Here is a 57,671-nt window from a genome sequence, read left to right as displayed (position 1 = left end):
ACAATCTATGACCCTGTGAAGGATAAGGTAGTAACATCTTACCCCTCTCATTTTTAAGGTATTTTTTATGTTGGACTTCTCTTATTTGTCAGACAAGCGAGGCGATAAGCCTTTCCTTCAGCTAAGTGATGCTGACGTCGCACGCGTCCATGATGCCTTTGCTAGGTTACGCGAAAAAACGGGTGTTTATATTGATCCTTATGGTCGGACAAGAATCTATCCTGAACATCAAAAAATACTCATCACGCTCCTGTCGAAGGATGCGGATGGCAGCGTGCTTCTTTTTATTGATTTTTTGAAAGTTGCCAGTGAGGCAGATGAGGTTTTGCTGGCAGACGGTGATTGATAGGGTGTCGTAGGCAGGTGAGGTGTTCCAAGATTTGCCAGAAACCTCAAAGGCTGTGCACTCATATATTCAAAGGGTGGCAATGAAAAGTAGAATCATTGTTGAAACCTACGTTAAAGTTTTCGACGGTTTTGTTGACTTCTTTGAGTTTCAAGGCGAGGAACGCCGCCTGGATCAAATTGAAGGGGCTTTGGTTCTATCGATCAATGGTAAAAGTCTAATTGACCAAAGCATGTTTGATTATGTCGACGACCTGTGGAGCTATTTGTCAGAGGGACTGCTGAAGGTCAGTGAGGGGCAAGCGTTCAGCTGCTTTTTTCCGGACCAGCCAATCGAAGTCAAACTTACCCCTGCCAATGGTCGTCTGCAGGTGAGCGTCAATTGTCACAGCGAGGTGTCTGTCGCCGCCGATAAAGATGAATTTGTCAGGGTCATGAGCGAACACGCACGCAAATTTTTCACTCGGTTGCAGGAGATAGAGCCTGGCGCTAAAGGTACTTGCGACTACGCATTGGGACACCTGAACAAAATTCGTCGGTAACCGCCGCCCCTGGCGCACGCAGCCTTGCGCTCCCGATCAAGCACGCCTCGACCGCCGTCGCTTCTGTGGTAGGCTTGGGCGGTTTGCACCGAGGGCCGCAATGACACCCCGATTTCAGCACGGGCGTGCTGCATCCGGCCCCCTGTCCGCCTTCAGGAGTTCCCATGCGCGTGACCCAGATTTTCGCTGCCGCCGCCCTGGCGCTGGCCAGTACCTTTGCCTTCGCCGCGGCCACCGATACCAATGCCGGTGCCGAGCAGGCGATTCGCAAGTCGTTGCAGAACCTCCAGCTGGAGGTTCCGATCGAAAGCGTTGCCAGCAGCCCGCTCAATGGCCTGTACGAAGTCAAGCTGCAGGGCGGCCGCGTGCTGTACGCCAGCGCCGACGGCCAGTTCGTCATGCAGGGCTACCTGTTCCAGATCCAGGACGGCAAGCCGGTCAACCTCACCGAGAAGACCGAGCGCCAGGGCATCGCCAAGTTGATCAACGGTATTCCGGCCGGCGAGATGGTGGTCTACCCGGCCAAGGGCGAGACCAAGTCGCACATCACCGTGTTCACCGACACCACCTGCCCGTACTGCCACAAGCTGCATGCCGAAGTGCCGGAGCTCAACCGCCGCGGTATCGAAGTGCGTTACGTCGCCTTCCCGCGCCAGGGCCTGGGTTCGCCGGGCGACGAGCAGTTGCAGGCGGTCTGGTGCTCCAGTGATCGCCGCGCGGCGCTGGACAAGATGGTCGATGGCAAGGAAATCAAGGCAGCCAAGTGCGCCAACCCGGTCAGCAAGCAGTTCCAGCTGGGCCAGTCGATTGGTGTAAATGGCACGCCGGCGATCGTTCTACAGAATGGCCAGGTGATTCCGGGCTACCAGCCGGCGCCGCAAGTGGCCAAACTGGCCCTGGCCGAGAGCAAGTAACCAATTCAGTACGCCGTCGTCATGGGGTGACGGCATGTTTCACGGTCGGCGCAGGTGCCGGCCGTTCTATGGGGAGTTCACAGTGAAACCGGTCAAAGTAGGCATCTGTGGGTTGGGGACCGTCGGTGGCGGAACCTTCAATGTACTTCAGCGCAACGCCGAGGAGATCGCCCGCCGTGCCGGGCGCGGTATTGAAGTGGCACAGATTGCCATGCGCTCGCAGAACCCGAACTGCCAGATTACCGGTACCCCCATTACCGCTGATGTGTTCGAAGTCGCGAGCAACCCCGAGATCGATATCGTCATCGAGCTGATCGGCGGCTACACCATCGCCCGCGACCTGGTGCTCAAGGCCATTGAAAACGGCAAGCACGTGGTCACCGCCAACAAGGCGCTGATCGCCGTGCACGGCAACGAGATCTTCGCCAAGGCCCGCGAGAAGGGCGTCATCGTCGCCTTCGAAGCTGCCGTGGCCGGTGGCATCCCGGTGATCAAGGCGATCCGCGAGGGCCTGTCGGCCAACCGCATCAACTGGCTGGCCGGGATCATCAACGGCACCGGCAACTTCATCCTCACCGAAATGCGCGACAAGGGCCGTGCCTTCCCCGATGTGCTGGCCGAAGCCCAGGCGCTGGGCTACGCCGAGGCCGACCCGACCTTCGACGTCGAAGGCATCGATGCCGCGCACAAGCTGACCATCCTGGCGTCCATCGCCTTCGGTATCCCGCTGCAGTTCGACAAGGCCTACACCGAGGGCATCACCCAGCTGACCACCGCCGACGTGAACTATGCCGAGGCCCTGGGCTACCGCATCAAGCATCTGGGCGTGGCCCGTCGCACCGCCGACGGCATCGAGCTGCGTGTGCACCCGACGCTGATCCCCAATGATCGCCTGATCGCCAACGTCAATGGCGTGATGAATGCGGTGATGGTCAATGGTGACGCCGCCGGTTCCACCTTGTACTACGGCGCCGGTGCCGGCATGGAGCCGACCGCCTCGTCGGTGGTCGCCGACCTGGTCGATGTAGTTCGTGCCATGACCTCCGACCCGGAGAACCGTGTACCGCACCTGGCCTTCCAGCCGGATGCGCTGTCGGCCCACCCGATCCTGCCGATCGAAGCCTGCGAAAGCGCCTACTACCTGCGTATCCAGGCCAAGGACCACCCGGGCGTGCTGGCCCAGGTCGCCAGCATTCTCTCGGAGCGTGGCATCAACATCGAGTCGATCATGCAGAAGGAAGCCGAGGAACAGGATGGCCTGGTGCCGATGATCCTGCTGACCCACCGTGTGGTCGAGCAGCGTATCGACGACGCCATCGTCGCCCTGGAGGCACTCCAGGACGTGGTCGGCAAGGTCGTGCGCATCCGCGTCGAACAGCTCAATTAATTCCGGCGGTGGGCCGCGACGGCGGCCCGCGCCCAGCATCGAAGGTTTGCACCCATGCGCTATATCAGTACCCGCGGCCAGGCTCCGGCCCTGAACTTCGAAGACGTCCTGCTGGCTGGCCTGGCCAGCGATGGCGGCCTGTACGTACCCGAGAACCTGCCACGCTTCACCCAGGAAGAGATTGCGTCCTGGGCTGGCCTGCCGTACCACGAGCTGGCCTTCCGGGTGATGCGCCCGTTCGTCGAAGGCAGCATCGCCGATGCCGATTTCAAGAAAATCCTCGAAGAGACCTATGGCAACTTCGCCCACGCCGCGGTCGCGCCGCTGCGCCAGCTCAATGGCAACGAGTGGGTGATGGAGCTGTTCCACGGCCCGACCCTGGCCTTCAAGGACTTCGCCCTGCAGTTGCTCGGCCGTCTGCTCGACCACGTGCTGGTCAAGCGCGGCGAGCGCGTGGTGATCGTCGGTGCCACCAGCGGTGACACCGGCTCGGCCGCCATCGAAGGCTGCCGCCGTTGCGACAACGTCGACATCTTCATCCTGCACCCGCACCAGCGCGTGTCGGAAGTGCAGCGCCGGCAGATGACCACCATCCTCGGCGACAACATCCACAACATCGCCATCGAAGGCAACTTCGACGACTGCCAGGAGATGGTCAAGGCCAGCTTCGCCGACCAGTCCTTCCTCAAGGGCACTCGCCTGGTGGCGGTCAACTCGATCAACTGGGCGCGGATCATGGCCCAGATCGTCTACTACTTCCATGCCGCGCTGCAGCTCGGCGGCCCGGCGCGCTCGGTGGCGTTCTCGGTGCCGACCGGCAACTTCGGCGATATCTTCGCCGGTTACCTGGCGCGCAACATGGGCCTGCCGATCAGCCAGCTGGTGGTGGCGACCAATCGCAACGACATCCTGCACCGCTTCATGAGCGGCAACCAGTACGTCAAGGACGCCCTGCACCCGACCCTGTCGCCATCGATGGACATCATGGTCTCGTCCAACTTCGAGCGTCTGCTGTTCGACCTGCACGGCCGCAATGGTGCCGCGGTTGCCCAACTGATGAACACCTTCAAGCAAGGCGGCGGCTTCAGCGTCGAGCAGGATCGCTGGACCGAAGCGCGCAAGCTGTTCGATTCGCTGGCCGTCACCGACGAGCAGACCTGCGAGACCATCGCCGAGGTGTTCCAGAGCACCGGTGAAGTCCTCGACCCGCACACCGCGATCGGCGTCAAGGCCGCCCGCGAATGCCGCCGCAGCCTGGATACGCCGATGGTGGTGCTGGGCACCGCGCATCCGGTCAAGTTCCCCGAGGCGGTGGAGAAGGCCGGTGTCGCCAAGGCACTGGAGCTGCCGGCGCATCTTTGCGATCTGTTCACCCGTGAGGAGCGTTGCACGGTGCTGGCCAATGACTTGAAGACCGTGCAGGCCTTTGTCAGCCAGCATGGCAACCGCGGCAAACCACTCTAAGCCGACCCCAGTCACAGGGAAGCCCGTTTTGCACGGGCTTTTTTGTGGGTGCACAACAGGCGCGAACGGCTTTCAGATCTTTCCCATGTAGTTCGATGGTTCCCCCTACTAAAGTGGCGTTCAAACCAACACCACACATGGCTCCAGGGGGGAAGCTCATGCATCAGCTGAATGTTCTTATCCACCAGGCTCGGCCCTACTATCAGATGCTGTTACATCAGGCCTTCAATGCCCAAGGTGTGTACAACGTCCGGCTCACCGATGATGTTCCAGCAGCGACGGCCCATATGGCGCGGCGACAGCAGTCCGTTGATGTGCTGGTGCTTGATCCGGCAATGCCAAGGCGCCATGCCCGTCGCCTGTTCAAGTATCTGGTGCAGGCTTCCTGTACGGGAGGCTTGTTATTTGTCGGCAGTGACGGCGCTGAGGGTATCGGCCTGGCGCTCGAGGCGCGCAAGCAGGGTTTGAAAGTCCTGGCCGAGTTGCCCTGGCCGATGTCCATGGTGGGCCTGGAACAGGCACTGGGGCGCCTGTAGCCTGCTTAACGGCAGCAGGGCGGGGGCAGAGTATCTAGGCTGTCATGTTTGCGGCGCATGCTCGTGATGACGGGCCAGGGCGAACTTTCCGTCGGCCCCGATGGTCAGTTTCCTTACCCTAACCAGCGAGTAATCCGGATGGAAAGAATCTGCAGACTGCTCAACGATGCCCTGACCCCTTACCAGGCCGAAATTGGGCCGGCCGATAGCCGTGGCCGCCGGCACCTGAGTGTTCTCGATGAACACGGTTTGTCGATTCTGCGGCGTACGGTCTGTGAGCGAGAGCTGGTGGAGCAGCAATTGCTGGTCGACCTGGTTGATGGCCTGCACCGTGACCTGCAAATTGCCGAAGGTCGCCTGCAGCCTTGTGTGATCGCCGCCTTGCAGCATCAGAAGCAAATACCCGGAACCTTTGCCTGACCGGGCCGTCAGACACAGCAAGGGCAGTTTGATGGTGCTTTGCTCCGGTACCATTCAGGCTGTCACGGGAAGTCCCAAGGGCTTTCGCTTGACCCCGGTCGCCCCCCCCCAGCGTCCGGGGTTTCTTTTGGCCTGAATTCACCCGCACCCGTGTAGGAGCCGTTACCGTCCCATGGACATCAACTCAGTGCGCAGGGGCTTCACCCTCTTCGAAGAAATGCCGGGCCTGGCCCAGGTAATCCTCCTGGAGTTCGGCATCCAGCCAGCGTGCATAGAGGCCCGGCAAGGTGTCGCGACGCAGCGCGGGCAGCAATTGGTCTATATGGTCGATCGCCTTGCGCCCCAGGGCAGTGTCCGAGCAACCCACATGGAGGAACTGGTAGCGGTTGACGCTACGAATGGGATAGAACCGGTAATCGTCCAGTGAGCCATTCTGCTGCTGGATCAGGTAACGCATCTCCGGCCAGTAGCCGAGCACCAGCTGCAGGCGCCCCAATTGCTGCATTTGCAGCAGGCTGGCCGTGGCATCGTTGCCGTAGTGACGGCTGAACGCGGTATCGGGCAGTTGCCGCAGGACTTCGTCGACCTGCGCGCTGTAGCTGCGTTCAGCGACGATCCCCAGTTTGAGGCGGGTTTCGGTAAGCAAGCGCTGCAGGTCCACCTGCTGCCCTTCCAGGTATGGGGTCAATAGCGCCTGGTCTTGCTTGCGCACGATCAGGCCACTGCTCAACACTCCTAGCGATGGCAGAGAGAAGTGCACATACCGGGCGCGCTCGGGCGTCCACAGCAGGGTCGGATCGCAGGTGAAACTGGGCTCCTGGAGCATCTGCAGGCCCCGGGCTCGATTGACCCGGATGATGCTGTGATCGTACTCGGGCATTCGGGTGATCAGCATCGGCAGCAGTTGGTCGATCACCCCCTGGCCCTTGGCCGGCCCTTCGAAGATGGTGAACGGCGGCAGGTCGCGCACCAGCCACAGCAGGCGCTCCCTGGCCTCTGCCGCCTGCCCCGCGAGTGAGGTCAGCGCCAGACAGAGGATGATGGGCAGATGACGAATACCCATGGGATGTCGATCAGACCGTACCGGCCGCGCGCAGGCGGGCAATGGCGGCTGAGTCGTAGCCCAGGCCGGCCAGCACCGTAGCCGTGTGTTCGCCCAGGGCAGGGCCGATCCATTCGGTCGAACCGGGGGTGTCTGACAGCTTGGGCACGATGCCCGGCATCTTGAATGGTTTGCCATCCGGCAGCCGGGCCTGGAGGAACATCTCGCGGGCGAGGAATTGCGGGTCGCTCAGCATGTCTTCGGCGGAGTAGATCCGGCTGGCCGGCACCTCGGCGTCCTTGAGCACCTGCATCACCGTGTCCAGCGGCAGGCCGTTGGCCCAGCGGTCGATAACGCCGTACAGCTCGTCGCGGCGGGCATCGCGACCATCATTGGTGGCCAGGGCGGCATCGTTGGCCAGGTCGTCACGACCGATAGCCTGCATGAAGCGCTTGAAGATCGCATCGCCATTGGCGCCAATCTGCACATGTCGGCCATCGGCGGTGGTGTGAATGCATGAAGGGGTGATACCCGGCATGATATTGCCGGTGCGCTCGCGGATGAAACCGAACACGTCGAATTCCGGCACCATGCTTTCCATCATGGCGAAGATCGCTTCGTACAGCGCCACATCCACGACTTGGCCGTCGCCACCGTTGATTTCACGATGACGCAGGGCCATCAGCGCGCCAATCACGCCCCAGAGGGCGGCAATGGAGTCGCCGATTGAAATCCCCGTGCGCACTGGCGGGCGATCCTCGAAACCGGTGATGTAGCGCAATCCGCCCATGGATTCGCCAACCGCGCCGAAGCCTGGCTGGTCCTTCATCGGGCCGGTCTGGCCGAAGCCTGACAGGCGCACCATGACCAGGCGCGGGTTGAGGGCATGCAGCACATCCCAGCCCAGCCCGAGTTTTTCCAGCACGCCCGGGCGGAAGTTCTCGATCAGGATGTCGGCCTCGGCCAGCAGGCGCTTGAGCACTTCGCGGCCTTCAGGATGCTTGAGGTTGAGGGTCAGTGATTGCTTGTTGCGCGCCTGGACGAACCACCATAGCGAGGTGCCCTCGTACAGCTTGCGCCATTTGCGCAGCGGATCACCGCCATCGGGCGACTCGACCTTGATCACCTCGGCACCGAACTCGGCGCAGATCCGCGAGGCGAACGGGCCGGCGATCAGGGTGCCGAGCTCGATGACTTTCAGGCCGGCGAGGGGTTTGCTGGGCGTTGTCATGGGGCATCCGTGGCGTCTGGGCGTGACGCAGGTTGTATCACAGCTCGGCGGCGGCAGGTATATCGGCATTGTCTGAACCGGCGCTGACGCCTGGGATCAGTTAGACTGTGCGCATTTCCCCCCGCAAGAAGCCTATTGCCCATGGCCCAGCCGTCCACCACCTACAAGTTCGAATTGAATCTGACCGACCTCGACCGCGGCGTGTACGAGAACGTCCGCCAGACCATCGCCCGCCACCCTTCGGAAACCGAAGAACGTATGGCCGTGCGCCTGCTGGGCTATGCCCTCTGGTACAACGAGCAGCTGTCCTTTGGCCGTGGCCTGTCGGACGTCGATGAGGCGGCACTGTGGGAAAAAAGCCTGGACGACCGGATCCTGCACTGGATCGAAGTCGGCCAGCCTGACGCCGACCGCCTGACCTGGTGCTCGCGGCGCACCGAGCGCACCAGCCTGCTGGCCTACGGCAGCCTGCGCGTGTGGGAGACCAAGGTGGTCGGCGCGGTCAAGGGCCTGAAGAACCTGAGCATTGCCGCCGTGCCGCAAGAAGTGCTGGAAACCCTCGCCACCGATATGCCGCGTACCATCAAGTGGGACGTGATGATCAGCGAAGGCACTGTGTTCGTCACCGACGACCGTGGCCAGCACGAAGTGCAGTTGCAATGGCTGCTTGGCGAGCGCGGCTGACCTGAAACAAAGCGGAATTGCGAAGACCCCATGCGTATCGAACCACGTCCCCTGCCGTCCCCCCTGCCGTTGCTGGGCAACCTGCCGCCCTTGCTGACCCGTCTGTACGCCGCCCGTGGCGTAGCGTCCGAGGCCGAGCTGGACAAGAGCCTGGCGCGCTTGCTGCCTTACCAGCAACTCAAGGGTATCGACGCGGCGGTGGAGCTGCTGGTCGAGGCGCTCGATCAGCGCCAGCGCATTCTCATCGTCGGCGATTTCGATGCCGACGGCGCCACCGCCAGCACGGTCGGCGTGCTGGGCTTGCGCTTGCTGGGTGCGGCCCATGTCGACTACCTGGTGCCCAACCGCTTCGAGTATGGCTACGGCCTGACCCCGGAGATCGTCGCGGTTGCGCTCGAGCGCCAGCCGCAATTGCTGATCACCGTGGACAACGGTATCTCCAGCGTCGATGGCGTGGCCGCGGCCAAGGCTGCCGGGCTCAAGGTGCTGGTCACCGACCACCACCTGCCGGGCGAGCAACTGCCGGCCGCCGACGCCATCGTCAATCCCAACCAGCCCGGTTGCGCGTTTCCGAGCAAGTCACTGGCCGGTGTCGGCGTGATCTTCTACGTGCTGATGGCCCTGCGTGCGCGGTTGCGCAGCCTGGGGCGCTACGAAACGCAGCCGCAGCCGAACATCGGCGAGCTGCTTGACCTGGTGGCACTGGGCAGCGTCGCCGACGTGGTACCACTGGATGCCAACAACCGCATCCTGGTGCATCAGGGGCTGGAGCGTATCCGCGCCGGTCGCGCCCGCCCGGGGCTCAAGGCCATCCTCGAAGTGGCGCGGCGCGACCACAAGCGCATCACTTCCACTGACCTTGGCTTCATCCTTGGCCCTCGGCTCAATGCCGCCGGGCGCCTGGACGACATGAGCCTGGGCATCGAATGCCTGTTGTGCGAAGACGCGGCGCTTGCGCTGGACATGGCCCAGCAACTGGATGGCCTGAACCAGGATCGCAAGTCCATCGAGCAGGGCATGCAGCGCGAGGCTTTGGCCCAGCTCAAGGATCTGCCGGTCGAGTCCATGCCTTATGGCTTGTGCCTGTTCGACGCCGACTGGCACCAGGGGGTGATCGGTATCCTCGCTTCGCGCCTTAAAGAGCGTTATCACCGCCCGACCATCGCCTTTGCCGATGCGGGAGAAGGGGTGCTGAAGGGCTCGGCGCGCTCGGTGCCGGGGTTCCATATCCGTGATGCGCTGGACGCCGTTGCGGCGCGGCATCCGAGCTTGATCAGCAAGTTCGGTGGGCATGCCATGGCGGCGGGGCTGTCCTTGCCGGCCGAGAATTTCCCTGCGTTTGCCGAGGCGTTCGACGACGAGGTGCGGCGCCAGTTGCGTGAGGAAGACCTGACCGGGCGGTTGTTGTCGGATGGCACGTTGGCGGTGGAGGAGTTTCACCTGGACCTGGCGCGGGCATTACGCAATGCCGGGCCCTGGGGGCAGCACTTTCCCGAGCCGTTGTTCCATGGGGTGTTCCAGCTGGTCGAACAGCGGGTCGTAGGGGAGCGGCATCTGAAAGTGGTGCTCAAGAGCGAGTGTGGGGCGGTGCGGTTGGATGGGATTGCCTTTGGGATTGACCGGGAGGTCTGGCCGAATCCTACAGTGCGGTGGGTGGAGTTGGCTTACAAGTTGGATGTGAATGAGTTTCGGGGGAATGAGAGTGTGCAGTTGATGATTGCGCATATGGAGGCGCGGTGATCTTTTGTTGGGGTTTTTGGGGGGTTGGGGGTTTTGGAGTTTTGGTTGTTTTGAAGTTGTATGCGCATTCATTTGCGATGGCGACGCATAGTCACCTTTCCGCCCTTACGGCGGCTTACTTTGGTCTTGGCCAAAGTAAGCAAAGCCGCTGCGCTCCATTCATCCGGCCCTCCGCTTCGCTCCGGGTTCCCTCACTCCGGCCTTGCTCCCGGGAGGACCGCGCTGAACGCCCCATCCTGGGGCGCAGCGCTTGACGGGCATCCATGCCCGTCACCTCCCTCCGCAAGACCTCCGTTCGGCCTCCTGAAGTCGCGAAGTTACGGGCGGCGCCTGCACTAACGCAGCTAGTCGCTAGTTGCCATCGTGGGAACTCTAGATCAACATCGCGGGGCAATGAAGAACAACATTACAACCACTAACAAAACCAACATATCTGCTCTTGATCTGCTCCTGATCTGCTTTTGATTTTGCTTCTAAGTGCGCGATAGTTCAGGCGCCACCAATTGCGACTTCAGGAGGCCGAGTGGAGTTCTTGCGTAGTGGGGCGACGGCCATGGATGGCCGTCGAGCGCTGCGCCCCAGGATGGGGCGTACAGCGCGGTACCCACGGGAGCAAGAACGGAGCGAGGGAACCCCGTAGCGAAGCGTAGGGGCCGCATGAACGGAGCCGAACGGTTTTGCCTACTTTTGTCAAGACAAAAGTAGGTCGCCGTAAAGGCGAAAGGGTGACTAAATGTCGACATCTTCTACGAATGCGCTCACAAAACCCAAAACAATCGCCCCGAACCCGAACCCGAACCCTTACCCCCGAAAAGCCCGAATAAAAACCCCCACCGCCTCCCGCACATGCGCCTCAGCCTCATCCCCCACCAGCGCCGGCGAGCACCCCAGCAGCAACCGATAATCCGGCGCCCCCTTCACCAGGCAGAAGAAATGCTCCGCCGCCTGCCACGGGTTATCGATCCGCAGCAGTCCCCGCTGATCGACACAACGCAGCAACGCCTCCATCCCGCTCATTACCCGCTTGGGCCCCGCCGCGTAGAAGTACTGACCAAAACCCGGATCCTGGCTGCCCAGGGCAAAGATCAGGCGGCTCAGCTTGACGGCCTCGTCGCTGCTGATCAAAGCCTGGAAGCCACGGGCAATGTTCAGCAGCACGTCTTCCACCGCCGCGCCTTCGGGATACTCGAACATCAGGTCAGGCAACTGGTTCTGGCAGGTGGCCATGACCGCCGCGCCGAACAGCGTCTGCTTGTCGGTGAAATGGCTGTAGACGGTGAGTTTTGAAACACCTGCCGCCGCCGCGACCGCATCCATGCTGGTGTTGGCATAGCCAAGGCTGAGGAACAGGTGCTTGGCAGCTTCGAGGATGGCCTCGCGCTTAGCCAGGTCCTTGGGCCGGCCGGGGCCGATGGGTGCGTCGTTGGACATGAGGGACCGCATTCTCTGTGAAAGGGGCACATCTTACCGGGTCCGCGGGCGGTCGGCTGCAGCGTACGTCGTATCACTAAAAAGGCATTTTCTCTGAAACGCCCGCTTCCCCGACCAGGTTCGCTAATTTAATATACTCATCAGTATAAATATTCAAAGCGCCCTCTGCCAAAGGTCATTCATCATGTTGCGTCGTGCATTGTCACTCGCCCTGCCGGCCGCCGCCGTGCTGCTGCTCACCGCCTGCGGCCAGGAGGCCGCGCCGCCCACCGCGCCGCGTCCGGCGTTGGTGGTTCAACCACAACCGGCTGGCGCCTCCGCCGACAGTTACCCCGGCGAGGTGCGGGCGCGCTTCGAACCTGACCTGGCGTTCCGTATCGGTGGCAAGGTCAGCAAACGCCTGGTGGAGGAGGGGCAGCGGGTCAAGGCCGAGCAGCCGCTGGCCGAACTCGATCCCCAGGACGTACGCCTGCAACTGGAAGCCAACCGCGCTCAGCTGGCGGCGGCCGAGGCCAACCTGGCGCTGGTGCTCGCCGAGCGCGATCGCTACCAGAAACTGCTGCATCGGCAAATGGTCAGCCACTCTCAGTTCGACAATGCCGAGAACCTCTATCGCGCCGGCATGGCCCGTCTGAAGCAAGCCAAGGCCGAGTACGAGGTAGCGGGTAACCAGGCCGAGTATGCCGTGTTGCGCGCCCCTCAGGCCGGCGTGATTGCCAAGCGCCAGGTCGAAGTGGGGCAGGTGGTGGCGGCAGGGCAAACCGTCTTCACGCTGGCCGCCGATGGTGAGCGCGAAGTGGCCATAGGCCTCCCAGAGCAGCAGTTCGCCCGCTTTGCCGTAGGGCAGGTAGTCAGCGTTGAACTTTGGTCGCACCCGAACCGGCGCTTCGAAGGGCGTATTCGCGAGCTCTCCCCGGCGGCGGACCCCCGTTCGCGCACCTTCGCCGCGCGCATCGCCTTTACCTCCAACGCCACCCCGGCCGAACTGGGTCAGAGCGCACGGGTGTTCATCGACCATGGCGAACGCTCGCCGCTGGCGGTGCCGCTGTCGGCGGTGACCGCCGAAGCGGGGCAGGCCTATGTCTGGCGGATCGGCCAGGATAACCGCCTGGAACGCGTCCCCGTGCGCCTCGGCGCTTATGGCGCGGACAGCGTGCCGGTGCTCGAAGGCCTGCAGGCCGGCGACTGGGTGGTTGCCGCCGGTGGCCACGTGCTGCGCGAGGGGCAACAAGTGCGGCCTGTGGACCGCAGCAACCGTGAAGTGAACCTGGCGGCCAAGGAGTAAGTCCCGATGGGTTTCAACCTTTCCGCCTGGGCGCTGCGCAACCGCCAGATCGTGTTGTTCCTGATGATACTGCTGGCAGCAATTGGCGCCATTTCCTACACCAAGCTCGGACAGAGCGAGGACCCTCCGTTCACCTTCAAGGCCATGGTCATCCGGACCCTTTGGCCGGGCGCGACCGCCGAGGAGGTCGCCCGCCAGGTCACCGAGCGTATCGAAAAGAAACTGATGGAGACTGGCGAGTACGAGCGGATCGTCTCGTTCTCCAGGCCCGGCGAGTCCCAGGTCACCTTCATGGCCCGCGATTCGATGCATTCGGCGCACATCCCCGAGTTGTGGTACCAGATCCGCAAGAAAGTCGCGGATATCAAGCACACCCTGCCCCCCGAAGCGCAGGGGCCATTCTTCAATGACGAGTTCGGCACCACCTTCGGCAATATCTACGCCCTGACCGGTGCCGGCTTCGACTATGCGGTGCTCAAGGACTACGCCGACCGTATCCAGATCCAGCTGCAGCGGGTCAAGGACGTGGGCAAGGTGGAGCTCATCGGCCTGCAGGACGAAAAGATCTGGATCGAACTGTCCAACGTCAAGCTGGCCACGCTCGGGGTGCCGCTCGCCGCCGTGCAGCAGGCACTGCGCGAGCAGAACGCGGTGAGTACCGCGGGCTTCTTCGAAACCCCCAGCGAGCGCCTGCAACTGCGGGTCAGTGGGCGCTTCGACAGCGTCGAACAGATTCGCCAGTTCCCTATCCGCATCGGTGACCGCACCTTCCGCATCGGTGATGTCGCCGAAGTACAGCGCGGTTTCAACGACCCACCCGCGCCGCGCATGCGCTTCATGGGCGAGGACGCCATCGGGCTGGCGGTATCGATGAAGGACGGCGGCGACATCCTGGTGCTCGGCAAGGCCCTGGAAGGCGAGTTCGCCCGCCTCGCGCAGAGCCTGCCGGCGGGCATGGAGCTGCGCAAGGTGTCCGACCAGCCGGCGGCGGTGAAGGCCGGGGTTGGTGAGTTCGTTCAGGTGCTGGTTGAGGCCTTGGTCATTGTCCTGCTGGTGAGCTTCTTCTCGCTCGGCCTGCGCACCGGCCTGGTGGTGGCTCTGGCGATCCCGCTGGTGCTGGCCATGACCTTCGCTGCCATGCACTACTTCGGCATCGGCCTGCACAAGATCTCGCTGGGGGCGCTGGTGCTGGCCCTGGGCCTGCTGGTCGACGACGCGATCATCGCGGTGGAGATGATGGCGATCAAGATGGAACAGGGCTACGACCGGCTCAAGGCGGCGAGCTATGCCTGGACCAGCACGGCGTTCCCGATGCTCACCGGCACCCTGATCACCGCCGCAGGCTTCCTGCCGATTGCCACGGCGGCTTCGGGTACAGGGGAATACACCCGTTCGATCTTCCAGGTGGTGACCATCGCCCTGCTGACCTCCTGGGTTGCCGCAGTGGTATTCGTGCCCTACCTGGGCGAGCGCCTGCTGCCGGACCTGGCCAAGCTCCACGCGGCCCGCCGCGGCGCTGACGGGCACGCCCCCGACCCCTATGCGACGCCGTTCTACCAGCGTGTCCGGCGTGTAGTGGAATGGTGCGTGCGGCGGCGCAAGACGGTGATCGTGCTGACCATCGCCGCGTTCGTCGGTAGCATCCTGCTGTTCCGCTTCGTACCGCAGCAGTTCTTCCCCGCGTCCGGGCGGCCGGAACTGATGGTCGATCTTAAGCTGACCGAAGGCGCTTCGCTGAACAACACCGCCGAGCGGGTCAAGCAATTGGAGGCGCTCCTCAAGCAGCAGGACGGTATCGCCAACTATGTTGCCTATGTCGGCACCGGTTCGCCGCGTTTCTACCTGCCGCTGGACCAGCAACTGCCTGCGGCGAGCTTTGCCCAGTTCGTGGTGCTGGCCAAGTCGCTGGAGGACCGTGAACGCCTGCGCAGCTGGTTGATCGGCACCCTGGACCAGCAGTTCCCCGACTTGCGCTCACGGGTCACGCGCCTGGAAAACGGCCCGCCCGTAGGCTATCCGGTGCAGTTCCGTGTCACCGGCGAACACATCGAGAAGGTTCGCGCCCTGGCCCGCGAGGTGGCGGCCAAGGTGCGCGAGAACCCGCATGTGGTCAACGTGCACCTGGACTGGGAAGAACCGAGCAAGGCGGTGTACCTGGACATCGACCAGGACCGTGCCCGGGCGCTGGGCGTGAGCACCGCGCACCTGTCGAGCTTCCTGCAGAGTTCACTGACCGGCAGCAACGTCAGCCAGTACCGCGAAGACAACGAGCTGATCGAGATTCTCCTGCGTGGTACGCCAGAGGAGCGCCGTGAGCTGGGCAACCTGGGCAGTCTGGCGGTGCCCACCGACAACGGCCAGAGCGTGGCCCTGTCGCAGGTGGCGACCCTGGAGTACGGCTTCGAGGAAGGTATCATCTGGCACCGTAACCGCCTGCCCACGGTCACCGTGCGCGCCGATATCTACGACAAGGAACAGCCGGCGACCTTGGTCAAGCAGATCCAGCCGACGCTGGCGCAGATCAAGGACGAGCTGCCTGATGGCTACTTGCTCGAGGTGGGCGGGACGGTGGAAGACTCCGAGCGTGGCCAGCGTTCAGTGAACGCCGGGATGCCACTGTTCATCGTGGTGGTGCTGAGCCTGCTGATGATCCAGCTGCGCAGTTTCTCGCGGATGTTCATGGTGTTCCTCACCGCGCCCCTCGGGCTGATCGGCGTGACCCTGTTCCTGCTGGTGTTTCGCCAGCCATTCGGCTTCGTCGCCATGTTAGGGACCATCGCCCTGGCCGGCATGATCATGCGCAACTCGGTGATTCTGGTGGACCAGATCGAACAGGATATCGCCGCGGGGATGGAGCGTTGGCAGGCGATCATCGAGGCCACGGTGCGACGCTTCCGGCCAATCGTGCTGACCGCGCTGGCGGCGGTGCTGGCTATGATTCCGTTGTCGAGGAGTGTGTTCTACGGGCCGATGGCGGTAGCGATCATGGGCGGGTTGATCGTCGCCACGGTGCTGACCCTGCTGTTCCTGCCGGCGTTGTATGCGGCGTGGTTCAGGGTCAAGAAAAACTGAGGAACGAGCGGGAGGGCTTTGCCCTCCTATCGCCGGCAAGCCGGCTCCCACACGAGTTGCGCAGTACCTGTGGGAGCTGGCTTGCCAGCGATAGGGCTGCACAGCAGCCCCACCGGTTTTCAGCTCGACATCACAGCGCGCCGAACACCTTCTTGGCAAGGCTGGTGGCCGCACCGGCCGGGTTCTGGCGAATGCTTTCTTCCTGCTTGCCGATCATTTCGAACAAGCCGTCCAGCGCCTTCTCGGTCACATAGTTCTCGATATTGGCGTCATCCTTGATCAGGCCCAGGCCTTTGGCCTGCCCTGCAAAGCTGTTGTACTGCTGGGCCAGGCCGACCTTGTCGGTGGCCTGCTTGACGATCGGCAGGAACTTGGCGCGGATCTGCTCGCGGCTGCTCTTGTTCAGGTACTGGGTGGCCGAGTCCTGGCCGCCGCTGAGGATGCCCTTGGCGTCGGTCACGGTCATCTTCTTCACCGCGTCCACCAGAATCGCCTGGGCTTGCGGCACGGCAGCCTCGGCGGCCTTGTTCATGCTAGTTTCCAGGGCATCGACCTGGTCACCCTTGCCGAACATCTTCATGGCTTTGGCCGCTTTGCCGAGGTTGCCCGGCAGCTCGATGCGCACGTCCGGGTTGTTGCTGAAGCCGCCGGGGGTGCTCAGTTGCTTGACGGCGATCTGCGCGCCTTGGGTAAGGGCGTCCTTCAGGCCGCCGGAGGCGTCGCTCTGGGACAGGTCACCGAGCGACAGGGCCAGGGCGCTGGCCGACAACAGCAGGCCGGCGCACAGAGTGGTGAAGCGCAGGGAGGAGCGGATCATGGGGCTTTCCTTATGAGCAGAGTGGAGCAGGTTCAGCGTATCGTTTAGTCCGTGATCGGGCCAGTCAGGCAGTCGCCGCGGGTTCCGCTGTTTCATCGCGGTGCAAGGCCACCTGGCGGATCGACAGGCGCAGCTCGGCCGACAGCACGCGCTTGGCCACGCCTTCGGCCAGCTCGGCGAGCTTGTCGTGGTAGCCCAGCTTGCCGGCGCTGTCGGGGCGCAAGACCCCTTCACGTACCAGCGTCTGGATGAAGTGGCGGAACAAGGTCTTGTCGAAGAACTCGGGCGCATTCAAGCCATGCAGGATCGACAGGCGCTGGGCCATCATCACGCACAGCTCCTCCAGTTCTTCGGCGTTCAGCGTGTGCTGGCCGCTGTTGAGCAGCAGCGAAGTGGCCATGTAGAAGCGCTGCAGGGTCTGGGTGATGGTACGGGCCAGCAGCGTCAGCAGCACGAACTGCCGCGAGCTGGGCGCGGGGCGCATGTAGATGTCTTGTTCCTTGCGCAGCAGCCCCTGTTCGACCAGCGCCGCCAGCCACTGGTCGATCACCTCGTCCAGTTGCTCGGGCGTCCAGCGCAGGAACAGTTCGGCCTGCAGGTACGGATACAGCGCCCGCACGTACTGGCCCAGCAGTTCGCGGCTCATGCGCGAGCTGCTGAGGAAGAAGCTCGCCAGCAGCCCCGGCAGGGCGAAGATGTGCAGCACGTTGTTGCGGTAGTAAGTCATCAGTACCGCGTTGGCTTCGTCCAGATAGAGGATGCGACCCAGCGCATCCTTCTGCTCAGCCAGCAGGTCCATGCCCAGTACGTGCTCGATAAGTGTCTTGCCGTCACCCTCGGGCAGGGTGGTGTGCGGCGAGTAGGGCACCTGGCGCAGCAGGGCCAGGTACAGGTCGAGCACGCGGGTCAGGGCGCGTTCGTCCAGGGCCAGGCGGCTGGTCGACAGCAGGGCCAGCGCCACCAGGTTGACCGGATTGATTGCCGCGGCCTCGTTGAGGTGGCGGGCAACCGTTTCGCCCAGGCGCGTGGTGGTCTCGTTGAGCCAGTCCGGGCGGAACTGCGGGGCCAGCGCCTGTTCGCGCCAGCCGGGTTGCTGCTGGTCGAGGAAGCTGTTCAGGCGGATTGGCTCGCCGAAGTTGACGTACACCTGGCCGAAGCGCTGCTTGAGCGCGCCGATAACCTTGAAGATGTCGAATATCGATTCCTTCTTCTTGCTGGCGCCGCGCAGCTCGCCCAGGTAGGTGCGGCCTTCGAGCACCCGCTCGTAGCCGATGTACACCGGCACGAAGACGATCGGCGTGCGCGAGGAGCGCAGGAAGCTGCGCAGGGTGATCGCCAGCATGCCGGTGCGCGGTTGCAGCATGCGCCCGGTGCGCGAGCGCCCGCCTTCGACGAAGTACTCCACCGGGAAACCCTTGGTGAACAGGGTGTGCAGGTATTCGTTGAACACGGCGGTGTACAGCGGGTTGCCCTTGAACGTGCGGCGCATGAAGAACGCCCCGCCGCGGCGCAGCAGGCCGCCGATCACCGGCATGTTGAGGTTGATGCCGGCAGCGATGTGTGGCGGCGTCAGGCCGTTGCGGAACAGCAGGTAGGACAGCAGCAGGTAGTCGATATGGCTGCGGTGGCAGGGCACGTAGATCACTTCATGGCCGGGGGCGATGCCTTGCACCTGCTCGATGTGGTTGACCTTGATGCCGTCGTAGATCTTGTTCCAGAACCAGCTCAGCACCACTTCGAGGAAGCGGATCGCGGTGTAGGTGTAGTCCGAGGCGATCTCGTTGCCATAGTACAGCGCCTTGGCCTCGGCCTTGGCGTAGGGGATCTTCTCGCGGTCGGCCTCGTCGCTGATCGCCTGGCGCACCAGCGGATCGTGCACCAGCCCTTTGACCAGGTTGCGACGGTGCGAGATGTCCGGCCCGATGACCGCGGTCTTCAGGTTGCGAAAGTGCACGCGCATCATGCGTTGGGCCATGCGCACGGTGCGCTCATGGCCCTTGTTGTGCTGCACCAGCTCGCGCAGGTGGATCGGCGCGGAGAACTGCACCCGGGTCTTGCGCCCGAGGATCAGCACGCTGAGCAGGCGGCGCAGGCGGCCGGTGACCGCCCAGCTGTCGGCGAAAAGCAGCTTCCACGGGCTCGACTCGCTGGCTGGGGTCTGACCCCAGAACACGCTGACCGGGATGATCTGTGCGTCTTCCTCGGCATGCTGGCTGATTGCCGCGACCAGGCGCTCGAGGGTGGGCGGCGCGCCGCGTTTGTCTTGCCGGCCGAGCCAGTCAGGGTCGGGGGTCAGGTAGAAGAACGCCGCGGGCTCCTGCAGCGGGCCGACGGCCACCGGCAGTACCGGGCGCGGCAGCCCTGCTTTGGTGCACTCGTGGTCGACCACGGCCAGGTCGGTGAGCGACGGCGAGGAGAGGGCATAGAACACCGGTCGGCTGCGGTCAAGCTTGAGCGTCAGCGAGGACTGGTTGATGGTTTCGGAGCGCACCCACAGGTAGAGAACGCGACGCAGGGCGCCGAAGATGAGGCGGCGCAGGGGAGAACGGGTCATGGGGTGGGCCCTGGGTGGAAGTAACAGTGTTTTTTCAGCACGTTAGTCTGCCGTATCTGCGTAAGTTCAGCAAAATTCCGCCATAAATGCCCCTGTCATGAATTTTTTTTGTTCCCTGTCATATACTCGGCCTGCCGCTTGCAGGATATTCGTGCAAGCTGCGTCGGCGCGGGCGGTGAGCCCATGCCAGCAAGGCGATCTTCAAAATAAAAATCCGGAGTAGTTCAGATGTCGTCTCGTGAGACTGGGAATGTGAAGTGGTTCAACGATGCCAAGGGTTATGGCTTCATTCAGCGCGAAGGTGGTGCGGACGTGTTCGTCCACTATCGGGCTATCCGCGGTGAGGGGCATCGCACCCTGGTCGAGGGACAGCAGGTGGAGTACGCACTCGTGCAGGGCCAGAAAGGCCTGCAGGCAGAGGATGTAGTCGGGCTCTGAGCCTTCCGGCTGCACGCTCAAGCTGCAAGTTGTCCGTGGAACTTGCAGCCTGATGCGAACGGCCTCAGCTGGTACGCCAGGTGATTTCCTCTTCACCGTCGGCGCTGATGCGGATCCAGCGATCGGCATCTTCTTCCCCGTCTTCTTCCGCCCAGCTACCTGGCGCGCAACGCACTTCGACGTTCAGCGCAGCGAATGCCGCACGGGCGCAGGCGATGTCGTCGGCCCAGGGTGTCTGGTCGCTTTCCAGGTACAGGCTGTTCCATTTCCCCACAGCTTTCGGTAACCAGGTGACCGGGATGTTACCGGCCGTGCACTTGAAGGTCTGGCCTTTCTGCTTCCATTCGCTGCACGGGCCAAGGGCCTGGGTCAGCCAGTCGGCGATCTGCTTGTGATCGACCTCGGCGTCCTTGAGGTAGATCTCGATATCGGGTTGACGCATGGGAAGCTCCAGTGTGCTCAGTCTTGGCGCACGAAATAGTCATAACGCATGGAAACGGTGACCACGAAGGGTTCGGGCTGTTCGATCACTTGTGCGCGCTTCTCGGCGCTGGCCCGCCAGCCGTGCGGGGTCATCGCCAGCAGGTCGGCGCGGGCCTTGGCCTCGACCAGGCTCAGGCGGAACTCGAGGATCTCGCCGTGGGCGTGGGTCATGCCTGCCGGGACCAGGGCCAGGTGCTTGTCGTCGGCGTAGGGGCGCACTTCATCGTAGAGCACCTCGCGCAGCTCCATCAGATGGCCGCTGGTCGGGCCGACCCGCATCAGGCCGCCGCCCGGGGCCAGCAGGCGCCTGGCCTCCTGCCAGTCGAGCGGGCTGAACACGCTGGCGATGAAGCTGCAGCTGGCATCGGCCATGGGCACGCGGGCCATGCTGGCCACCATCCAGGTTACCTCGGGCGCACGGCGGCAGGCACGCTTGACCGCCTCGCGGGAGATGTCCAGGGCGTAGCCGTCGGCCGCCGGCAGCGCCTGGGCGATCTGCGCGGTGTAGTAGCCTTCGCCGCAGCCGATGTCCAGCCAGGCCTGCGGCTGGCGCTCGGCCGCCAGTTGTGCCAGGCGGCGTGCCACCGGGGCGTAATGGCCGGCGTCGAGGAAGTCGCGACGGGCTTCGACCATGGCCTGGTTGTCGCCCGGGTCGCGGCTGTTCTTGTGCTGCACCGGCAGCAGGTTGAGGTAGCCCTGGCGGGCGCGGTCGAAGCGGTGGCCGGCGGGGCAGGCCACGCCATTGTCGAGCTGCGCCAGGGTCGCCTGGCAGAGAGGGCAGGCGAGCATCAGGCGAGCAACCGGACCAGGGTCTGGTAGTAGATCTCGGTCAGCAGGTCGAGATCGCTGGCCAGGATACGCTCGTCCACCTGGTGGATGGTGGCGTTGACCGGGCCGAGCTCGACCACCTGGGTGCCCATGGTGGCGATGAAGCGGCCATCGGAGGTACCGCCACTGGTCGATGGTCGGGTCTCGCGGCCAGTGACGGCCTTGATGCTCGACGACACCGCATCGAGCAATTCACCCGGCTCGGTGAGGAACGGCAGGCCCGACAGCGCCCAATCGATGCTCCATTCCAGCTGGTGCTTGTCGAGGATCGTCGCGACGCGTTGCTGCAAGCCCTCGACCGTCGATTCGGTGGAGAAACGGAAGTTGAACAGTGCCGTCAGTTCGCCCGGGACCACGTTGGTGGCGCCAGTGCCGGAGTTGAGGTTGGAGATCTGGAAGCTGGTCGGCGGGAAGAATGCATTGCCTTCGTCCCAGTGCTCGGCGGCCAGCTCGGCCAGGGCCGGCGCGGCCAGGTGGATCGGGTTGCGCGCCAGGTGCGGGTAGGCCACATGGCCTTGCTTGCCGCGCACGGTCAGCTTGGCGCCAAGCGAGCCGCGGCGGCCGTTCTTGACCACGTCACCGAGCAGGGTGGTGCTGGACGGCTCGCCGACGATGCACCAGTCCATGCGCTCGTTGCGCGCCTTCAGGCGCTCGACCACAGCCTTGGTGCCGTGGTGGGCCGGGCCTTCCTCGTCGCTGGTGATCAGGAATGCGACCTTGCCACGGTGGTTCGGGTAGTCGTGCACGAAGCGCTCGCAGGCCACCACCATCGACGCCAGGCTGCCCTTCATGTCGGCGGCGCCGCGGCCGCAGAGCATGCCGTCGGCATCGATCAGCGCTTCGAACGGCTCGTGCTGCCACTGCTGCACCGGGCCGGTGGGGACCACATCGGTGTGGCCTGCGAAGCACAGCACCGGGCCTTCCTGGGTGCCATGGCTGGCCCAGAAGTTGTCGACGTCTTCGATGCGCATCGGCTCGAGCTGGAAGCCGACGGCGCCCAGGCGGTTCATCATCTGGGTCTGGCAGTCGGCATCGACCGGGGTGACCGACGGGCGGCGGATCAGGTCGCAGGCCAGTTGCAGGGTAGGCGAAAGCTCGGCAGGGGCCGTCATTGCAAGACTCCGGGGGCAAGGCAGGGCGGGAAACTGGGGCGTTATCTTATATCAAATGATGCCTGCGGACACGATGTGCTTCGTGGGAGCGGCGGCGCGCCGCCGCTTCCACGCTACATCAAACGACCTGTGCTTCGCTTGCCTTCTCCGCCGGCTTGGGCAATGACGACAGCAACGCCATCACCAATGCCGCCAGGTACGGCAACGACTGCACCAGCAGCATCGCCACCCAGAAGCGCATGTCCGAACTCGGCAGCCCCTGCACCAGGTAGATCCCCAGCGCCGCGCCCCACAGCATCAGCATGATGAACAGCTCTTCGCGGGCCTCGGCAATCGCCACCAGCAGACCATGGCTGTCGGCATTCTTCGGCGTGCGGAAGAACGGCATGCTGCTGGTGAAGAAACCGTACAGGACCGCCTTGGCGATGGTATGCGACAGCGCCAGCCCCGCCAGTGCGGCGGCGAAGGCATCCTTCAGGTCGACCCCCACCGCGCGGCGATAGAGGAACAGGATCTTGCCGACCTTGAAGAAGAACAGCGCCAGCGGCGGGATGGCGAACATCATCAGCGGCGGATCGACCCGATGCGGCACGATGATCATCGCCGCCGACCACAGCAGGGCGCCGACGGTGAAGAAGATGTTCATGCCATCGGCGATCCATGGCAGCCAGCCGGCCAGGAAGTGGTAGCGCTGGCCGCGGGTCAGCTCGCTGCCCTTGCCGCGCAGCAGCGCGCCGGCGTGGTGCTTGATGATCTGGATGGCGCCGTAGGCCCAGCGGAAGCGCTGCTTCTTGAAGTCGATGAAGGTGTCGGGCATCAGGCCCTTGCCGTAGCTGTTGTGGGCGTAGGCTGCCGACAGGCCTTTCTCGAACACTCGCAGGCCCAGCTCGGCGTCTTCGCAGATGCACCATTCGGCCCAGCCGAGCTCCTCGAGCACGCTGCGCCTGGTCATGGTCATGGTGCCGTGCTGGATGATCGCGTCACGGTCGTTGCGGGTGACCATGCCGATATGGAAGAAGCCCTTGTACTCGCTGTAGCACAGCTTCTTGAAGGCGCTTTCGTGCTGGTCGCGGTAGTCCTGCGGCGACTGCACCACGGCGATCTTCGGGTCGGCGAAGTGCGGCACCATGTGTTTTAACCAGTTGCGGTCGACGCAGTAGTCCGAGTCGATCACCGCGATCACCTCGGCGTCCTTGGCGGTGTGCGGAATCAGGTAGTTCAGGGCGCCGCCCTTGAAGCCGGCCAGGGGCGCGACGTGGAAGAACTTGAAGCGCTCGCCGAGCTTCTCGCAGTGGGCCTTGAGCGGTTCCCACACGGCCGGGTCCTTGGTGTTGTTGTCGATCACCAGCACTTCGTAGTCTGGGTAGTCCAGCGCGGCGAGGGCGTCGAGGGTCTGCTTGACCATCTCCGGCGGCTCGTTGTAGCACGGCACATGCACCGAGACCTTGGGTCGATAGGCGCTGTCGCCCTGCACGGGCAGGAACTCGCGTCGGCGCTTGTGGATCCACACCGCCTCGGCCAGTTCGTGGGCCTCGGTCAGCAGCACGATGAATACCCCGAGGGCGCCCAGTGCCAGCAGCACGCCCACGGTCAGGCTGAACCAGGTGCTGTACTGCTGGCTGTAGTCGTAGGCGATCCATACCAGCACCGACCCGCACAGGAAGGTGATGAAGGTGAGGAAGGTGCGCCCGCGCTGGCGCAGGGCCGAGCCGTCGATCAGCAGGATGGCCAGGGCGATCATCGCCAGCACTACCGAGGCCACGGCCAGGGCGCGCCATTGCGGGATCGCCACGATCGGGCCTTCAAAGTTGAACTTCTGTTGACGCTCGGCGTTGTACACGCCCCAGTAGGCGCCCACCGAGCCTTCGTCGCTGGCCTTCCATGGCTGGTCGTAGGCCTCGATGACGAAGTAGTTATAGCCACGACGGTTGAGGGTGTTGACCAAGGTGCGCAGGTAGATGGCCTGGTCGGCCTGGGTGGCGTCGGCGCCACCGCGCATGCGGCCATTGCTCGGCCAGCCGACCTCCGAGAGCAGCAGCGGTTTGCGCGGGAACTGCTTGCGCAGCTCGCGGGCACGGTCGAGGACGAATTGCACCGAGTCCTTCATGGGCACGAATTCCCAATAGGGCAGTATGTGCGCGGCGATCAGGTCGACGTGTTTCGCCAGCTCCGGGTGTTCCTTCCAGATGTGCCACTGCTCGCTGGTGGTCACCGGCACCTTCACTGCGGCGCGTACCCGGTCCAGGTAGCCGATCAGCTGTTCGGCGGTGACCTCCTCGCGAAACAACGCTTCGTTGCCGACCACCACCCGCACCACGCTGCGTGAGGTATTGGCCAGGCCGATGGCCTTTTCGATCTCGCGCTCGTTGCGCTCCTGGTCGTTGCTGATCCAGATGCCCAGGGTCACGCGCAGGCCGAGCTCTTCGGCCAGGCGCGGTACCTCGGCCTGGGTGCCTTCGACGGTGTAGATGCGCACGTTGTCGGTCAGTTTGTTCAGTTGCTCGAGGTCCTGGCGGATCTCGTCCTCGCTGGGGTACTGGCCTTTCTGCGGGCTCTGCCCCAGGCGGAAGGGCGAATAGGAGAAACCGGAAATCTGTTCCGGCCAGGCGGGGGCGGACACCGGGCGGTTGATCAAGGCCCAGAACCCGGTGAACAGCGCGGCAATGGCCAGGACCACTACCAGGTTGAGACCGAATTTACGTGATGACATAGGTGTTCGAGGTTCCGAAGAGGGGAGCGAGGGTCGCTGTCGCAGGCCGTGGGTCCTACAAGTGCCGGAGAAGGTAATCCGTTGGATTATCGGCAAGGAATGTAGTTCTCAGGCCGCTCACTTGTCGTCCAGATATATTTGCTTGATAGGACATTAAAGCAGGGTCGGTAGGTTTTGTTCCAACCCCTGGCCGCTCTGCCACGCCCTTGCGGCGTGTTCATGTGCTGTGCTCCCCCCGGAGCGCATGCCTTGGCATATAATGCGCGCCGGTTTTTTCGAGGTCCCCACATGAGCACAGAAGATCCACGCTTCGCCGGCGTCGCCCGGCTCTACGGCGACGACGGCTTGCAGCGCCTGCGTCAGGCCCATGTGGCCATCGTCGGCATCGGCGGGGTCGGCTCGTGGGCGGCCGAGGCCCTGGCGCGCAGCGGCGTGGGCGAGATCAGCCTGTTCGACCTCGACGATGTCTGCGTGAGCAACACCAACCGTCAGGCCCACGCCCTCGAAGGGCAGGTGGGCCGCCTCAAGGTGGAGGTGATGGCCGAGCGTCTGCGGGCGATCAACCCGGCCTGCACGGTGCACGCGGTGGCCGACTTCGTCACCCGCGAGACCATGGCCGAGTACATCACCGAACAGATGGACTGCGTGATTGACTGCATCGACAGCGTGATGGCCAAGGCCGCGCTGATCGCCTGGTGTCGCCGACGCAAGATCGCCATCGTCACCACTGGTGGCGCCGGCGGGCAGATCGACCCGACCCAGATCCAGGTCGGCGACCTCAACAAGACCTTCAACGACCCGCTGGCTTCACGGGTGCGCTCGACCTTGCGCCGCGACTACAACTTCTCGCGCAACACCAGCCGCAACTATGGCGTGCCGTGCGTGTTCTCCAGCGAACAGCTGCGCTACCCCAAGGGCGACGGCAGTGTGTGCCTGCAGAAGAGCTTTGTCGGTGAAGGCGTGCGCCTGGACTGTGCAGGTGGTTTCGGCGCGGTGATGATGGTGACCGCGACCTTCGGCATGGTGGCGGCGAGCAAGGCCGTTGAAAAGCTTGTGGCCGGGGCGCGGCGCCCTTCGGAGCGGGTCAAGGCTGATTAGGCTATCGCGGGGCAGTGGTTCAGCCCTGGGTAGCGAGTTCGGCCATCCTCAGTAGCACCGCATGCAGACCATTGCTGCGCGACGGTGACAACTGCCGCTCCAGTCCCAGTTGGGTAAACCAGGCGCTCAGGTCGAGCGCTGCCAACTGATCGCTGGCCAAGCCTTGCACTCGCACAAGAAGAAGTGCCAGCAATCCCCGCAGCATCCGCGCATCGCTGCCTGCCTTGAACCGCCACTGGCCGTCATCCTGCACCGCCACCAGCCAAACCAGGCTCTCGCAGCCATGCACCCGGTTGGTCTCGGTCTTGTCGCTGTCGCCCAGTGGCTCCAGGCGGTCACCCCACTGCATCAGCAACCGCGCCCGCTGCTCCCAGCCACGCGCCTGTTCGAACGCTTCCAGCGCTTGGCTGGCCTCTGGCGAAAGGTTCATCGCAACAGTTCCAGGCCTTTGTCGAGCGCCTCGAAGAAACGCTGCAGGTCGTCGCTGTCGGAGTACAGCCCCAGCGATACGCGGATCGCGCCATCGAGCCCCAGGTGCCTGAGCAGTGGCATGGCGCAATGGTGCCCGGCGCGCACGGCGATACCCTGTTCTGTCAGCAGGTGGGCGATATCGGCGTTGTGCACGCCATCGATGACGAAACTGGCCAGTGCCGCCTCGGGCGAGCCGAGCAGGCGAACTCCCTCGCGATCGGCCAGGCCACGTACCAGGCACTGGTGCAAGCTGGCTTCATGGGCGGCCACGGCATGTACGTCGAGGCTGGCCAGGTAGTCCAGGGTGGCGCCCAGGCCGATCACCCCGGCAATCGGCGGGGTGCCGGCTTCGAAACCCAGTGGCGCGGGGCGGAAGCTGGCGCTCTGGTAGTCCGCCATCTGCACCATTTCTCCGCCGTATTGCCAGTGACGCAGCAACGCCAGCGCATCCTGGCGGCCGTAAAGTACGCCCACTCCGTCCGGACCATAGAGTTTGTGGCTGGAGAACACATAGAAATCGCAGGCCAGTTGCTGCACGTCATGTCGGCCATGAACCACGCCCTGGGCGCCATCGACAACGCTCAGCGCGCCTTGGGCGCGGGCATGCGCCAGCAAAGGCGTCAGCGGTTGCCAGGTACCCAGCACGTTGGACAGTTGGCTGATCGCCAGCAGGCGAGTGCGCGGGCCTATCAGTTGCAGGGCCTGCTCCAGGTCGACATGCCCCTGGTCAGTAACCGGCAGGACCACCAGGCGCAGGTTGCGGCGATGCGCCAGTTGTTGCCAGGGCAGCAGGTTGGCGTGGTGCTCCAGGCCGCTGACGGCGATTTCGTCGCCTGCCTCGAAGCGATGTTCCAGACCATAGGCCAGCAGGTTCAAGGCCGAGGTAGCACCGTGGGTGAATACGATCTGGCGCGCATCGGCTGCATTGAGCCAGGCGGCGACCTTGTCCCGTGTGCCCTCGAAAGCCTGTGTCGCCAAGGCGCCGGGCAGGTGCTGGGCGCGGTGTACATTGGCTGCGCCATGGCCGTAGTAATGGCTCAGGGCATCGAGCAGGGCCTGGGGTTTCTGCGTGGTGGCGGCGCTATCCAGGTAGGTCTGGTGCTGCCGTTGCAGGGCGGCGATGGCCGGGAAATCGGTACGCCAGGGGGAGGGCTGGAACATGTTCGCGGGGCCTGGAATGAAAAATCGGGTCTGCCCGTAGGAGCAGACCCGATCTTATCACCTCAAACCCAGGCAGAGCCTCAGTTGTGAGCGTGCAGTGCCTCGTTCAGCTCGATGGCCGACTTGTGGGTCTTGCACTCCACGGCGCCATTGAGCGAGTTGCGGCGGAACAGCAAGTCGGTCTGGCCGGCCAGATCGCGCGCCTTGACCACCTTGACCAGCTGGTTGTTCTCATCCAGCAGGTTCACCTTGGTGCCGGCGGTGATGTACAGGCCGGCTTCGACGGTGTTGCGGTCGCCCAGCGGGATGCCGATACCGGCGTTGGCGCCGATCAGGCAACCTTCGCCGACCTTGATGACGATGTTGCCACCACCGGACAGGGTGCCCATGGTCGAGCAACCGCCGCCCAGGTCGGAGCCCTTGCCGACGAACACGCCAGCGGAGACGCGGCCTTCGATCATGCCCGGGCCTTCGGTACCGGCGTTAAAGTTGACGAAGCCTTCGTGCATGATGGTGGTGCCTTCGCCAATATAGGCGCCCAGGCGCACACGAGCAGTGTCGGCGATGCGCACGCCGGCTGGCACCACGTAGTCGGTCATCTTCGGGAACTTGTCCACCGAGAACACTTCCAGCAGTTCGCCTTTCAGGCGCGCTTCCAGTTGCCGCTCGGCAAGCTCGGCCAGGTCGACCGCGCCCTGGTTGGTCCAGGCGACGTTGGGCAGCAGCGGGAAGATGCCGGCCAGCGATACACCGTGCGGCTTGACCAGGCGGTGCGACAGCAGGTGCAGCTTGAGGTAGGCCTCGGGGGTGGAGGCCAAGGCGCCGTCTTCGGCCAGCAGGGTGGCGACCAGCGGCTTGTGGCTCTCGGCCAGGCGGGTCAGCAGGGCTGCTTGCGCTGCATCAACGCCCTTGAGCGCGTCGGCCAGTTGGGCGGCCTGGGCGGTGCTGAAGGCGATGGCCTGGTTGCCACCTTCATAACCGAGAACCGGCGCGATGGCCGCGACCAGTTCGGCGGACGGCTTGAGCACAGGCTGTGCGTAGAAGACTTCCAGCCAGGTGCCCTGGCGGTTCTGGGTGCCGACACCGAAGGCCAGGCTGAACAGCGATTGAGACATGCGATTACCTCATGCGAAATGGGGATGGAGCGTAATGCGTGATCAGGCCAGCGCCGCCGCGTAGAGATCGGGCTTGAAGCCGACCAGCGTGCGCTCGCCGAGGTCGAGCACCGGGCGCTTGATCATCGAAGGTTGGGCGACCATCAGTTCGACGGCCTTGGCCTGGTCGAGGTTGGCCTTGCTGGCGTCGTCGAGCTTGCGGAAGGTGGTCCCGGCGCGGTTCAGCACGACTTCCCAGCCATGCTCGTCGCACCAGCGGTTCAGGCTGTCGCGGTCGATGCCCTGGGTCTTGTAGTCGTGGAAGTCGTAGCCAATGGCCTTTTCTTCAAGCCAGGTACGGGCCTTTTTCATGGTGTCGCAGGCTTTGATGCCGTAGAGAGTGTAAGCCATTGAAATGCCTGGGGCTGCCGGCGGTGGCCTGGCGTCCCCGATACTCCTTGAAGATTGGGTGGCAGCGATTATGCGGTATCGATGGGGTTGGCGCCACGGCTGCGGGCCCGAAGGTATGGGGGGATGTATGTCACATCGTCTCAAGTAGCATTGTGTTACATATTCGCTGGTGGGTTGCGACTAACGTGCAGCGGTCCACAATAGAAGGTCCTCGCTAACATATTGTTTCAATGGCGATGTTTCGCCTTGCTGTCGTTTCTCCGATCACACAGGAAGCTTGCTGATGCAGTCAGCCTATACCGTTCTTATCCTGCTGATGCTGGTGAGCGTGTCGAAACTGGTGGGGCGCGTGTTGCCACTGCCGCTGCCGCTGGTACAGATTGGCGCGGGTGCCTTGCTGGCCTGGCCAACCCTGGGATTGCATGTGGCGCTGGACCCGGAGCTGTTCCTGTTCCTGTTTTTACCGCCGTTGCTGTTCGCCGATGGCTGGCGCATGCCCAAGCGCGAGCTGTGGCGCATACGCGGGCCGGTGGTGGCCCTGGCGGTGGGGCTGGTGCTGTTCACCGTGGTCGGCGCCGGGTATTTCATCCACTGGCTGCTGCCGAGCATTCCCCTGCCGGTGGCCTTTGCCCTGGCGGCGGTGCTGTCGCCCACCGATGCCGTGGCGGTCTCGGCCATCACCCAGGACCGCCTGCCCACGCCCCTGATGCACATGCTCCAAGGCGAGGCGTTGATGAACGACGCCTCGGGCCTGGTGACCTTCAAGTTCGCCCTGGCCGCCGCCATCACCGGCGTATTCTCGCTGACCGAGGCCAGCCTGACCTTCGTGCTCGTCGCCCTTGGTGGCCTGGCGGTGGGCGTGGCGCTGAGCTGGCTGGTGGGGCGCCTGCGCATGTGGATGATCACCCGCGGCTGGGACGATCCGGCCACCCACGTGGTGTTCATGCTGCTGCTGCCGTTCGCCGCCTACGTGCTGGCCGAGCGCCTGGGCGTGTCGGGCATCCTCTCGGCGGTGGCCGCGGGCATGATGCAGAGCTGGCTCGACCTGTTGCCGCGCCAGACCAGCACCCGCCTGCTCAATCGCAGTGTCTGGTCGTTGCTGGAGTTCGCCTTCAACGGCCTGATCTTCCTGCTGCTGGGCCTGCAGTTGCCGGACATCATCAAGGCGGTGGTCACCGACGAGGCAACTGTCTGGCCGACCCTGGTCTGGCGCTGTCTGGACGTGGTGGCGATCTTCGCCGCGCTGGTGCTGCTGCGCTTTGTCTGGGTGCAGAGCATCTGGCGGGCTATCGGCGTGGTACGGCGCTGGCGCGGCAAGCCGACGCTGGTACTGATGCCGACCGCCCGCTCCTGCTGGCTGCTGACCTTCGGTGGCGTGCGCGGGGCGGTGACCCTGGCGGGCGTGATGTCGGTGCCGCTGCTGATGGGAGCGGGCAAAGCCTTCCCAGAGCGCGACCTGCTGATCTTCATCGCCGCCGGTGTGATCCTGCTGTCGCTGGTCAGCGCGGTGATTGCCCTACCTATTTTGCTGCGTGGCGTTACCAAGAGTCCCGATGAGCGCTTGCACCAGGAGGTGCAGGAGGCCTGGCGGCGCACGGCCGAAGCGGCTATTCATGCCCTGGAAGCCGAAGAGGTGATCGATGCCAATGCGCCCCAGGACGCCGCCCAGGCCACCCTGGCCACTGAGCTGAAAGCGCGGTTGATGGCCGAATACCGGGATGAGCTGGACAGCTATAACGACACCGCAGAAGCCCGGGCGCTGGCAGAGCAGATGGATCTGCTGGAGCGTCGCCTGCGCCTGCGGGCATTACGTGCTCAGCGCCTGGAACTGTACGAGCTGCACCGCCAGCATCAGGTGGGTGATGAGGTGGTGCGACAGGTGCTGGGGGAACTGGACATGAGTGAGGCGAACCTGGGGCAGGTTCGCTAGGCTCTGTACGAAAAGCCTTGATACTTGTTCATGCTGCGTTGAAAACAGCCTCGGAATGCTCATGTACTCCAGTACAGTCGGGCGCGACCCCGGCCGTTCCTCGGCTGTTTTCGCCTTGCCTGACCTGCGTCTCAAGACTTTTCGTACAGAGCCTAGTGAAGCAGGGGGCGCAGGGCGCCCCCATGCAACTCAACGGTTGTGCAGGAAGTCCCGAATTCTCTCGGCGGCCTCGATGCACTCGGCCAGCGGCGCGACCAGCGCCATGCGCACGCGCCCGGCGCCCGGGTTGACCCCGTCCACCTCACGGGACAGGTACGAGCCCGGTACCACCGTGACATGCTCGGCCTCGAACAGGTCGCGGGTAAAATCGGCATCGCTGCCCGCCACCTTGGCCCACAGGTAGAAGCTGCCATCCGGGCGCTGCACATCCATTACCGGCTGCAGGATGCCGAGCACGGCGTCGTATTTGGCGCGGTACTGGTCGCGGTTCTCGCGCACGTGGGCCTCATCCTGCCAGGCGGCAATGCTGGCGAGCTGGGTTTGCACCGGCATGGCGCATCCGTGATAGGTGCGATACAGCAGGAACGGCTTGATGATCTCGGCGTCCCCGGCCACGAAGCCCGAGCGCAGGCCTGGCAGGTTGGAGCGCTTGGACAGGCTGTGGAACACCACGCAGCGCTTGAAGTCACTACGGCCAAGCGCTGCGCATGCACTCAGCAGGCCCGGTGGCGGTGCGTCCTCGTCGAAGTACAGTTCGCTGTAGCACTCGTCGGCGGCGATCACGAAGTCGTGTTTGTCGGCAAGGGCGATCAGTTTTTTCAGGGTGTCCATCGGCACCAGGGCACCCGTGGGATTGCCTGGGGAGCACAGGAACAGGATCTGGCAGCGCTCCCAGGTCTCGGCCGGCACGGCATCGAAGTCGGGGTTGAAGCCGTTGCTTTCCAGGCATGGCAGGTAGTGCGGGGTGGCGCCGGCCAGCAGGGCCGCGCCTTCGTAGATCTGGTAGAACGGGTTGGGGCTGACCACCAGCCCGTCGTCTTCGCGGTTGACCACGGCCTGGGTGAAGGCGAACAGCGCTTCGCGGGTGCCATTGACCGGCAGGATATGACGCTCGGCGTCCAACCAGCCCGCCGGCACGCCGAAGCGCGTCTGGCACCACTGAGCAATTGCCTGGCGCAAGGCCGGCAGGCCGAGGGTGCTGGGGTAGACCGCCAGCTTGTCGAGGTTGTCGGCCATGGCCTTGGCGACGAACGCCGGCGATTCATGCTTCGGCTCACCGATCGACAAGGCGATGGCACGCTTGTCGGCTGCCGGTTTCACGGTGCCCAGCAGGGCGCGCAGTTTCTCGAACGGGTAGGGCTGGAGCTGGGTCATGGCGTGGTTCATCGGCGCAAGGTCTCGTTAGCGTCAAAAGGTCATGCGGGTAGGGCTGGCGTCGCTGGCCTGACCGGCCTGCAACTGCTGGACGATGGCTTCCTGCAGGCGGCTGCATAGCTGCGGGTCGGACAGCGGCTGGTTATCGGCGTCGGTGATGAAGAACACGTCTTCCACGCGCTCGCCGAGGGTGGCGATCTTGGCGTTCTGCAGCGAGATGTCGAACTCGAGGAAGATCCGCCCGATCCTGGCCAGCAGGCCGGGGCGATCGGGCGCAGTGATCTCGAGGATGGTCACCGGGCGCTGGGCATCGTTGAGGATGGTCACCTGCGGCGGGAAGTCGAAGTGCTTGAGCTGGCGTGGCACCCGGCGCTGGATGATCGCCGGGTAGTCCTCGGGGTTGCGCAAAGCGCTGGTCAGGCCGTCACGGATCTGGCTGACCCGCTTGGGATTGTCGCCGATCGAGCCGCCGTCGTTGTCGAGCACGATATAGGTGTCGAGGGTGAACTGGCTGCTCGAGGTGATGATCCGGGCATCATGAATGTTCAGGTTAAGCTGGGCCATGGCGGCCACGGTCACGGCGAAGAAGTCGTGCTGGTCGGGGGCGTAGATGAAGATCTGCGTGCCGCCCTCGAACTCGCGCTGCGTGGTTTCCTTGATCAGCACCAGCGGGCCGCCATCGGCCGGTTGCTGGAGGATCGCATCGCTGTGCCAGGCCACATCCGCGGCAGTGTGCTTGAGGAAGTAGTCGTCGCCCAGCTGCGACCAAAGCTGCTCGACATCGTCCGGGTCTGTGCCTTCGCGTATCAGGATATCCAGTGCCGCGCTCTGGGTCTGGCGGATCTGCTCTTCGCGGTCCAGTGGGTTTTCCAGCCCGCGGCGCAGGGCGCGCTTGGTCTCCGTATAGAGCTGGCGCAGCAGGCTCGCCCGCCAGGAGTTCCACAGGCTGGGGTTGGTGGCGTTGATATCGGCCACGGTCAGCACGTAGAGGTAGTCCAGCCGCGTCTCGTCACCGACATGCAGGGCGAAATCGTTGATCACCTGCGGGTCGGAGAGGTCCTTGCGCTGGGCGGTGGTGGACATCACAAGGTGGTTCAGCACCAGCCAGGCGATCAGGCGGCTGTCCCAGGCGGGCAGTTGGTGCCGTTCGCAGAACTGCTGCGCATCCACCGCGCCCAGTTCGGAGTGATCGCCCTGGCGACCTTTGCCGATGTCGTGGTACAGGCCGGCCAGGTAGATCAGCTCGGGCTTTGGCAGGCGGCCCATGAGCTTGCTGGCCAGCGGGAATTTCTCCGAGACCGGCGTGTATTGCAGTTTGCGCAGATGCTTGATCAGGTTGAGGGTGTGGGCATCGACCGTGTAGATGTGGAACAGGTCGTGCTGCATCTGCCCGACGATCAGGCCGAACTCCGGCAGGTAGCGGCCAAGGATGCCGTAGCGATTCATCCGCCGCAGATTGCGGTGGATGCCTATCTCGCACTTGAACAGCTCGATGAACAGGCTCGTGTTGCGGATATCGTGGCGGAACTTGTCGTCGATCAGGTGGCGATGTTCGCGCAGCAGGCGCACGGTGTCGGCACGCACGCCCTTGATTTCGGGATGCTGGGCCATCAGTACGAAGATTTCCAGCATGGCGAACGGGGTGCGCCTGAAAACGTTCGGGTTGACCGCTTCTATATAGCCATCGTGCAGACGGAACCGGGCGTTGACGGGCTGCGTGGCGCCGCTGTCGTCGTCGGCCAGGATCACCTCCTCGAAATGCTGGATGATCAGGTCGCACAGCTGGCTGATGCTCATCACCACCCGGTAGTACTGCTGCATGAACTGTTCGATGGCGCGTTTGGGGTTCTCGTCGGTGTAGCCCAGCAGCGTGGCGATGCTGCGCTGGTGGTCGAACAGCAGGCGGTCTTCGGCGCGCCCGGCGAGCATGTGCAGGGCGTAGCGCACACGCCAGAGGAAGGCCTGGGACGAGGCCAGTAGCTCGTTTTCGCTCTCCAGCAGGAAGTCCTCGCCCGCCAGCGCGTGCAGGTTCAGCGTGCCGTACTGGCGCCTGGCTACCCAGAGCACGGTCTGGATGTCGCGCAGGCCGCCCGGGCCGCCCTTGACGTTGGGCTCGAGGTTGTACTCGGTGTCGTTGTACTTGTGATGGCGGGCCTTGAGTTCGGCACGTTTGGCCAGGAAGAACTCTTTGCTGGGCCACATGTGCGCGGTGCTGGTGGCGTCGAGCATGCGCTGGCGCAGGGCCTCGGGGCCGGCGATGGTGCGGCTTTCCATCAGGTTGGTGATGACCGTGAGGTCGGCCCGGGCCTGCTCGGCGCACTCGTCGACGGTGCGCACGCTCTGACCGACCTCCAGGCCGATGTCCCAGAGCAGGGTGAGGAAGCGCTCGATGGCATCGCGGTACTGCTCGTGTTCGGCGGCGTCGAGCAGGATCAGCAGGTCGATGTCCGAATACGGATGCAGCTCGCCGCGGCCGTAGCCGCCCACCGCCACCAGGGCGATGCCGCCTGGCGCGCCCCAGCTGAACTGGTGCCAGGCCTGTTGCAGGATGTTGTCGACGAACCAGGCGCGGTCCTCGATCAGCCGGCGGATCTCGCGGCCTTCGCGAAAACGCTTGTCGAGCACCTCGCCGGCCATGCGTATGGCCTTCTTGAAAGCGGCGATGGGGCTTGCCTTGAGGGCCAGTTCCGCCTGGAACTGGCCACGGTCGAACAGCTCGGGATCCACCTGGGGCATCGAGTCGCGTTCCTGTCGTTCAGTATCAGGCCGAGGTGCGCGGGATGGTGTCGTCCTTGCGCAGGGTGAAGATCTCGTAGCCGGTGGCGGTCACCACCAGGGTGTGTTCCCACTGGGCCGAGAGTTTGCGGTCCTTGGTGATGGCGGTCCAGCCGTCGCCCAGTACCTTGGTGTCGGCCTTGCCCTGGTTGATCATCGGCTCGATGGTGAAGGTCATGCCTTCCTTGAGCTCCATGCCGGTACCGGCACGGCCGTAGTGGACGATCTGCGGTTCTTCGTGGAACACCTTGCCGATGCCGTGGCCGCAGAACTCGCGGACCACCGAGAAACCATTCTTCTCGGCGTGCTTCTGGATCACCTCGCCGATGTCGCCCAGGCGGCAGCCGGGCTTGACCAGTTCGATGGCCTTGTACAGGCACTCCTGGGTGACCTTGGACAGGCGCTCGGCCCACGGCGCGACGGTGCCGACATGGAACATGCGGCTGGTGTCGCCGTGGTAGCCGTCCTTGATCACGGTCACGTCGATGTTGATGGTGTCGCCATCCTTGAGTGCCTTGTCATTGGGGATGCCATGGCAGACCACGTGGTTGATCGAGGTGCAGATCGACTTGGGGAAGCCCTTGTAGTTCAGCGGCGCCGGGATGGCCTTCTGCTCGTTGACGATGTAGTCGTGGCAGAGGCGGTCGAGCTCCTCGGTGGTGATACCGGGCTTGACGTGTGGCTCGATCATTTCCAGCACTTCGGCGGCCAGGCGGCCGGCGATGCGCATCTTCTCGATGTCTTCTGCGGTCTTGATGGTGACGGTCATTACAGGCTCTCTACGGCGCCGCGCGCGGCGCGAACAAACGGGAAAGGCCGGATTCTACCAGAGCGCGGCGGCGATCTGTCGGGATAGTCCAGCAGATCCGGTGGCCTATTGAGGGCATTCTGGCCCCAAAAGGCGGGGGCTGCAAAAGCCGCTGACGGACGAAGCATTATCCGGGTTCCGTTCGCTCGCCGGCTGTGGTATAAAATGCGCCGCTTTCGGGGGATGTCCTCCGTCAGCTCAAACCCACACACGTGTCGACACGATGGCCTGGGTGCCCGGTTTCCCTGGAAACACGGGTTGGTCATTGGGATACGTGGAGGCCCAACCCGACTTATCAAGGAACTATCATGTCCCAAGTCAACATGCGCGATATGCTGAAGGCCGGTGTGCACTTCGGCCACCAGACCCGTTACTGGAACCCGAAAATGGGCAAGTACATTTTCGGCGCGCGCAACAAGATCCACATCATCAACCTGGAAAAAACCCTGCCGATGTTCAACGAGGCTCTGTCCTTCGTAGAGCGCCTGGCCCAGGGCAAGAACAAGATCATGTTCGTCGGCACCAAGCGTTCCGCCGGCAAGATCGTCGCCGAGCAAGCAGCTCGTTGCGGTTCGCCATACGTTGATCACCGCTGGTTGGGCGGCATGCTGACCAACTACAAGACCATCCGCGCTTCGATCAAGCGTCTGCGTGACCTGGAAACCCAGGCCGAAGATGGTACTTTCACCAAGCTGACCAAGAAAGAAGCTCTGATGCGTTCGCGCGATCTGGAGAAGCTGGACCGCAGCCTGGGTGGTATCAAGGACATGGGCGGTCTGCCTGATGCTCTGTTCGTGATCGACGTCGACCACGAGCGCATTGCCATCACCGAAGCCAACAAGCTGGGCATCCCGGTTATCGGCGTTGTCGATACCAACAGCAGCCCTGAAGGTGTTGACTACATCATCCCAGGTAACGATGACGCCATCCGCGCTATCGAGCTGTACATGACTTCGATGGCCGACGCCGTCATCCGCGGCCGCAACAACGTTGCCGGCGGCACTGAAGTCTATGTTGAAGAAGCGGCTGCACCTGCTGCCGAGTAATTGACGCTTAGCGTCTACTTGGCACGCAAAAAGGGGGCTTTGCCCCCTTTTTGCCACCTTGAAATCCTGCTGTCAGCGAAGGCCCCGCATCATGGGCCGGCTGAGGTATAAAACAGCGGATTTGCAGAATTTAACGCCCGTGACGAACGGGTGGAATGGTTGAAAAACTTTCCAAGAGGATTTTGAAATGGCAGCAATTACTGCAGCGCTGGTCAAAGAACTGCGCGAGCGTACCGGCGAAGGCATGATGGATTGCAAGAAGGCCCTGGAAAAGGCCGGCGGCGACATCGAGAAAGCCATTGACGACATGCGTGCCTCGGGCGCCATCAAGGCCGCCAAGAAGGCTGGCAACGTTGCCGCCGAAGGCGCCATCGCCGTCAAGACCGACGGTAAATCCGCCGTCCTGCTGGAAGTGAACTCGCAGACCGACTTCCTGGCCCTGCAAGACGACTTCAAGAACTTCGTTGCCGAAAGCATCGAACAGGCCTTCGCCGAGAAGCTGACCGACGCCGCTCCGCTGATCGCTTCGCGTGAAGCTGCTCGTGAAGCCCTGGTCGCCAAGTGCGGCGAAAACGTCAACATCCGTCGCCTGGTGCGCGTTGAGGGTGACGTTGTCGGTGCCTACCTGCACGGTAACAAGATCGGTGCAGTTGTTGTCCTGAAAGGCGGTGACGTCGATCTGGCCAAGAACATCGCCATGCACGTTGCCGCTTCGAACCCAGAGTTCCTGGACGCGTCGGAAATCTCCGCCGAGGCCATCGAGCGCGAGAAGAACGTCTTCCTGCAGCTGAACGCCGACAAGATCGCCGGCAAGCCGGAAAACATCGTTGAAAACATGATCAACGGTCGTATCTCCAAGTTCAAGGCCGAAGCCTCGCTGAAAGAGCAAGCCTTCGTGATGGATCCGGAAGTCAAGGTCGGCGCGCTGGCCAAGAAAGCCGGTGCCGAAATCGTTTCCTTCACCTACTTCAAGGTTGGCGAAGGTATCGAGAAGCCGGTTGACGACTTCGCTGCCGAAGTTGCCGCCCAGGTAGCTGCCGCCAAGCAGTAAGACGGAGTCGTCTGTCGCCCCAAAGAGGCTGCCCGCTCACGCGCGCAGCCTCTTTGTCAAAGCGGGAGTGGTTTACCAGACCGCTGCTCGCTGACGCAGTAGCTGCGTCACGCTAGAGTTACGCGCAGGCTGAAAACAGCCAGCCAGATTTTTACAAACGCCGCAGGAGAGATTCGCAATGGCTCAGCAGGGCAGTGGTCATCAGGCTCGCTATAAACGCATTCTACTCAAACTTAGCGGCGAGGCCCTGATGGGCTCGGAAGAGTTCGGGATCGACCCCAAGGTCCTGGATCGCATGGCGCTGGAAGTCGGCCAACTGGTCGGCATCGGCGTCCAGGTCGGCCTGGTGATCGGTGGTGGCAACCTGTTCCGTGGTGCGGCGCTCAGCGCAGCCGGCATGGATCGGGTCACTGGCGACCACATGGGCATGCTGGCCACCGTGATGAACGCACTGGCCATGCGCGACGCGCTGGAGCGGGCGAACATCACCGCGATCGTCATGTCGGCCATCTCCATGGTCGGTGTAACCGATCACTATGATCGCCGCAAGGCCATGCGCCACCTGAACTCGAAAGAAGTCGTGATCTTCGCTGCCGGTACCGGCAACCCGTTCTTCACCACCGACTCCGCCGCTTGCCTGCGCGCCATCGAAATCGATGCCGACGTGGTATTGAAGGCAACCAAAGTCGATGGTGTATACACTGCAGATCCATTCAAGGACCCGCATGCCGAGAAGTTCGATCATCTGTCCTACGATGAAGTGCTGGATCGCAAGCTGGGTGTAATGGACCTGACGGCAATCTGCCTGTGCCGCGATCACAAGATGCCGTTGCGCGTCTTCAACATGAACAAGCCCGGCGCCCTGCTGAACATCGTGCATGGCGGCGCGGAAGGAACTCTGATCGAGGAAGTTCAAAAATGATCAACGAAATCAAGAAAGACGCCCAGGCGCGCATGCAAAAGTCGCTGGAGTCGCTGATCCACGCATTTGGCCAGATCCGCACCGGCAAGGCGCACCCGAGCGTCCTGGGCAGCGTGATGGTGCCTTACTATGGCACCGACACCCCGCTGGCCGGCGTGGCCAGCGTGACCGTGAAAGACAACCAGACCCTGCAAGTGGTGCCTTTCGAGCGCAACATGCTGGGCGCCATCGACAAGGCCATCGGCAGTGCCGGCTTGAACCTCAATCCGACCAATCTGGGCGAGTTGCTGCTGGTCAACATGCCCCCGCTGACCGAGGAAACCCGCAAGGGCTTCACCAAGCAGGCCCGCGCCGCAGCCGAGGATGCCCGAGTTGCCGTGCGCAACATTCGTCGTGACGCCATGAGTGACCTGAAGAAGCTGTCCAAGGACAAGGAAATCAGTGAAGACGAAGAGCGTCGTGCCAGTGCCGAAATCGACAAGCTGATCAAGGATTACGAGGCGAAGATCGCCAAGGCTACCGATGATAAAGAAAAGGACCTGATGGCCATCTAAGGGTCAGGACACCTTCATGGAAAAGACCAAGCAGACTGTGCCCTCCGTGGTGCCGCGTCACGTGGCGATCATCATGGATGGGAATAATCGCTGGGCGAAGAAGCGCTTCATGCCCGGCGTTGCCGGGCATAAAGCGGGTGTCGATGCGGTACGCGCCGTGATCGAAGTGTGCGCCGAGGCCAAGGTCGAGGTGCTCACGCTGTTCGCGTTCTCCAGTGAGAACTGGCAGCGACCGGCGGACGAAGTCAGTGCCCTCATGGACCTGTTCTTCAAGGCGCTGCGCCGCGAGGCCAAGCGCCTGAACGATAACAACATCAGCCTGCGCATTATCGGCGACCGCTCACGCTTCCACCCTGAACTCCAGGCTGCGATGCGCGAGGCCGAGGCTGCGACCGCCGGCAGCAACCGCTTCATCCTGCAGATCGCCGCCAACTACGGTGGCCAGTGGGATATCGCCCAGGCTGCCCAGCGCCTGGCGCGTGAAGTGCAGGCCGGTCATCTGCGCCCGGACGACATCACCCCGGATCTGCTGCAGACCTGCCTGGTCACGGGCGACCTGCCATTGCCCGACCTGTGCATCCGCACCGGTGGCGAGCACCGCATCAGCAATTTCCTCTTGTGGCAGCTGGCCTACGCCGAGCTGTACTTCTCCGACCTCTATTGGCCGGACTTCAAACACGAGGCCATGCGCAATGCGCTGGCCGATTTCGCTTCGCGCCAGCGCCGCTTCGGTAAGACCAGCGAGCAGGTCGAAGCCGGAGCCCGTGCTTAATGCTTAAACAACGCATCATAACCGCCCTGATCCTGCTGCCGATCGCGGTGGGTGGTTTCTTCCTGCTCAATGGTGGGGATTTCGCCCTCTTCATCGGTTTCGTGGTGACGCTCGGCGCCTGGGAATGGGCGCGCCTGGCCGGCCTGGTGGCGCAGCCGCTGCGTATCGCCTACGCCACCGTGGTCGCGGGCGGGCTGATGCTGCTCTACCTGATGCCCGACCTTGCGCCCTGGGTGCTGGGCGCTTCGGTGATCTGGTGGGCGCTGGCCACGTGGTTGGTGCTCACCTATCCGCGCAGCGGCGAGCTGTGGAGTAGTGCCGCCTGTCGCCTGCTGATCGGCCTGCTGGTGTTGCTACCCGCCTGGCAGGGCCTGGTGCTGCTCAAGCACTGGCCGCTGGGCAACTGGCTGATCCTGGCGGTCATGGTGCTGGTCTGGGCGGCTGATATCGGCGCCTATTTCTCCGGCCGTGCCTTCGGCAAGCGCAAGCTGGCGCCACAGGTCAGCCCGGGCAAGAGCTGGGAGGGCGTGTATGGCGGTCTCGCGGTCAGCCTGCTGATCACCTTGGGCGTGGGCATTGCCCGTGACTGGAGTGTCGGTCAGGTGCTGCTGGGCTTGCTGGGCGCCGTGGTGGTGGTGATGTCCTCGGTGGTCGGCGACCTGACCGAGAGCATGTTCAAGCGTCGTGAAGGCATCAAGGACAGCAGCAACCTGTTGCCGGGCCATGGTGGCGTGCTTGATCGCATCGATAGCCTGACTGCGGCGATTCCGATGTTTGCCGTACTGTTGTGGGCGGCTGAGTGGGGTGTGATGTGAGTCGCGTGCAACGCATTACCGTGCTGGGGGCCACCGGCTCCATTGGCTTGAGCACGCTGGACGTCATCGCTCGCCACCCTGACCGTTACCAGGTGTTCGCCTTGAGCGGCTATTCGCGCATCGACGAACTGCTGGCCCTGTGCGAGCGCCATTGCCCGGCCTATGCCGTGGTGCCGAGCGCCGAGGCGGCCGGGCGGCTGCGCGCGGGGCTGGCCAAGGCCGGATGTGCCACCGAGGTGCTGGAAGGTGAGGCCGGGCTGTGCCAGGTCGCCTCTGCATCGGAGGTCGATACCGTGATGGCCGCCATCGTCGGCGCTGCCGGCCTGCGTCCGACCCTGGCCGCGGTCGAGGCGGGCAAGAAGGTGCTGTTGGCCAACAAGGAAGCCCTGGTGATGTCCGGGGCCCTGTTCATGCAGGCGGTGCAGCGCAGCGGCGCGGTGCTGCTGCCGATCGACAGCGAACACAACGCGATATTCCAGTGCATGCCCGGTGACTACGCCCGTGGCCTGGGTGCTGTCGGCGTGCGTCGGATCCTGCTGACTGCCTCTGGCGGCCCGTTCCGCGAAACCCCGGCCGAAGCTTTGCTGGATGTCACGCCGGAACAAGCCTGCGCCCATCCGAACTGGTCCATGGGGCGCAAGATTTCGGTCGACTCGGCGAGCATGTTGAACAAAGGCCTGGAACTGATCGAGGCCTGCTGGCTGTTCGACGCCAAGCCTTCGCAGGTTGAAGTGGTTGTGCATCCGCAGAGCGTCATTCACTCGTTGGTGGACTATGTCGATGGCTCGGTGCTTGCCCAGTTAGGCAACCCGGACATGCGCACGCCGATCTCCAATGCCCTGGCCTGGCCGGAGCGCATCGATTCGGGCGTGGCGCCGCTGGACCTGTTCGCCATCGCCCGTCTGGATTTCCAGGCCCCCGACGAACAGCGCTTCCCATGCCTGCGCCTGGCGCGTCAGGCTGCCGAGGCGGGCAACAGTGCGCCGGCGGTGCTCAATGCCGCCAATGAAGTGGCTGTCGAAGCGTTTCTCCAGCGGCGTATCCGCTTCCCGGAGATCGCGGGTATGATCGAACAGGTGCTCGACCAGGAGCCTGTGGTGGCATTGCCCACGCTCGACGCGGTATTCGCCGCCGACCAGCGTGCCCGGGAGCTGTCCCGGGAATGGTTGCGACGCCACGGCCGCTGAAGCCTGCGGCCGGCTCCGCCGAATGTCATCCGGAGATAGGACATGACTGCGCTCTACATGATTGTCGGCACGCTGATTGCGCTCGGCGTGCTGGTCACCTTCCACGAGTTCGGCCACTTCTGGGTGGCGCGGCGCTGCGGGGTCAAGGTCCTGCGTTTCTCGGTGGGCTTCGGCACGCCGTTGCTGCGCTGGCACGATCGCCAGGGCACCGAGTTCGTTGTCGCCGCGATTCCTTTGGGCGGCTACGTCAAGATGCTCGACGAGCGCGAGGGCGAGGTGCCTGCGGCGCTGATCGAGCAATCGTTCAACCGTAAATCGGTACGCCAGCGCATCGCCATCGTGGCGGCCGGCCCGGTCGCCAACTTCCTACTCGCCATCCTGTTCTTCTGGGTGCTGGCCATGCTCGGCTCGCAGCAGGTGCGCCCGGTCATTGGCGCGGTCGAGGCGGGCAGCCTTGCGGCCAGCGCCGGGCTGGGCGTCGGCCAGGAAATCGTTTCCATCGATGGCAAGCCGACCAACGGCTGGTCGGCGGTCAACCTGCAGTTGGTACGTCGCCTTGGCGAGAGCGGCACGCTGCGAGTGGGCGTGCTCGACGAAGGCGCAACGACCGAGCGCCAGCTCGACATTACTCTGAACAATTGGCTTAAAGGCGCCGATGAGCCTGACCCGATCCAGTCACTGGGGCTGCGCCCGTGGCGACCTGCGATGGTTCCGGTGCTGGCGGAGATCGATCCAAAAGGGCCGGCCGCTGCCGCCGGGCTCAAGACCGGTGACAAGCTCCTGGCACTCGACGGTGTGGCGCTGGGCGACTGGCAGCAGGTGGTCGACGCGGTCCGTGCTCGCCCCGAGCGTACGGTGAGCCTGAGCATCGAGCGCGACGGCGCGACGCTCGAAGTACCGGTCACCCTGGCGCGCAAGGGCGAAGGCCAGGCATCCGGTGGTTACCTCGGCGCCGGGGTCAAGGCCGGCGAATGGCCGGCGAAGATGCTCCGCGAGGTCAGTTACGGCCCGCTGGAGGCGGTGGGCGAGGGCTTGTCCCGCACATGGAACATGAGCGTCCTGACCCTCGAATCGCTGAAGAAAATGCTGTTCGGAGAGCTCTCGGTAAAAAACTTGAGCGGACCGATAACCATTGCTAAAGTGGCGGGCGCTTCAGCCCAGTCGGGCGTTGGGGATTTCCTGAATTTCCTGGCCTACCTGAGCATAAGCCTAGGGGTTCTGAACCTGCTGCCCATCCCCGTACTGGATGGGGGGCATTTGCTGTTCTACCTGATCGAGTGGGCGCGCGGTCGTCCACTCTCGGATCGGGTGCAAGGTTGGGGGGTCCAGATCGGTATCAGTTTGGTCGTTGGGGTGATGTTGCTCGCCCTGATCAACGATCTGGGTCGACTATAAAAGCTTCGCTCAATCGCGAAACCTGCCGCTTTCTTTGCGGCGGGTTGTTTATTGCCAGTTGGAATAAAAGGACTTCATGAAACGTCTGCTGCTAACTGCGGTGCTCTCCGCACTGATGATCGCTGAAGTTCACGCCGAGTCCTTCACCATCTCCGATATTCGTGTCAACGGCCTGCAGCGGGTTTCCGCCGGCAGCGTGTTTGGCGCGTTGCCGCTGAACGTCGGTGACCAGGTCGACGACCGCCGTCTGGTGGACTCCACTCGCTCGCTGTTCAAAACCGGCTTTTTCCAGGACATCCAGCTGAACCGCGACGGCAATGTCCTGATCATCAACGTGGTCGAGCGCCCTTCGGTGTCGAGCATCGAGATCGAAGGCAACAAGGCGATCAGCACCGAAGACCTGATGAAGGGGCTCAAGCAGTCGGGCCTGGCCGAGGGCGAGATTTTCCAGCGCGCGACGCTGGAAGGCGTGCGTAACGAGCTGCAGCGCCAGTATGTGGCCCAGGGCCGCTACTCCGCTGAAGTTGACGCCGAGGTCGTGCCGCAACCGCGCAACCGTGTCGGCCTGAAGATCAAGATCAACGAAGGTACCGTGGCCGCGATCCAGCACATCAACGTGGTGGGCAACACGGTCTTCGACGACGAGACCCTCGGCCAGCTGTTCGAACTCAAGACCACCAACTGGCTGTCGTTCTTCAAGAACGACGACAAGTACGCCCGCGAAAAACTGTCTGGTGACCTGGAGCGCCTGCGTTCCTACTACCTGGACCGCGGCTACATCAACATGGACATCGCCTCCACCCAGGTGTCGATCACTCCGGACAAGAAGCACGTCTACATTACCGTCAACATCAATGAAGGCGAGAAGTACACCGTACGCGACGTCAAGCTGTCCGGTGACCTGAAAGTGCCGGAAGACCAGGTCAAGTCGCTGCTGCTGGTGCAGCCTGGCCAGGTGTTCTCGCGCAAGGTGATGACCACCACGTCCGACCTGATCACCCGTCGCCTGGGTAACGAAGGCTATACCTTCGCCAACGTCAACGGCGTGCCGCAACCGAACGACCAGGATCACACCGTCGACATCATGTTCGTCGTCGATCCGGGCAAGCGTGCCTACGTCAACCGCATCAACTACCGCGGCAACACCAAGACCGAAGACGAAGTGCTGCGCCGCGAAATGCGCCAGATGGAAGGCGGCTGGGCGTCGACCTACCTCATCGACCAATCCAAGACCCGCCTCGAGCGCCTGGGCTTCTTCAAGGAAGTCAACGTCGAGACGCCGCCGGTGCCGGGCACCGATGACCAGGTCGACGTCAACTACAGCGTCGAAGAGCAGGCCTCCGGCTCGATCACCGCCAGCGTCGGTTTCGCCCAGAGCGCGGGCCTGATCCTCGGTGGCTCGATCAGCCAGAACAACTTCCTGGGTACCGGTAACAAGGTCTCCATCGGCCTGACCCGCTCCGAATACCAGACCCGCTACAACTTCGGCTACGTCGATCCCTACTTCACCCCCGATGGTGTGAGCCTGGGCTACAACGCCTTCTACCGCAGCACCGACTACGACGACCTCGACGTCGACGTGGCCAGCTATGCGGTGGACAGTTTGGGTGCCGGTGTCAGCCTCGGCTACCCGATCAGCGAGACCTCGCGCCTGACTTACGGCCTGACCGTGCAGCAGGACAAGTTGAAGACCGGCCGCTACACCGTCGATGAGATCTTCAAGTTCATCCAGGACGAAGGCGACAACTTCCTCAACTTCAAGGCTTCGATCGGCTGGTCCGAGTCGACCCTGAACAAGGGCGTGCTTGCCACCCGTGGTCACTCGCAGAGCCTGACCCTCGAGACCACCGTGCCGGGCAGCGACCTGTCGTTCTACAAGCTCGACTACCGTGGCCAGCTGTTCAAGCCGATCAACAATGACTACACCCTGCGCCTGCACACCGAGCTGGGCTACGGTGACGGCTATGGTTCGACCAATGGTCTGCCGTTCTACGAGAACTACTACGCGGGCGGCTTCAACTCCGTGCGTGGCTTCAAGGACAGCACCCTGGGCCCACGCAGTACGCCGAGCCGTGGCGCGGCCGTGACCGGCAACCAGGGCACCATCGCCGACCCGGACCAGGATCCGCTGCCGTTCGGTGGTAACGTCCTCGTTCAGGGTGGTGTGGAGCTGCTGTTCCCGCTGCCGTTCGTCAAGGACCAGCGTTCGCTGCGCACCTCCGTGTTCTGGGACGTGGGTAACGTGTTCGACACCAACTGCGGTTCCAAGCCGGATTGCACCAAGGTCGGTTTCTCGGACATGGCCAGCTCCGTCGGTCTGGGCGTAACCTGGATCACCGCGCTGGGCCCGCTGAGCTTCAGCCTGGCGATGCCGATCAAGAAACCGGACGACGCCGACACGCAAGTGTTCCAATTCTCTCTGGGCCAGACCTTCTGAGGTCGGCCCTTGCATAACGACAACGGATTATCCAGGAGTGCATCGTGCGTAAGTTGACTCAACTGGCCCTCGTGGCCGCGGCGCTGGTCGCCACCCCGGCTTTCGCCGAAATGAAAGTTGCCGTGCTGAACTATCAGATGGCCCTGCTGGAATCCGATGCGGCCAAGAAGTACGCCGTTGACGCGGAGAAGAAATTCGGCCCGCAACTGACCAAGCTCAAGGGCCTGGAAAGCAGCGCCAAGGGCATCCAGGACCGTCTGATCAAGGGCGGCGACAAGATGCCTCAGCCAGAGCGCGAGCGCCTCGAGCTCGAGTTCAAGCAAAAGGCCCGCGACTTCCAGTTCCAGTCCAAGGAACTCAACGAAGCCAAGGCCGTGGCCGATCGCGACATGCTCAAGCAGCTCAAGCCCAAGCTTGATGGCGCTGTCGAGGAAGTGATCAAGAAGGGCGGCTTCGACCTGGTGCTCGAGCGTGGCGCGGTCATCGATGTCAAGCCTCAGTACGACATCACCCGCCAGGTCATCGAGCGCATGAACCAAGCCCGTTGATATGACCGTGACCATGACACTCGGCCAGCTGGCCGAAGCCCTCGGGGCCGAGCTCAAAGGCCCCGAGGCGCTGGAAATTACCGGGTTGGCCACCTTGCAGGAGGCCGTTTCCGGGCAGCTGAGTTTCCTGGCCAACAAGCAGTACCGCAAGTTCCTGGACGACTCCACGGCCAGCGCGGTACTGCTCAAGGCCGAGGACGCCGAAGGTTTCGCCGGCAACGCCTTGATCGTCGCCGACCCGTACCTGGCTTACGCGCGCATCTCGCACCTGTTCGATCCGAAGCCCAAGGCTGTGGCGGGAATCCATCCCAGCGCCGTGGTTGCCGAGGATGCCCAGGTGGATGCCAGCGCCAGCATTGGTCCGTTTGCGGTGATCGAAAGTGGTGCGCACATTGGCGCCAACGTGACGGTCGGCGCGCACTGTTTCATCGGTGCCCGTTGCCTCATCGGCGAGGGTGGCTGGTTGGCACCCCGTGTCACGCTGTATCACGATGTGACCATTGGCAAGCGTGTGGTCATCCAGTCCGGGGCGGTGATCGGTGGTGAGGGCTTCGGCTTTGCCAACGAAAAGGGCGTCTGGCGCAAGATCGCACAGATTGGCGGCGTCACCCTGGGCGACGATGTCGAGATCGGCGTGAACACCGCGGTGGACCGCGGCGCCCTGTCGGATACGCGCATCGGTGATGGCGTCAAGCTCGATAACCAGATCCAGATCGCCCATAACGTGCAGGTCGGTGACCACACGGCGATGGCGGCCTGCGTCGGTATCTCGGGCAGTACCCGCATCGGCAAGCACTGCATGATTGCCGGTGGTGTTGGGATGGTCGGTCACATCGACGTCTGCGACAATGTTTTCGTCTCCGGCATGACCATGGTGACCCGTTCTATTACCGAACCGGGTGGCTACTCTTCCGGAACGGCCATGCAACCTTTGGCTGAATGGCGCAAGAGCGCCGCTCGCATTCGCCAGCTGGACGAGATGTCCAAGCGTCTCCAGCAGCTGGAAAAGCGTGTCGACACCGTGACCTCAGGTGGCCAGCCGACATCAGAAGGCTGATACCATTTACTGAGCGAGCGTTACCGTCGCTAGCTGGCTCCTCTTTGGATCTGCAAAAGGAGCGTGTGGTCAGCACCTGCGCTCCCTATTCTTATACAGGCTTCCCCCCGAAATGATGGACATCAACGAGATTCGCGAATACCTGCCTCACCGTTACCCGTTCCTGCTGGTGGACCGGGTGACGGACCTGGACTTCGAGGCCCAAAGCATTCGTGCCTACAAGAATGTCAGCATCAACGAGCCGTTCTTCAATGGCCACTTCCCGGCACATCCGATCATGCCGGGCGTGCTGATCATCGAGGCGATGGCCCAGGCGGCCGGAATTCTCGGATTCAAGATGCTCGACGCCAAACCGGCTGACGGCACGCTTTACTACTTTGTCGGCTCCGACAAGCTGCGTTTCCGCCAGCCAGTGCTGCCGGGCGACCAGCTGGTCCTGGAAGCCAAGTTCCTCAGCCGCAAGAGCATGATCTGGAAGTTCGAATGCCGTGCCCTGGTGGACGGCAAGCCAGTTTGCTCGGCCGAGATCACCTGCGCGGAACGCTCCCTATGAGTTCGATTGACCCACGGGCGATCATCGATCCTTCGGCCAGGCTGGCCGAGGGTGTCGAGGTTGGCCCCTGGTCGATCGTAGGCCCCGATGTCGAAATCGGGGAGGGCACCATCATTGGCCCGCACGTCGTGCTCAAAGGGCCGACCCGTATCGGCAAGCACAACCGCATCTACCAGTTCTCCTCGATCGGTGAAGACACCCCTGACCTGAAGTACAAGGGTGAGCCGACGCGCCTGGTAATCGGTGACCACAACGTGATCCGCGAGGGTGTCACCATCCATCGCGGCACCGTGCAGGACCGTTCCGAAACGACGCTGGGCGATCACAACCTGATCATGGCCTATGCCCACATCGGCCATGACAGCGTCATCGGCAACCACTGCATCCTGGTCAACAACACCGCGTTGGCCGGGCACGTGCACGTGGGCGACTGGGCGATCCTGTCGGGCTACACGCTGGTGCACCAGTACTGCCATATCGGCGCTCATGCCTTTTCCGGCATGGGTACCGCGATCGGCAAGGACGTGCCGGCCTACGTGACGGTGTTCGGCAGCCCGGCCGAGGCGCGCAGCATGAACTTCGAAGGCTTGCGCCGTCGCGGTTTCAGCGACGAGGTGCTGCATGCACTGCGTCGCGCCTACAAGATAGTCTATCGCCAGGGCCTGACCGTCGAAGAGGCGCTCAAGGAGCTGGACGAGCTGGTGAGCCAGTTCCCGGAAGTCGACCTGTTCCGTCATTCGATCGCCAACTCCGCCCGCGGCATCACGCGCTGACATGGCCCAACTTTGCGTGGCGCTGGTCGCGGGCGAGGCCAGCGGTGACATCCTCGGTTCCGGCTTGATGCGTGCCATCAAGGCGCGCCACCCCGATGTACGTTTCATCGGCGTCGGTGGGCCCTTGATGGAAGCTGAAGGCATGACTTCCTACTTCCCGATGGAACGCCTGGCCGTCATGGGTCTGGTCGAGGTACTCGGGCGTCTGCGCGAGCTGCTCAAGCGGCGAAAGCTGCTGATCGAGACACTGATCGGTGAAAAGCCCGACGTGTTCATCGGTATCGATGCACCTGATTTCACCCTCAATATCGAACTCAAGCTGCGCCAGGCCGGGATCAAGACAGTGCATTACGTCAGCCCGTCGGTCTGGGCCTGGCGGCAGAAGCGTGTGCTGAAGATCCGCGAGGGGTGCGACCTGATGCTCACCCTGCTGCCGTTCGAGGCTCGCTTCTATGAAGAGCAGGGCGTGCCGGTGCGCTTCGTCGGCCACCCGTTGGCGGATACCATTCCCCTCGAGGCTGACCGTGGCGCGGCGCGTGCCGAGCTGGGCCTGGGCGATGGCCCGGTGATTGCCCTGATGCCCGGCAGCCGTGGCGGCGAAGTGGGGCGCCTGGGCGCCCTGTTCCTCGACGCGGCCCAGCGCCTGCGCGAGCTGGTGCCTGGCGCACGTTTCGTGCTGCCGTGCGCCAATGCCGCGCGTCGCGCCCAGGTCGAGCAGATGCTCGAAGGGCGCGAGTTGCCGCTGACCTTGCTCGACGGCCAGTCGCACAAGGCCCTGGCGGCGTGCGACGCGGTGCTGATTGCCTCGGGTACCGCCACCCTGGAGGCGATGCTGTACAAGCGGCCGATGGTGGTGGCCTATCGCCTGGCGCCGTTGACGTACTGGATTCTCAAGCGCATGGTCAAGAGCCCCTACGTGTCGCTGCCCAACTTGCTCGCCCAACGCCTGTTGGTGCCCGAGCTGCTGCAGGACGCCGCCACCAGCGAGGCCTTGGCGCAAACCCTGGCGCCGCTGGTCAAGGATGGTACGCAGCAGACCGACAGCTTCGACCAGATCCACCGCACCCTGCGCCGCGATGCCTCCAACCAGGCGGCCGACGCGGTGCTTGCCCTGTTGAAGGACCACTGACATGCAGATGGGGCTGGATTTCAACCTGGTCGAGGAACTGGTGGCCGGCGTCGATGAAGTGGGCCGTGGTCCGCTGTGCGGCGCGGTGGTAACCGCAGCGGTGATTCTCGATCCGCGCCGGCCGATCCTCGGCCTGAACGACTCGAAGAAACTCACCGAGGCCAAGCGCGATGCGCTGTTCGACGAGATCTGCGAGAAGGCGCTGAGTTTCTGCATCGCTCGCGCCGAGGTCGAGGAAATCGACCGTCTGAACATCCTCCATGCGACCATGCTGGCCATGCAGCGTGCCGTCGAAGGGTTGCACGTCACGCCGAAGCTGGCACTGATCGATGGCAACCGCTGCCCGAAACTTTCGGTGCCAGCGGCTCCGGTGGTCAAGGGGGATTCGCAGGTGCCGGCGATCGCCGCCGCATCGATTCTGGCCAAGGTCACCCGTGACCGCGAGATGAGCGCGTTCGAGCTGATCTACCCGGGTTATGGGATCGGCGGGCACAAGGGGTATCCGACTCCAGTGCACCTTGAGGCCCTGGCCCGTCTTGGGCCGACGCCCATTCACCGGCGCTCGTTCGCGCCTGTTCGAGCTGCCTGGGAAGCCCGTGAGGGCGCTTCCACCCTGCTGATCTGATCGGCGCCATTCATCGCGGGGCAAGCCTGCTCCCACGCCGAGTTGCGTGGGAGCACGCTTGCCCCGCGATGCATTCTGCAATCAACCGCTGACCTGCAGGCGAGGCAAGCGCAGAGCAATACGCTACAATCCCGCCCTTGTCGTTCAGCACTGCTACAGGATCCTCCATGTCGGTCTCCTTCGTTCACCTTCGCGTGCACTCCGAATTCTCCCTGGTCGACGGCCTGGTGCGGATCAAGCCGCTGGCCAAGGCCCTGGCCGGGATGAACATGCCGGCGGTGGCGATCACCGACCAGAGCAACATGTGCTCGCTGGTGAAGTTCTACAAGACCGCCATGGGCGCCGGCATCAAGCCGATCTGCGGTGCCGACCTGTGGCTGGCCGGGGTCGATCCGGAAGCGCCGTTGTCGCGCATCTGTTTCCTGGCCATGAACCCCAAGGGTTACCGCAATCTCACCGAGCTGATCTCGCGTGGTTGGACCGATGGCCAGCGCAATGGCCTGGTGATCATCCAGCGCGACTGGATCGCCCCGGCCAGCGAAGGGCTGATTGCCCTCTCCGCCGGCAAGGAAGGCGACATCGGCATGGCGTTGATGGCCAATCGTCAGGACGAAGCCCAGGCCCTGCTCGCCGACTGGATGAGCATGTTCCCCGAGCGCTTCTACGTCGAGGTTCAGCGCACCAACCGCGCCGGTGACGAGGAGTACGTGCACGCTGCCGTGGCCTTGGCCGACAAGCTCGGTGCGCCGCTGGTGGCAACCAACGACGTGCGTTTCGTCAAGCAGTCGGACTTCGATGCCCACGAGACCCGCGTGTGCATCGGCGAGGGCTGGACCCTGGACGATCCGCGCCGCCCGCGTGGCTACAGCGACCAGCAGTACCTCAAGTCCGCCGAAGAAATGGCCGAGCTGTTCAGCGACCTGCCGGACGCCATTGCCAACACCGTGGAGATCGCCAAGCGCTGCAACATCACCGTGCAGCTGGGCAAGTACTTCCTCCCCGACTTCCCGACGCCCAACGGCATGGGCATCGACGACTACCTGCGGCATGTTTCCCACGAAGGCCTGGAGGAGCGCCTGGCGGTGCTCTGGCCGAAGGAGACCACGCCCAATTACGAAGAGAAGCGCCAGGTCTACCTGGACCGCCTGAAGTTCGAGCTGGACATCATCATCCAGATGGGCTTCCCCGGTTACTTCCTGATCGTTATGGACTTCATCAAGTGGGCGAAGAACAACGACGTGCCGGTCGGCCCGGGCCGGGGTTCGGGTGCCGGTTCGTTGGTGGCCTACGTGCTGAAGATCACCGACCTCGACCCGTTGGCCTACGACCTGCTGTTCGAGCGCTTCCTCAACCCTGAACGTATTTCCATGCCCGACTTCGACGTCGACTTCTGCATGGACGGCCGCGACCGGGTGATCGACTACGTGGCCGAGGCCTACGGGCGCAACGCGGTGAGCCAGATCATCACTTTCGGCACCATGGCCGCCAAGGCGGTGGTGCGTGATGTGGCGCGGGTGCAGGGCAAGTCCTATGGCCTGGCCGACCGCCTGTCGAAGATGATTCCGTTCGAAGTGGGCATGACCCTGGAGAAGGCCTACGAGCAGGAAGAGATCCTGCGCGACTTCCTCAAGGGCGATGAGGATGCGCGCGAAATCTGGGACATGGCCCTCAAGCTAGAGGGTGTGACCCGGGGTACCGGCAAGCACGCCGGTGGCGTGGTGATTGCACCGACCAAACTCACCGATTTTTCGCCGATTGCCTGCGACGAAGAGGGCGGCGGCCTGGTGACCCAGTTCGACAAGGACGATGTCGAGGCCGCGGGCCTGGTGAAGTTCGACTTCCTTGGTCTGCGGACGCTGACGATCATCAAGTGGGCGATGGAGATCATCAACCGCGAGCAGGCCAAGAAGAACCTGCCTGACGTCAATATCGACTTCATCCCGCTGGACGACCGCAAGACCTACGAGCTGTTGCAGAAGGCCGAGACCACCGCGGTGTTCCAGCTCGAATCACGCGGCATGAAAGAGCTGATCAAGAAGCTCAAGCCCGACTGCCTGGAAGACCTTATCGCATTAGTGGCGCTGTTCCGTCCCGGCCCGCTGCAGTCGGGCATGGTGGACGACTTCATCAACCGCAAGCACGGCCGTGCGGAGCTCGCCTACCCGCATTCCGATTACCAGTACGAGGGCCTCAAGCCGGTACTGGCGCCCACCTACGGCATCATCTTGTACCAGGAACAGGTGATGCAGATCGCCCAGGTGATGGCCGGCTACACCCTCGGTGGCGCCGACATGCTGCGCCGGGCCATGGGTAAGAAAAAACCCGAGGAGATGGCCAAGCAGCGCGGCGGTTTCATCGAAGGCTGCGTTGCCAACAACATCGATGCAGACCTTGCCGGTAACATCTTCGATCTGGTAGAAAAGTTCGCCGGTTACGGCTTCAACAAATCCCACTCCGCCGCCTATGGCCTGGTCTCCTACCAGACAGCATGGTTGAAGACCCACTATCCGGCGCCGTTCATGGCTGCGGTGCTGTCGGCGGATATGCACAACACCGACAAGGTAGTGGTGCTGGTCGAGGAAGTTCGCAGCATGAAGCTGCGTCTCGATGCCCCGGATGTGAACTTCTCCGACTTCAAGTTCACCGTCAACAACGATGGCCGTATCGTTTATGGCCTGGGTGCGATCAAGGGCGTGGGCGAAGGCCCGGTAGAGGCGATCGTCGAGGCGCGCGCGCAGGGCGGCCCGTTCAAGGACCTGTTCGATTTCTGTGAGCGCATCGATCTCAAACGCGTCAACAAACGTACCCTGGATGCGTTGATCCGCAGTGGCGCGCTGGATCGTCTCGGGCCGCACTTCCATGACGAGATCAAGGCCTACCAGGCCAACATCGACATCAATCGCGCGATCCTGCTCTCGGCACTGGGTGAGGCCGTCAAGGCCGCCGAACAGGCGGCTCATACCGCCGACAGTGGCCATGTCGACCTGTTCGGCGGCATGTTCGACGAGGTAGATGTCGACGTCTATGCCAATCATCGCAAGGTGCGCGAACTGACGCTCAAGGAGCGCCTGAAAGGCGAAAAGGACACCCTCGGCCTGTACCTCACCGGGCATCCGATCGATGAGTATGAGACCGAGATCCGCCGTTTCGCCCGTCAGCGCATTGTTGATCTGAAGCCCGCGCGGGATACCCAGACCATCGCCGGGATGATCATTGCCCTGCGCGTGATGAAGAACAAGAAGGGTGACAAGATGGGCTTCGTCACCCTCGACGACCGTTCCGGGCGCATCGAGGCCTCGTTGTTCGCCGATGCCTTCATGGGCGCCCAGGCCCTGCTGCAGACCGACGCCATGGTGGTGGTGGAAGGGGAGGTCAGCAACGACGACTTCTCCGGTGGCCTGCGCCTGCGGGTCAAAACGGTGATGACCATGGAGGATGCGCGTACCAAGCTGGCCGAAAGCCTGCGCCTGAAGGTCGCCCACGACGCGCTCAAGGGTGACCGCCTGAACTGGCTGGGCGAGCTGATCACCCGTCACCGCGGTGGCTGCCCGATCACCCTGGAGTACACCGGCAGCGACGCCAAGGCCATGCTGCAGTTCGGCGACCAGTGGTCCATCGACCCGGCCGATGGCCTGATTCAGGCGCTGCGTGACCAGTTCGGACGTGAGAACGTCTTCCTGCAATACCGTTGAAACGACGAATTTTAATCTCGACCTATATGCGCCTGATCCCTTAAGGTAGGGCGCCAAACGGATCAACCGGCCGGCCGCCTGGCCGTAGACCCAAGACGGAAGCCTATGAACCCGAATTTCCTCGATTTCGAACAGCCGATTGCCGACCTGCAAGCCAAGATCGAAGAGCTGCGCCTGGTGGGTAACGACAACTCGCTGAACATCAGCGATGAAATTGCCCGTCTGCAGGACAAGAGCAGCACCCTGACCGAGAGCATCTTCGGCAACCTGACCAGCTGGCAGATCGCCCGCCTGGCCCGTCACCCACGCCGCCCTTACACCCTCGACTACATCGACCACCTCTTCACCGAGTTCGAAGAGCTGCACGGCGACCGTCACTTCTCCGACGACGCCGCCATCGTTGGTGGCACCGCGCGCCTGGACGACAAGCCGGTGATGGTCATCGGCCACCAGAAGGGCCGTGAAGTGCGCGAGAAGGTGCGCCGCAACTTCGGCATGCCGCGCCCTGAAGGTTATCGCAAGGCCTGCCGCCTGATGGAAATGGCCGAGCGCTTCAAGATGCCGATCCTGACCTTCATCGACACCCCGGGCGCCTATCCGGGCATCGACGCCGAAGAGCGCAACCAGAGCGAGGCCATTGCCTGGAACCTGCGCGTCATGGCGCGTCTGAAGACGCCGATCATCGCCACCGTGATCGGTGAGGGTGGTTCCGGCGGCGCACTGGCCATCGGCGTGTGCGACCAGCTGAACATGCTGCAGTATTCCACCTACTCGGTGATCTCGCCGGAAGGCTGCGCCTCGATCCTGTGGAAGACTGCCGACAAGGCCGCCGACGCCGCCGAGGCCATGGGTATCACCGCCGAGCGCCTGAAGAGCCTGAACATCGTCGACAAGGTCATCCAGGAACCGCTGGGCGGCGCCCACCGTGATCCGGCCAAAATGTCGGCGAGCATCCGCGCCGACCTGATCGAACAGCTGGACATGCTCGGCAAGCTCGACAACGACGCGCTGCTCAAGCGGCGTTACGATCGCCTGATGAGCTACGGTCTCTGATGGATTCCAGGGGCCGCTTTGCGGCCCTTTCGCCGGCAAGCCGGCTCCCATGGGGGAATGCATACTTCTGTGGGAGCCGGCTTGCCGGCGAAAGGGGTGTGAAACGCCCCCCGCGATTTCCATCACGGTGAGGTCCAGGTGATCAACCTTACTCGCCAGTTTGCCCCTTGGCTCAACGCCCCCGCCTGGTACGTCGCCTTCTCCGGCGGCCTGGACTCCACCGTCCTCCTGCACCAGCTCGCCGATTACACCCGCAACCATTCAACGCCGCCCCTGCGCGCCATCCATGTCCATCACGGCCTGCAAGCCGCCGCCGATGCCTGGCCCGATCACTGCCGAGCGGTGTGTGCCGCCCTGGGTGTCGAACTCGATGTGGTCCCTGTCCAGGTCGCCCCTGGCGCCAGCCTCGAACAGTCGGCCCGCAACGCCCGCTACGACGCCTTCGAAAAACGGCTGGGCTCAGGCGAAGTGCTGTTCACCGGCCAGCACCGTGACGATCAGGCCGAGACCCTGCTGTTTCGCTTGCTGCGCGGCGCCGGCCTGCGTGGGTTGTCCGCCATGCCGCAACAGCGGCCGCTAGGGCAGGGCAGCCTGGTGCGCCCATTGCTGGGGCTGTCGCGCCAGCAGCTGCAGGCCTACGCCGACATGCACGGGCTGGTATGGATCGACGACCCTTCCAATAGCGATACGGCCTTTGCCCGCAACTTCCTGCGCGGCGAGGTCTTCCCAATCCTGCGCCAGCGCTGGCTACAGGCCGAAGCCAACCTGGCACGCAGTGCCGAACACCTGGGCGAGGCGATGGGCCTGCTGGACGAACTGGCCGCCACCGACCTGGCTCCGGCCTGCGACAATGCGCCGCTGCCCTGGCTCGGTCTTGCCTCCCTCGACCTCGCCGTACTCAAGGCGCTGTCACCGGCGCGCCAGCGCAATGCCCTGCAATACTGGCTCGGCCGCCGCACGCGCCAGCCGGACAGTCGCCACTGGGCCGGCTGGGACGACCTGCGTGACGCGGCAGGCGATGCCTGCCCGATCTGGCGCCTGACCGACGGTCAGTTGCAGCGCAGCCACGGGCGCATCTGGTGGCTGGACGGGCAATGGCTCCAGGCTCCGGCGGGTGAATGGGCGTGGCCGAACCCGTCCAGGCCCCTGGCGTTGCCGGGCAACGGCCAGGTGTGGCTGGAGGGCTGCGTGGACGCCGCCGGCCTGCGCATCGCCTACCGTCAAGGCGGCGAAGTGCTGGAGGTCAGCGGCCGTGGCCGGCGCGACCTCAAGCGTCTGCTCAACGAGCTGCAGGTCCCGCACTTCGTGCGCCCGCGCCTGCCGCTGCTGTACCGCGGCGAGCAATTGCTGGCGGTGGCCAATCTGCCCGGACTCGCTCAGGCCGAAGGCCAACTGCACTGGCAACCGCCGACGAACGTGCAAGGTTTGAGCTGAAGGGTACATTCCGGTAGACTACCCTCCCTTCTTGATACAACTTCTGTGGGTTCCGCGAAAACACAGAGGTTGCCGATTACCAAGCAGTTTTTTGCTGGGCTGATTTCTTAAAATGACGAGCGAGCTCCATGCCGGGGATACCCCTGGTCTGTACAGACGCGGCAGTTTTTCGAGATGCACTGTGATTGACGCAGGTGATCGGGGGCTTCGGCCTTCCTTCGCTTTCTCCGGCGGCGCTGGCCGCCTTAACGCAGACTTCTAGGGTTTTTCATGACGCGCTACATATTCGTCACGGGCGGTGTTGTTTCTTCATTGGGGAAAGGCATTGCCTCGGCTTCCCTGGCGGCCATCCTGGAAGCGCGGGGGCTTAAAGTCACCATGCTCAAGCTGGACCCGTACATCAACGTCGACCCGGGCACCATGAGCCCGTTCCAGCACGGTGAAGTGTTCGTCACCCACGACGGCGCCGAG

Annotated in this window: 50 protein-coding genes (2 of these 50 only partly in view); 34 read left to right on the top strand and 16 right to left on the bottom strand. The window is 63.4% G+C overall.

What is annotated here, in order from left to right:
• The 8 genes from LU688_RS22200 to LU688_RS22165 form a co-directional block, all read left to right on the top strand.
• Positions 1–57, top strand: the end of a protein-coding gene (locus LU688_RS22200) for an RHS repeat-associated core domain-containing protein (protein ID WP_094011651.1). It extends 4,263 nt beyond the left edge of the window; 57 of the gene's 4,320 nt are visible here — the last part of the coding sequence; its start codon lies off the left edge, out of view; the stop codon is at positions 55–57.
• 10 nt (positions 58–67) lie between these two features.
• Positions 68–346, top strand: coding sequence for a hypothetical protein (locus tag LU688_RS22195; RefSeq protein ID WP_023630107.1), 279 nt, complete (start codon positions 68–70; stop codon positions 344–346).
• Positions 347–428: 82 nt separating this feature from the next.
• Positions 429–887: a hypothetical protein gene (locus LU688_RS22190; RefSeq protein WP_094011650.1), complete on the top strand. Its 459-nt coding sequence runs from the start codon at positions 429–431 to the stop codon at positions 885–887.
• Positions 888–1,051: 164 nt separating this feature from the next.
• A complete protein-coding gene (locus LU688_RS22185; protein WP_023630109.1) occupies positions 1,052–1,801 on the top strand; it encodes a DsbC family protein in 750 nt (249 codons plus the stop codon).
• Between the two features lie 82 nt (positions 1,802–1,883).
• A complete protein-coding gene (locus tag LU688_RS22180; protein ID WP_023630110.1) occupies positions 1,884–3,188 on the top strand; it encodes a homoserine dehydrogenase in 1,305 nt (434 codons plus the stop codon).
• A 54-nt stretch (positions 3,189–3,242) separates the two neighbouring features.
• Positions 3,243–4,652 (top strand): threonine synthase, encoded by a 1,410-nt coding sequence (gene thrC / locus LU688_RS22175; protein ID WP_094011649.1) that lies wholly within the window; start codon positions 3,243–3,245, stop codon positions 4,650–4,652.
• A gap of 158 nt (positions 4,653–4,810) precedes the next feature.
• Entirely contained in the window at positions 4,811–5,188 is a 378-nt protein-coding gene (locus LU688_RS22170) for a response regulator (protein WP_023630112.1), read from the top strand.
• A gap of 138 nt (positions 5,189–5,326) precedes the next feature.
• Positions 5,327–5,608 carry a DUF3509 domain-containing protein gene (locus tag LU688_RS22165; RefSeq protein WP_031314914.1) on the top strand — a complete coding sequence of 94 codons (282 nt, stop codon included), beginning with the start codon at positions 5,327–5,329 and terminating at the stop codon, positions 5,606–5,608.
• Between the two features lie 184 nt (positions 5,609–5,792).
• On the opposite strand, the gene LU688_RS22160 is transcribed toward LU688_RS22165, so the two are convergent.
• Together LU688_RS22160 and LU688_RS22155 are read right to left on the bottom strand one after the other, a co-directional pair.
• On the bottom strand, positions 5,793–6,671 hold the full coding sequence (locus LU688_RS22160; RefSeq protein ID WP_023630114.1) for a TIGR02285 family protein: 879 nt from the start codon (positions 6,669–6,671) through the stop codon (positions 5,793–5,795).
• Positions 6,672–6,681: 10 nt separating this feature from the next.
• A complete protein-coding gene (locus LU688_RS22155; RefSeq protein ID WP_094011648.1) occupies positions 6,682–7,881 on the bottom strand; it encodes a CaiB/BaiF CoA transferase family protein in 1,200 nt (399 codons plus the stop codon).
• 141 nt (positions 7,882–8,022) lie between these two features.
• Here LU688_RS22155 and LU688_RS22150 point away from each other — a divergent pair, with 141 nt between their 5' ends.
• Entirely contained in the window at positions 8,023–8,565 is a 543-nt protein-coding gene (locus LU688_RS22150) for a YaeQ family protein (RefSeq protein WP_038706702.1), read from the top strand.
• Positions 8,566–8,595: 30 nt separating this feature from the next.
• Positions 8,596–10,305 carry a single-stranded-DNA-specific exonuclease RecJ gene (gene recJ, locus LU688_RS22145; protein WP_094011647.1) on the top strand — a complete coding sequence of 570 codons (1,710 nt, stop codon included), beginning with the start codon at positions 8,596–8,598 and terminating at the stop codon, positions 10,303–10,305.
• Positions 10,306–11,106: 801 nt separating this feature from the next.
• Here the strand turns inward: recJ and LU688_RS22140 are convergent.
• Positions 11,107–11,748, bottom strand: coding sequence for a TetR/AcrR family transcriptional regulator (locus LU688_RS22140; RefSeq protein WP_038706700.1), 642 nt, complete (start codon positions 11,746–11,748; stop codon positions 11,107–11,109).
• Between the two features lie 172 nt (positions 11,749–11,920).
• On the opposite strand from LU688_RS22140, the gene LU688_RS22135 reads away from it, so the two are divergent.
• Positions 11,921–13,021, top strand: a complete 1,101-nt coding sequence (locus LU688_RS22135; protein WP_094011646.1) for an efflux RND transporter periplasmic adaptor subunit — start codon at positions 11,921–11,923, stop codon at positions 13,019–13,021.
• A gap of 6 nt (positions 13,022–13,027) precedes the next feature.
• The gene (locus tag LU688_RS22130) at positions 13,028–16,093 is read left to right on the top strand and encodes an efflux RND transporter permease subunit (protein ID WP_094011645.1); all 3,066 of its coding nucleotides are present in this window, start codon (positions 13,028–13,030) and stop codon (positions 16,091–16,093) included.
• Positions 16,094–16,223: 130 nt separating this feature from the next.
• Here the strand turns inward: LU688_RS22130 and LU688_RS22125 are convergent, their stop codons facing one another.
• Together LU688_RS22125 and plsB are read right to left on the bottom strand one after the other, a co-directional pair.
• Positions 16,224–16,910, bottom strand: coding sequence for a DUF4197 domain-containing protein (locus tag LU688_RS22125; RefSeq protein WP_023631317.1), 687 nt, complete (start codon positions 16,908–16,910; stop codon positions 16,224–16,226).
• 64 nt (positions 16,911–16,974) lie between these two features.
• The gene (gene plsB / locus LU688_RS22120; RefSeq protein WP_094011644.1) at positions 16,975–19,464 is read right to left on the bottom strand and encodes a glycerol-3-phosphate 1-O-acyltransferase PlsB; all 2,490 of its coding nucleotides are present in this window, start codon (positions 19,462–19,464) and stop codon (positions 16,975–16,977) included.
• Positions 19,465–19,692: 228 nt separating this feature from the next.
• Here plsB and LU688_RS22115 point away from each other — a divergent pair, with 228 nt between their 5' ends.
• The gene (locus LU688_RS22115; RefSeq protein ID WP_011535295.1) at positions 19,693–19,902 is read left to right on the top strand and encodes a cold-shock protein; all 210 of its coding nucleotides are present in this window, start codon (positions 19,693–19,695) and stop codon (positions 19,900–19,902) included.
• A 64-nt stretch (positions 19,903–19,966) separates the two neighbouring features.
• Here the strand turns inward: LU688_RS22115 and LU688_RS22110 are convergent, their stop codons facing one another.
• From LU688_RS22110 to LU688_RS22095, 4 genes are all read right to left on the bottom strand, one after another.
• Positions 19,967–20,344, bottom strand: a complete 378-nt coding sequence (locus LU688_RS22110) for a hypothetical protein (protein ID WP_023631318.1) — start codon at positions 20,342–20,344, stop codon at positions 19,967–19,969.
• Between the two features lie 17 nt (positions 20,345–20,361).
• Entirely contained in the window at positions 20,362–21,174 is an 813-nt protein-coding gene (locus tag LU688_RS22105; protein WP_094011643.1) for a putative RNA methyltransferase, read from the bottom strand.
• Positions 21,174–22,325 carry a succinyl-diaminopimelate desuccinylase gene (gene dapE, locus LU688_RS22100; protein ID WP_023631787.1) on the bottom strand — a complete coding sequence of 384 codons (1,152 nt, stop codon included), beginning with the start codon at positions 22,323–22,325 and terminating at the stop codon, positions 21,174–21,176. Before dapE ends, LU688_RS22105 begins: the two co-directional genes overlap by 1 nt.
• A gap of 118 nt (positions 22,326–22,443) precedes the next feature.
• Complete coding sequence (locus LU688_RS22095; RefSeq protein ID WP_094011642.1) at positions 22,444–25,035, bottom strand: glycosyltransferase; 2,592 nt, start codon at positions 25,033–25,035, stop codon at positions 22,444–22,446.
• Positions 25,036–25,323: 288 nt separating this feature from the next.
• On the opposite strand from LU688_RS22095, the gene tcdA reads away from it, so the two are divergent.
• Positions 25,324–26,133: a tRNA cyclic N6-threonylcarbamoyladenosine(37) synthase TcdA gene (gene tcdA / locus LU688_RS22090; protein WP_038706694.1), complete on the top strand. Its 810-nt coding sequence runs from the start codon at positions 25,324–25,326 to the stop codon at positions 26,131–26,133.
• A 19-nt stretch (positions 26,134–26,152) separates the two neighbouring features.
• Here the strand turns inward: tcdA and LU688_RS22085 are convergent, their stop codons facing one another.
• The 4 genes from LU688_RS22085 to LU688_RS22070 form a co-directional block, all read right to left on the bottom strand.
• Positions 26,153–26,563, bottom strand: a complete 411-nt coding sequence (locus LU688_RS22085) for a SufE family protein (RefSeq protein ID WP_094011641.1) — start codon at positions 26,561–26,563, stop codon at positions 26,153–26,155.
• Positions 26,560–27,765, bottom strand: a complete 1,206-nt coding sequence (locus LU688_RS22080; RefSeq protein ID WP_094011640.1) for a cysteine desulfurase — start codon at positions 27,763–27,765, stop codon at positions 26,560–26,562. Before LU688_RS22080 ends, LU688_RS22085 begins: the two co-directional genes overlap by 4 nt.
• Positions 27,766–27,845: 80 nt before the next feature.
• Complete coding sequence (gene dapD, locus LU688_RS22075) at positions 27,846–28,880, bottom strand: 2,3,4,5-tetrahydropyridine-2,6-dicarboxylate N-succinyltransferase (protein ID WP_038706693.1); 1,035 nt, start codon at positions 28,878–28,880, stop codon at positions 27,846–27,848.
• A 42-nt stretch (positions 28,881–28,922) separates the two neighbouring features.
• Positions 28,923–29,270 carry an ArsC family reductase gene (locus LU688_RS22070; RefSeq protein WP_023631566.1) on the bottom strand — a complete coding sequence of 116 codons (348 nt, stop codon included), beginning with the start codon at positions 29,268–29,270 and terminating at the stop codon, positions 28,923–28,925.
• Positions 29,271–29,553: 283 nt separating this feature from the next.
• Here LU688_RS22070 and LU688_RS22065 point away from each other — a divergent pair, with 283 nt between their 5' ends.
• On the top strand, positions 29,554–31,200 hold the full coding sequence (locus tag LU688_RS22065; RefSeq protein WP_038706692.1) for a Na+/H+ antiporter: 1,647 nt from the start codon (positions 29,554–29,556) through the stop codon (positions 31,198–31,200).
• A gap of 189 nt (positions 31,201–31,389) precedes the next feature.
• Here the strand turns inward: LU688_RS22065 and dapC are convergent, their stop codons facing one another.
• The 3 genes from dapC to map are packed head-to-tail and all read right to left on the bottom strand — an operon-like array spanning position 31,390 to position 36,118.
• Complete coding sequence (gene dapC, locus LU688_RS22060) at positions 31,390–32,586, bottom strand: succinyldiaminopimelate transaminase (RefSeq protein WP_094011639.1); 1,197 nt, start codon at positions 32,584–32,586, stop codon at positions 31,390–31,392.
• Between the two features lie 21 nt (positions 32,587–32,607).
• Positions 32,608–35,310, bottom strand: a complete 2,703-nt coding sequence (locus tag LU688_RS22055; RefSeq protein ID WP_094011638.1) for a [protein-PII] uridylyltransferase — start codon at positions 35,308–35,310, stop codon at positions 32,608–32,610.
• A gap of 25 nt (positions 35,311–35,335) precedes the next feature.
• Positions 35,336–36,118: a type I methionyl aminopeptidase gene (gene map / locus LU688_RS22050; protein ID WP_094011637.1), complete on the bottom strand. Its 783-nt coding sequence runs from the start codon at positions 36,116–36,118 to the stop codon at positions 35,336–35,338.
• A 347-nt stretch (positions 36,119–36,465) separates the two neighbouring features.
• Between map and rpsB the strand changes: the two genes are divergently transcribed.
• The 19 genes from rpsB to pyrG form a co-directional block, all read left to right on the top strand.
• Positions 36,466–37,203: a 30S ribosomal protein S2 gene (gene rpsB, locus LU688_RS22045; protein WP_023629884.1), complete on the top strand. Its 738-nt coding sequence runs from the start codon at positions 36,466–36,468 to the stop codon at positions 37,201–37,203.
• Between the two features lie 187 nt (positions 37,204–37,390).
• On the top strand, positions 37,391–38,254 hold the full coding sequence (gene tsf / locus LU688_RS22040; RefSeq protein WP_023629890.1) for a translation elongation factor Ts: 864 nt from the start codon (positions 37,391–37,393) through the stop codon (positions 38,252–38,254).
• A 178-nt stretch (positions 38,255–38,432) separates the two neighbouring features.
• Positions 38,433–39,176 carry a UMP kinase gene (pyrH, locus tag LU688_RS22035; protein WP_023629889.1) on the top strand — a complete coding sequence of 248 codons (744 nt, stop codon included), beginning with the start codon at positions 38,433–38,435 and terminating at the stop codon, positions 39,174–39,176.
• On the top strand, positions 39,173–39,730 hold the full coding sequence (frr, locus tag LU688_RS22030) for a ribosome recycling factor (protein ID WP_094011636.1): 558 nt from the start codon (positions 39,173–39,175) through the stop codon (positions 39,728–39,730). Before pyrH ends, frr begins: the two co-directional genes overlap by 4 nt.
• Before the next feature lie 16 nt (positions 39,731–39,746).
• On the top strand, positions 39,747–40,502 hold the full coding sequence (gene uppS / locus LU688_RS22025; protein WP_046854395.1) for a polyprenyl diphosphate synthase: 756 nt from the start codon (positions 39,747–39,749) through the stop codon (positions 40,500–40,502).
• Complete coding sequence (locus LU688_RS22020) at positions 40,502–41,317, top strand: phosphatidate cytidylyltransferase (RefSeq protein ID WP_104444982.1); 816 nt, start codon at positions 40,502–40,504, stop codon at positions 41,315–41,317. The genes uppS and LU688_RS22020 overlap by 1 nt, the downstream gene beginning before the upstream one ends.
• Positions 41,314–42,504, top strand: a complete 1,191-nt coding sequence (gene ispC / locus LU688_RS22015) for a 1-deoxy-D-xylulose-5-phosphate reductoisomerase (RefSeq protein WP_094012425.1) — start codon at positions 41,314–41,316, stop codon at positions 42,502–42,504. Before LU688_RS22020 ends, ispC begins: the two co-directional genes overlap by 4 nt.
• A gap of 42 nt (positions 42,505–42,546) precedes the next feature.
• Positions 42,547–43,899: an RIP metalloprotease RseP gene (gene rseP / locus LU688_RS22010; RefSeq protein WP_094012424.1), complete on the top strand. Its 1,353-nt coding sequence runs from the start codon at positions 42,547–42,549 to the stop codon at positions 43,897–43,899.
• A 76-nt stretch (positions 43,900–43,975) separates the two neighbouring features.
• Positions 43,976–46,336 carry an outer membrane protein assembly factor BamA gene (bamA, locus tag LU688_RS22005; RefSeq protein WP_094012423.1) on the top strand — a complete coding sequence of 787 codons (2,361 nt, stop codon included), beginning with the start codon at positions 43,976–43,978 and terminating at the stop codon, positions 46,334–46,336.
• A gap of 44 nt (positions 46,337–46,380) precedes the next feature.
• Positions 46,381–46,884: an OmpH/Skp family outer membrane protein gene (locus tag LU688_RS22000; protein ID WP_023629834.1), complete on the top strand. Its 504-nt coding sequence runs from the start codon at positions 46,381–46,383 to the stop codon at positions 46,882–46,884.
• A gap of 1 nt (position 46,885) precedes the next feature.
• A complete protein-coding gene (gene lpxD, locus LU688_RS21995) occupies positions 46,886–47,941 on the top strand; it encodes a UDP-3-O-(3-hydroxymyristoyl)glucosamine N-acyltransferase (protein ID WP_094012422.1) in 1,056 nt (351 codons plus the stop codon).
• Positions 47,942–48,053: 112 nt separating this feature from the next.
• Positions 48,054–48,494 carry a 3-hydroxyacyl-ACP dehydratase FabZ gene (gene fabZ, locus LU688_RS21990; protein WP_003252314.1) on the top strand — a complete coding sequence of 147 codons (441 nt, stop codon included), beginning with the start codon at positions 48,054–48,056 and terminating at the stop codon, positions 48,492–48,494.
• The gene (lpxA, locus tag LU688_RS21985) at positions 48,491–49,267 is read left to right on the top strand and encodes an acyl-ACP--UDP-N-acetylglucosamine O-acyltransferase (RefSeq protein WP_023629836.1); all 777 of its coding nucleotides are present in this window, start codon (positions 48,491–48,493) and stop codon (positions 49,265–49,267) included. The genes fabZ and lpxA overlap by 4 nt, the downstream gene beginning before the upstream one ends.
• A gap of 1 nt (position 49,268) precedes the next feature.
• Positions 49,269–50,396, top strand: coding sequence for a lipid-A-disaccharide synthase (lpxB, locus tag LU688_RS21980; protein WP_038706686.1), 1,128 nt, complete (start codon positions 49,269–49,271; stop codon positions 50,394–50,396).
• A gap of 1 nt (position 50,397) precedes the next feature.
• Positions 50,398–51,021 (top strand): ribonuclease HII, encoded by a 624-nt coding sequence (rnhB, locus tag LU688_RS21975; RefSeq protein WP_023628727.1) that lies wholly within the window; start codon positions 50,398–50,400, stop codon positions 51,019–51,021.
• 167 nt (positions 51,022–51,188) lie between these two features.
• Positions 51,189–54,713: a DNA polymerase III subunit alpha gene (gene dnaE, locus LU688_RS21970; protein ID WP_023628728.1), complete on the top strand. Its 3,525-nt coding sequence runs from the start codon at positions 51,189–51,191 to the stop codon at positions 54,711–54,713.
• Positions 54,714–54,818: 105 nt separating this feature from the next.
• On the top strand, positions 54,819–55,766 hold the full coding sequence (locus LU688_RS21965) for an acetyl-CoA carboxylase carboxyltransferase subunit alpha (protein WP_023628729.1): 948 nt from the start codon (positions 54,819–54,821) through the stop codon (positions 55,764–55,766).
• 138 nt (positions 55,767–55,904) lie between these two features.
• Positions 55,905–57,200, top strand: a complete 1,296-nt coding sequence (gene tilS, locus LU688_RS21960; protein WP_038706685.1) for a tRNA lysidine(34) synthetase TilS — start codon at positions 55,905–55,907, stop codon at positions 57,198–57,200.
• Positions 57,201–57,470: 270 nt separating this feature from the next.
• Positions 57,471–57,671 carry the 5' end (the start) of a CTP synthase gene (pyrG, locus tag LU688_RS21955; protein WP_023630712.1) on the top strand. The gene runs 1,428 nt beyond the window's last position, so only the first 201 of its 1,629 coding nucleotides appear in the window; the start codon lies at positions 57,471–57,473; its stop codon lies off the right edge, out of view.

Origin of the sequence: Pseudomonas soli (assembly GCF_021283165.2) — a bacterium.
Lineage (GTDB): Bacteria > Pseudomonadota > Gammaproteobacteria > Pseudomonadales > Pseudomonadaceae > Aquipseudomonas > Aquipseudomonas soli.
Note: the sequence above shows the minus strand (reverse complement) of the source record. Positions and strands in the feature narration are given on the sequence as shown.

Excerpts from the sequence above, each read along its gene's own strand:
- LU688_RS22195 (WP_023630107.1), top strand. The coding sequence starts at position 68 with ATGTTGGACTTCTCTTATTTGTCAGACAAGCGAGGCGATAAGCCTTTC.
- LU688_RS22190 (WP_094011650.1), top strand. The coding sequence starts at position 429 with ATGAAAAGTAGAATCATTGTTGAAACCTACGTTAAAGTTTTCGACGGT.
- LU688_RS22185 (WP_023630109.1), top strand. The coding sequence starts at position 1,052 with ATGCGCGTGACCCAGATTTTCGCTGCCGCCGCCCTGGCGCTGGCCAGT.
- thrC (WP_094011649.1), top strand. The coding sequence starts at position 3,243 with ATGCGCTATATCAGTACCCGCGGCCAGGCTCCGGCCCTGAACTTCGAA.
- LU688_RS22170 (WP_023630112.1), top strand. The coding sequence starts at position 4,811 with ATGCATCAGCTGAATGTTCTTATCCACCAGGCTCGGCCCTACTATCAG.
- LU688_RS22165 (WP_031314914.1), top strand. The coding sequence starts at position 5,327 with ATGGAAAGAATCTGCAGACTGCTCAACGATGCCCTGACCCCTTACCAG.
- LU688_RS22160 (WP_023630114.1), bottom strand. The coding sequence starts at position 6,671 with ATGGGTATTCGTCATCTGCCCATCATCCTCTGTCTGGCGCTGACCTCA.
- LU688_RS22155 (WP_094011648.1), bottom strand. The coding sequence starts at position 7,881 with ATGACAACGCCCAGCAAACCCCTCGCCGGCCTGAAAGTCATCGAGCTC.
- LU688_RS22150 (WP_038706702.1), top strand. The coding sequence starts at position 8,023 with ATGGCCCAGCCGTCCACCACCTACAAGTTCGAATTGAATCTGACCGAC.
- recJ (WP_094011647.1), top strand. The coding sequence starts at position 8,596 with ATGCGTATCGAACCACGTCCCCTGCCGTCCCCCCTGCCGTTGCTGGGC.
- LU688_RS22140 (WP_038706700.1), bottom strand. The coding sequence starts at position 11,748 with ATGCGGTCCCTCATGTCCAACGACGCACCCATCGGCCCCGGCCGGCCC.
- LU688_RS22135 (WP_094011646.1), top strand. The coding sequence starts at position 11,921 with ATGTTGCGTCGTGCATTGTCACTCGCCCTGCCGGCCGCCGCCGTGCTG.
- LU688_RS22130 (WP_094011645.1), top strand. The coding sequence starts at position 13,028 with ATGGGTTTCAACCTTTCCGCCTGGGCGCTGCGCAACCGCCAGATCGTG.
- LU688_RS22125 (WP_023631317.1), bottom strand. The coding sequence starts at position 16,910 with ATGATCCGCTCCTCCCTGCGCTTCACCACTCTGTGCGCCGGCCTGCTG.
- plsB (WP_094011644.1), bottom strand. The coding sequence starts at position 19,464 with ATGACCCGTTCTCCCCTGCGCCGCCTCATCTTCGGCGCCCTGCGTCGC.
- LU688_RS22115 (WP_011535295.1), top strand. The coding sequence starts at position 19,693 with ATGTCGTCTCGTGAGACTGGGAATGTGAAGTGGTTCAACGATGCCAAG.
- LU688_RS22110 (WP_023631318.1), bottom strand. The coding sequence starts at position 20,344 with ATGCGTCAACCCGATATCGAGATCTACCTCAAGGACGCCGAGGTCGAT.
- LU688_RS22105 (WP_094011643.1), bottom strand. The coding sequence starts at position 21,174 with ATGCTCGCCTGCCCTCTCTGCCAGGCGACCCTGGCGCAGCTCGACAAT.
- dapE (WP_023631787.1), bottom strand. The coding sequence starts at position 22,325 with ATGACGGCCCCTGCCGAGCTTTCGCCTACCCTGCAACTGGCCTGCGAC.
- LU688_RS22095 (WP_094011642.1), bottom strand. The coding sequence starts at position 25,035 with ATGTCATCACGTAAATTCGGTCTCAACCTGGTAGTGGTCCTGGCCATT.
- tcdA (WP_038706694.1), top strand. The coding sequence starts at position 25,324 with ATGAGCACAGAAGATCCACGCTTCGCCGGCGTCGCCCGGCTCTACGGC.
- LU688_RS22085 (WP_094011641.1), bottom strand. The coding sequence starts at position 26,563 with ATGAACCTTTCGCCAGAGGCCAGCCAAGCGCTGGAAGCGTTCGAACAG.
- LU688_RS22080 (WP_094011640.1), bottom strand. The coding sequence starts at position 27,765 with ATGTTCCAGCCCTCCCCCTGGCGTACCGATTTCCCGGCCATCGCCGCC.
- dapD (WP_038706693.1), bottom strand. The coding sequence starts at position 28,880 with ATGTCTCAATCGCTGTTCAGCCTGGCCTTCGGTGTCGGCACCCAGAAC.
- LU688_RS22070 (WP_023631566.1), bottom strand. The coding sequence starts at position 29,270 with ATGGCTTACACTCTCTACGGCATCAAAGCCTGCGACACCATGAAAAAG.
- LU688_RS22065 (WP_038706692.1), top strand. The coding sequence starts at position 29,554 with ATGCAGTCAGCCTATACCGTTCTTATCCTGCTGATGCTGGTGAGCGTG.
- dapC (WP_094011639.1), bottom strand. The coding sequence starts at position 32,586 with ATGAACCACGCCATGACCCAGCTCCAGCCCTACCCGTTCGAGAAACTG.
- LU688_RS22055 (WP_094011638.1), bottom strand. The coding sequence starts at position 35,310 with ATGCCCCAGGTGGATCCCGAGCTGTTCGACCGTGGCCAGTTCCAGGCG.
- map (WP_094011637.1), bottom strand. The coding sequence starts at position 36,118 with ATGACCGTCACCATCAAGACCGCAGAAGACATCGAGAAGATGCGCATC.
- rpsB (WP_023629884.1), top strand. The coding sequence starts at position 36,466 with ATGTCCCAAGTCAACATGCGCGATATGCTGAAGGCCGGTGTGCACTTC.
- tsf (WP_023629890.1), top strand. The coding sequence starts at position 37,391 with ATGGCAGCAATTACTGCAGCGCTGGTCAAAGAACTGCGCGAGCGTACC.
- pyrH (WP_023629889.1), top strand. The coding sequence starts at position 38,433 with ATGGCTCAGCAGGGCAGTGGTCATCAGGCTCGCTATAAACGCATTCTA.
- frr (WP_094011636.1), top strand. The coding sequence starts at position 39,173 with ATGATCAACGAAATCAAGAAAGACGCCCAGGCGCGCATGCAAAAGTCG.
- uppS (WP_046854395.1), top strand. The coding sequence starts at position 39,747 with ATGGAAAAGACCAAGCAGACTGTGCCCTCCGTGGTGCCGCGTCACGTG.
- LU688_RS22020 (WP_104444982.1), top strand. The coding sequence starts at position 40,502 with ATGCTTAAACAACGCATCATAACCGCCCTGATCCTGCTGCCGATCGCG.
- rseP (WP_094012424.1), top strand. The coding sequence starts at position 42,547 with ATGACTGCGCTCTACATGATTGTCGGCACGCTGATTGCGCTCGGCGTG.
- bamA (WP_094012423.1), top strand. The coding sequence starts at position 43,976 with ATGAAACGTCTGCTGCTAACTGCGGTGCTCTCCGCACTGATGATCGCT.
- lpxD (WP_094012422.1), top strand. The coding sequence starts at position 46,886 with ATGACCGTGACCATGACACTCGGCCAGCTGGCCGAAGCCCTCGGGGCC.
- fabZ (WP_003252314.1), top strand. The coding sequence starts at position 48,054 with ATGATGGACATCAACGAGATTCGCGAATACCTGCCTCACCGTTACCCG.
- lpxA (WP_023629836.1), top strand. The coding sequence starts at position 48,491 with ATGAGTTCGATTGACCCACGGGCGATCATCGATCCTTCGGCCAGGCTG.
- lpxB (WP_038706686.1), top strand. The coding sequence starts at position 49,269 with ATGGCCCAACTTTGCGTGGCGCTGGTCGCGGGCGAGGCCAGCGGTGAC.
- rnhB (WP_023628727.1), top strand. The coding sequence starts at position 50,398 with ATGCAGATGGGGCTGGATTTCAACCTGGTCGAGGAACTGGTGGCCGGC.
- dnaE (WP_023628728.1), top strand. The coding sequence starts at position 51,189 with ATGTCGGTCTCCTTCGTTCACCTTCGCGTGCACTCCGAATTCTCCCTG.
- LU688_RS21965 (WP_023628729.1), top strand. The coding sequence starts at position 54,819 with ATGAACCCGAATTTCCTCGATTTCGAACAGCCGATTGCCGACCTGCAA.